The sequence below is a fragment of the Streptomyces sp. NPDC048197 genome (genome assembly GCF_043202395.1).
Lineage (GTDB): Bacteria > Actinomycetota > Actinomycetes > Streptomycetales > Streptomycetaceae > Streptomyces > Streptomyces siderophoricus.
The window spans coordinates 1-57,671 of sequence record NZ_JBIDAJ010000029.1 but is presented as its reverse complement, the minus strand read 5'-3'; the positions used below and the strand labels follow the sequence as shown (position 1 = coordinate 57,671).

Sequence of the window (57,671 nt, the reverse complement as noted above, 5' to 3'; positions counted from 1 at the left end):
ACTTCACGTCGGGCGCGAGCAGGTCCTCGGGGCCGGGGCTGCCGGGGAGCGAGGTGGCCTCGACGGTGACCTGCTGGGGGTAGTTGCCGCGGAAGTGGGCGGTGTCGACGATGATGCCGCGGATCACGCCGGGGGCGGCGAGGCGGATCAGCGCCCAGTCGTGCTCGTCGTCGGTCGGGAAGGGGTGGTCGCCGTCGGCACCGCGCCGGCGCCGGGTCTCCCAGCCGTCCATGATCTTGCCCTTGTGGCCGAAGTGCTCGGGGTCGAAGACCGCCGGGGTGGGCTTCAGCAGGTTCTCACGCTCGGCGAAGAACTCGTCGTTCGCGGCGATCACGCCGGCGCCGAAGCGGCGGTCGGCGAGGTCGACGAGCGAGGTGAACGCGAAGTCCCCGCCGCGGTAGTCGGCGTACGGGTCGCCGCCGGCGTACGGCTGGGCGTCGTTGGCGTGCGGATCAGTGGAGTGGGCGGCCGGGGTGGCGGTCATCGTTGCCCTTCGTGGTCGTCGAGATGCGGACCACTCCACGGTCGCAGCGACCACCCCACAGGTCCATCGAAAGTTTTTGAGGAATATATTCAGCTCGGCTGAATGGTCTGGGTATGCCATCCGGGACCGTGGTCGCCCGCCTCCCCCGGCGCCTGGTCGACCGCCGCCTGGCGCAGCGCGGCCAGCACCCGGGCCAGCCCAGGCGCCCCTTCGGAGCCGCGCCGGACGGCGGCGACGACATGGCGGCGCGGCTGGTCGCCGGAGAGCACCCGCAGCGCGACCCCGGGGCCGGGCCCGCCCCTTTCCCGTTCACCGGGCCCGCCCCGCTCCAGGGCGCCGATACCGCCCGCCATCGCCATCCGGGGCACCAGCGCGACCCCCATCCCGGCCGCGACCATCGCCCAGATCGCGTTCCAGTCGGCCGCGGCATGCGCCCGCTCGGGCACGAATCCGGCGTTCTCACAGGCGGTGGTGGTGATCTGGGACCAGGGCCCGCTGCTGCCGAAGATCCACGGCTCGCCCGCCAGGTCGGCGAGGCGCAGCCCGGGCTCGCCGGCCAGCGGATGCCCGGCCGGCAGCGCCACGTCCAGCGGATCGGCGAGCAGCGCGACCCGGCTGAACTTGGGGTCGCGCGGGGTGGGCGCGTGCGCCGCCAGCGAGAGCGCCAGATCGACGCTGCCCTCCGCCAGCAGCTCGTACGCGGCCTCCGCCTCCGCCTCCCGTACGACGACCGACAGTCCCGGATGCGTACGGCGCAGCTCCTGGACGGCGGGGACCACCAGCGCGGGAATGGCGGTGGAGAAGGCCCCGACCCGCACCTGGCCGGCGTCGCCCTGGAGGTAGCCGAGCAACTCCGCGTCGGCGCGCTCCAGTTGGGCGAAGACCGCTTCGGCGTGCCGCAGCACCAGCTGGGCGGCGCCGGTCAGCCGCACCCGTCGGCCGTGCGCCTCCAGGAGCGTCACCCCGAGCGCCTTGGCCAGCCCGGTCAGCTGCTGGGAGACCGCCGAGGGCGTCATGTGCAGCGCCTCGGCGGTCGCGGTGACCGTGCCCTGCTCCTGGAGGGTGCGCAGGATCCGCAGCTTCTTGATGTCCCAGTCGGCCATGCCGGCAGCGTACGCAGTCAGCGGCGGCCGCCGGCACCGAGCGCGACGCCCGCGACGATCAGGACCATGCAGAGCAGTTGCACGGGCGTCACGGCCTCACTCAGAACGGCGAACGACAGCAGTGCGACGCAGACCGGCTGGAGGTAGTAGACGACCCCGGCCCGCGCGGCGCCTATCAGGGCGATGGCCTTGTTCCAGGTGAAGTAGGCGACGGCGGACGAGAAGACGCCTACGTAGAGCAGCGGTCCGACGGTCTGCGCGGTGGGCGCGAAGCCGCCCTCCGCGGCGAGGCTGACGCCGTACGCGGGCAGCAGCATCGCGGCGCCCAGCGCGAAGGTCATGAAGAGGAACGACACCCCGCCGATCCCCTCGGGGCGGCGGCGCAGCAGGACGCTGTAGCCGGCGAAGGTGGCCGTCGCGGCGAGCATCCACAGGTCGCCGCCGGCGAAGTCGAGACCGAGGACGGCGGCCGGTGAGCCCTTGCCGACCAGCGTCACCACGCCGGCCAGCGCGAGGGCCATCCCGGCGGCCCGCCGCCCGCCGAGCCGTTCCCCGCCGCGGGCGAACAGGGCGATCAGCACCGGCGAGGCGGCCGCGATCATGGCCATGTTGGTGGCCGAGGTGGAGCGTCCGGCTTGGTAGATGAGGGTGTTGAAGAGGGTGACGCCGAGCAGCGCGGCCAGCGTGAGGAAGCCGAGGTGGCGGCGGATGACCGGCCACTCGCGGCTGACCCGCCCGGCGGCGAACGGCGCGACCGCGAGCAGCGCGATGACCCACCGCCAGAAGGCGGTCTGGACGGGCGGGACGGTGTCGTGCAGGGCGCGGGCGATGACGAAGTTGCCGGACCAGACGACGGTCGCCGTCAGGGCGAGCGCCAGCCCGGCTCCCTGCGCGGACAGCGGCGTACGACGGTCGCGGACCCGTTCCAGAACTGCCACGGTTTCCTCTCCTCGGGGTGGTGGATCTCCACCGTGACAGCCCCAGAACCATCAGGTCCATCGAATATTTTCCATCATTCCTTGCAGTAAATCTGAAAGGTCTGCCGGGCCCCGAGCCCGCCCCTCGACCGGCTCGCCTCAGCGGCGGGCCTCGCGGCGGGCGCGGATGGCCGCCTGCCGCTCCTCGAACTTGCGGGCCTGGCCGTCGAGGCCGTCCATGAAGAGCCCCAGCTCCTCCTGGGCCGCCAGACCTGCCGGTCCCAGGCCGCCGATCTCCAGCACCTTCAGGAAGCGCAGGACGGGCTGCAGCACGTCGTCGTGGTGGATCCGGAGGTTGTAGATCCCGCCGAGGGCCATCCGGGCGGCGGCCCGCTCGAAGCCGGGGATGCCGTGGCCGGGCATCCGGAAGCCGGTGACCACGTCCCGTACCGCGCACATGGTCTGGTCGGGGGCCATCTCGAAGGCCGCCCCGAGCAGGTTGCGGTAGAAGAGCATGTGCAGGTTCTCGTCGGCGGCGATCCGGGCCAGCATCCGGTCGCAGACCGGGTCACCGGAGTGGTGGCCGGTGTTGCGGTGCGAGATCCGGGTGGCCAGCTCCTGGAAGGCGACGTAGGCCACCGAGTGCAGCATGCTGTGCGAGTTGTCGGCCTCGAAGCCCTCCGACATGTGGGCCATGCGGAACCGCTCCAGCTCGTCCGGGTCGACGGCCCGGCTGGTGAGCAGGTAGTCGCGCATCACGATGCCGTGCCGGCCCTCCTCGGCGGTCCAGCGGTGCACCCAGGTGCCCCAGGCGCCGTCGCGCCCGAAGAGGGTGGCGATCTCGTGGTGGTAGCTGGGGAGGTTGTCCTCGGTGAGGAGGTTGACCACCAGGGCGGTCCGGCCGATGTCGCTGACCTTGGACTGCTCGGGCGCCCATTCCTCGCCGTCCTCCAGCACACCGGGGAAGTTCCGGCCGTCGCTCCAGGGGACGTACTGGTGGGGCATCCACTCCTTGGCGACCTTCAGGTGCCGGTTGAGCTCCTTCTCGACGACCTCTTCGAGTGCGTAGAGCAGCTTGGCGTCGCTCCACGCGGCCTGGCCGAGCTCTCCGTTGTGGGCGGGGGCGATGGTCACGGGGAACTCCTGGGGACGATGAGCTACGGGACCGTAGGTTGAACCTACGGCTGCGTAGGTTACGTCATCGTAGGTGTGCTCCGGTTAAGTGATCCGTTCGCGCAAATCGGCCGAAAATCGCGCGATAGCCGCCTCGCAACCCGTTTTTCACCTGCGGAAATAGCCGGGTACGACAAAGGGCGCCGCTCGGTTGTTGTAACCGAGCGGCGCCCTGGGAGGTCGCCGGGGCCCGTGCGGGCCCGGGGTACGGCCGGGGCTCAGCCCTGGGACTTCGTCTTGCGGGACTTGTCGGTCAGCATGACCAGCCCGGCGATGACGAGGAAGATCACGATGGGGGCGGCGACGTAAAGGCCGAGCGTCTGGGCGACGTTCAGACCGGGACCCGGGTCGTCACCATCGTCGCGGGTGAGCGCAAACGCGGGGGACGACATCAGCAGCATCAGCGCGGTGCCGGCAGTGACGGTTCCGGCGCGCAGGGCGTTCTTCTTGACCTTGTTGCTCACGAACATCAACGTATCGGACGCCCCGCCGCCCCGCGCGCCCGGGGTGGGCATCGGCACACACCGGCTCCCCCGGGCCCCGGGTGCGGCGCCCGGTGACGGCGGCGACGGCCTGGCGGTAACCGGGCTACCGCTTGCCGTCGGCCAGTTCGCGCATCAAGGCGTGCAGCCGTGGAGAGGCGGCCAGCTCCTCCAGGGTCTGCGGCCGTCCGTCCGGGCCGGCCACCGGCAGCCGCCAGTTCGGGTATTCCTCCCAGGTGCCCGGGAGGTTCTGCGGGCGCCGGTCCCCCACCGCGTCCGGCAGCCAGACCCCGACCAGCTGCGCCGGGGTGCGCAGCAGGAAGCGGTGCACGGCCTTGACGACCGCCTCCTCGTCGCCGGTGCCCTCGGGCAGCAGGCCGCGGCGGGTCAGCTCCCCGAACCAGGCGGCGAGCTCGCACTTCGCGCGGGACCGGGCGCGCTCCGGCGGCCCGGCGAGCAGCCCGAGCCGCTCGCGCAGGGCGAGGTCGTCGCCGGTCAGCCGGGCCGCGGTGCTGGGCAGGTCGTGGGTGGTGACGGTGGCGAGGCAGTCGCCGCGCCACTCGTCGGGGGCCAGGATGCGGGCCTCGCCGCCGGTCGCCGGGTCCACACCGGCGTAGTCCCGCTCGAACCACAGCACCGAGGTGCCGAGGACACCCCGCTCGGCGAGCGCCTCGCGCACGCCCGGTTCGACGGTGCCCAGGTCCTCGCCGATCACCGCGGCGCCGGCCCGGTGCGCCTCCAGGGCCAGCACCGAGAGCATCGCCTCCCCGTCGTAGCGCACGTAGGCGCCCTCGGTCGGCGGCCGGCCCTCGGGGACCCACCACAACCGGAACAGTCCCATGACGTGGTCGATGCGCAGCGCGCCGGCATGCCGCAGCAGTCCGCGCAGCAGCTCGCGGTAGGGGGCGTAGCCGGTGGCGGCCAGTGTGTCCGGGCGCCACGGCGGCAGGCCCCAGTCCTGGCCGCGGGCGTTGAAGGCGTCCGGCGGCGCCCCGATGGACATCCCGGCGGCGAACGCGTCCTGCTGGGCCCAGGTGTCGGCGCCGGAGGGGTGCACGCCGACGGCGAGGTCGTGCACCAGCCCGACGGGCATCCCGGCCTCCTCGGCGGCCCGTTGGGCGGCGGCGAGCTGCTGGTCGGTGAACCAGGCGAGCCGGCAGTGGAAGTCGATCCGGTCCATCAGCCGGGGCCGCAGCCGGGCGGTGTCGGCGGACCGGGGGTCGCGCAGCCCGGCCGGCCAGGTCCGCCAGTCGGGGCCGTGCCGCTCGGCGAGCGCGTACCAGGTGGCGTGGTCCTCCAGCGCCCGGCCCTGCTCGGCGAGGAAGTCGCAGTACGCGGCCCGCCGGCCCGGTGAGAGCGGGAGGGCGCAGAGCAGCTCCAGGGCCTCGCGCTTGAGCTCCCAGACCGCGTCCCGGTCGATCAGCGCGCCCCCTTCCAGTACGCCGTCGCGCAGTGCGTGGGCCTGCGCGGCCAGTTCGTCGGCGCGTAACCGGGCGGCGCCGGTCAGCTGGGCGTACTCCGGGATCTGCTCGATCCGCAGGTGGACCGGGTCGGGGAAGCGGCGCGAGGAGGGGCGGTAGGGCGAGGGGTCGGTGGGCGGGCCGGGGACGGCCGCGTGCAGCGGGTTGAGCTGGACGAATCCGCTGCCCAGGGCGCGTCCGGACCAGGCGGCGAGGTCGGCGAGGTCACCGAGGTCGCCCATGCCCCAGGAGTGCCGGGACAGCAGGGAGTAGAGCTGCACCAGGAAACCGTGACTACGGGCGGGTGGTGCGGGCACCCGATCGGGAGCGACGATCAGCCGGGCGCGGGCGGTGCGGCCGTCGGGCGCCTCGGCGTGCAGTGTGTGCAGGCCCAGCGGCAGCCGGGCGAGCGCCGCCCCGGCGCCCTCGTGCGGCCCGTCGTGGGGCTGCCGTGGCACGTCGTGGAACTGCCCGTCCTCGGCCTCCACCCGCAGGGCGGTGCCTTCGGGGAGGCCGGTGAGGTCGGGCGGCCGGCCCGGGCGGGCGACGACGGAAGGGGGGAGCAGGGCGCGGCCCGCGGTGTCCTCGTACGCGGCGAGTGCGGCGCGTACGGCGTGCGGGGTCGAGGCGTCGACCCCCAGTGCGGCGAGCACGGCCACGACGGTGTCGTCGGTGATCTGGACGCTTCTGCCCGGTGCCGGTTCGTACGACGTGGCGACGCCGTGCAACCGGGCGAGCCGCGCGCGGCCCATGGGTCGTCAGACCTCCATGGACTCCGTCCCCAGGCCGGCGGCTGTCGGCTCGCTGGTCAGCGGCAGCTCGGCGGCGATCGGGACCTCGCTGGTCAGGGGCGCGGCGTCGGCGAGCGGCGGCTCGCTGGTCAGGGGCGGCTCGGCGAAGCTGTAGGAGCCGGAGCCGTCCAGGCCGGAATCGGGGTCGGAGACCCCGGCGAACAGATCGCGCTCCACGGTCGCACCTCCCGGTTTGGAGGACAGGGCGTCGAGGAGCAGCTGAGCGGATGCGGCCACGAGGGCCTCCCGTTCATCGGTAGTGGGACACGTGGGCCCTACCCAGTCGGCACGATCGCAGACGCAATCTCCCACGAAACGTGACTCAGGTCACAGTATGCCGTACGCAGGCGATTTCCCCGCGCACGCCGCCGCGGTGCGCGAAGAACGCGGTGCGAGCGGGCCCGGCGCAGGAAGTTCTGCGGGCCCGCGGACCCGGCGGAGCAGTCCCGCGGCAGCCGCCGTGACCGGCGCGGAGCCGCCCGTCCCGGGCCCCCGCCATCGCCCGGTTGACACCCTCACCGCCACAATGGTGGGCTCACGGCCGAAGGTCTGTCCGAACGGACCTCGGCGGGGAGACCAGCGGATTGTTCAGGGGACATACGGGGGGCCGGCGCGAGCCGGCGAGCAGCGGACGCGGACGAGGAGCAGCCGTGCGAGGCCGGGGCGTGTGGGGCGTCGGAAAAATCGGTAGGAACGGCAGGGGGAGCGGCGCGGGCACCCGGGCACGGGTGGCGGGGACCACCGCACTGGCCGCCGCGGTCATCGGGGGCCTGCTCGGCGGGGTGCCCAGCGCCCAGGCGGCACCGGCCGACCCGGCCGTCGGCAGCCCCGACCAGCCGGACCGGCCGGCCGGGGCGGGGCAGCTGCCCGCCGTCTGGCCGCGGCCGCAGTCGCTGCGCGAACTCGGCGACCCGGTCCCGCTCGGCGACGCGGCCGTCATGGTCGCCGCCCCCGACACCGACCCCTACGCACTGGACGTGGTGCGCGGTCTGCTGCGGGACGCCGGGGTGCGCACGGTGCACCAGGTCGCGCCCGGCGAGCGGCTGCCCGCGGCCGGGCCGGTGATCCGGATCGGCGGCGCCCAGGCCGAGGACGCCCTGCGGGCCCTGCGCGCACCGGCCCGCGGCGACCTCCCCGCCGGCGGCTACCGCCTCGCCGTGGGCCAGGTCGACGGCCGCGACACGGTGGCGCTGGACGGCGTCGCCCCGGACGGCCTCTTCCACGCCGCGCAGACCCTCCGGCAGCTCGTCACGGACGGTCCGGCCGGCCACCGGCAGCTGGCGTCCGTGGTCGTGCGGGACTGGCCCGGCACGGCCGTGCGCGGCACCACGGAGGGCTTCTTCGGGCAGCCGTGGAGCCAGGCGCAGCGCCTGGCCCAGCTGGACTTCATGGGCCGCACCAAGCAGAACCGCTACCTGTACGCGCCCGGCGACGACCCTTACCGCCAGGCGCGCTGGCGCGACCCGTACCCCGCGGAGGAGCGCGCCGCGTTCCGGACGCTGGCCGAGCGGGCCCGCGCCAACCACGTCACGCTCGGCTGGGCCCTCGCCCCCGGGCAGGCGCTGTGCTTCTCCTCACAGGAGGACCTGCGGGCGCTGCGCCGCAAGGTGGACGCGATGTGGGCGCTGGGCGTGCGTTCCTTCCAGCTCCAGTTCCAGGACGTCGCCTACGACGAATGGCACTGCGGCGCCGACGAGGACGCCTTCGGCACCGGGCCGGGGGCCGCCGCCCGGGCCCAGGCCAAGGTCGCGAACGCGCTCGCCGACCACCTCCACGAACGGCACCCGGACGCCGCGCCGCTGTCGCTGATGCCGACGGAGTACTACCAGAACGGCTCGACGGCGTACCGCGACGCGCTCTCCGAGGCGCTCGGCGGCCGGGTCGAGGTGGCCTGGACCGGCGTCGGCGTGGTCCCGCGGACCATCACCGGCGGGGAGCTGGTGACCGCCCGCCAGGCGTTCGGCCACCCCCTGGTGACCATGGACAACTACCCGGTCAACGACTACGCCCAGGACCGGATCTTCCTCGGCCCGTACCGGGGCCGCGAACCGGCCGTGGCCACCGGGTCGGCGGCACTGCTCGCCAACGCGATGGAACAGCCGCTGGCGTCCCGCATCCCGCTGTTCACCGCCGCCGACTACGCCTGGAACCCGCGCGCCTACCAGCCGGCGGAATCCTGGGACGCGGCCATCGACGACCTGGCGGGCGGCGCCCCGCGGGGCCGGGCGGCGCTGCGCGCCCTGGCCGGGAACGCCGCGTCCTCGCTGCTCAACACGAGCGAGTCCGGCTATCTGCGGCCGCTGATCGACCGCTTCTGGGAGACCCGCGAGACCGCGGTCAACTCCGGCCGGCCGGGCGAGGACGCGGACTACGCCAAGGCGGCCAAGGCGTTGCGGGCCGCCTTCCACACCATGAGCACCGCACCCGACGACCTCCGTTCCGACCTGGCCGCCGAAGTCCGGCCGTGGGCCGCGCAGTTGGCCCGCTACGGACAGGCCGGCGAGCAGGCCGTGGACACGCTGCTGGCGCAGGCCCGGGACGACGGGGACGCCGCCTGGTCGGCGCAGCGGGAGGTGCAGCGGCTGCGCAAGGAGATCGCGCACAGTCCGGCGACCGTCGGCAAGGGGGTGCTCGCCCCGTTCCTGGACCGGGCGATGACCGAGGCCGACGCCTGGACCGGCGCGCGGCGCGACACCCCGCGCCCCAATGAGGGCGCCGACCCGACCGCGCTGACCGTGCCGTTCGGCCGGGTCCGCCCGCTGGCCGCGGTCACCGCACTGACCGAGCCCGGCCCGTCCGCGGGCGCCGTCTCCCTGGAGGCGCATGTCCCCGGCGAGGGCTGGCGCCGCCTCGGCCGGCTCTCCGCGACCGGCTGGACGGAGGCCGCCACCCCCCGGCTGCGGGCCGACGGGGTCCGGCTGACCTGGGCGAACGGCGCCGAGGCACCGTCCGTGCACGCCCTGACCCCGTGGTTCGCGGACACCCCGGCGGCCGGTCTGGAACTCTCCCGTACGGAGTCGGACGCGCAGACCGGCGGCAGTGCCCGGGTGGACGCCCGGATCTTCTCCCGGCGCCCCGGCGACGTCCGCGGCAGGCTGACGGTCAAGGCCCCCAAGGGCTTCACCGTGCACGCGCCCAAGGAGGTCACCGCGCCGCGCGGCGGCACCACTACGGTCCCGCTCACCGTCGACGTCCCCGAGGGCACGCCCTCCGGCACGTACCGGATCCCGGTGGAGTTCGACGGCGCCGAGCAGACCCTGACCGTACGGGCCTATCCGCGCACCGGCGGCAAGGACCTGGCGCGCGGCACGGTCGCCACGTCCTCCGGCGACGAGACCCCCGACTTCCCGGCGTCCGCGGCCACCGACGGCAATCCCGGTACCCGCTGGTCCTCCCCCGCCGAGGACGGCGCCTGGCTGCAGTTCGCGCTGGCCCACCCGACCCGCCTGGGCCGACTCGTCCTCCACTGGCAGGACGCCTACGCCGCCCGCTACCGCATCCAGGTCTCACCGGACGGCCGCAGCTGGCGTACCGCCGCGACCGTACGGGACGGCAAGGGCGGCCGGGAGTCGATCAGGATGGACGCGAAGGACGCCCGCTTCGTCCGCATCCAGGGCGACAAGCGGGCGACCCGGTTCGGGTACTCGCTGTGGTCGGTGGAGGCTTACGCGGTCGAAGACCGCACATAACGGCCGAAGACCGCACATAACTACCGAAGACCGCGGGTGACTGCCGGGGCCCGCGGCCGGCTGCTCGTCGTGTCCGGGCGGACGGAACCGGGTTCCTCCCGCCCAGACACGACAAAGGCCCGGTCTATGCCGACACGGCATCGATCCGGGCCAAGGCGTCGTCCGCGCCGTACGGCTGCAAATACGGCAGCCAGCGCGGATCACGATGCCCCGTGCCGATGATCCGCCACGCCAGTCCTGACGGCGGGGCGGGCTGATGGCGCAGCCGCCAGCCGATCTCGGCGACGTGGCGGTCCGCCTTGACGTGGTTGCAGCGCCGGCAGGCGGCGACGACGTTCTCCCAGGTGTGCTGACCTCCGCGGCTGCGCGGGATGACGTGGTCGACGCTGGTTGCGACGCCACCGCAGTACATACATCGCCCGCCGTCACGCGCGAAGAGCGCCCGGCGGGTCAGTGGCACGGGGCCACGAAAGGGCACCCGCACGAACCGCTTCAGGCGGACCACACTGGGGGCCGGAACAACACGGGTCGCGCTGTGCATCAGGGCGCCGGACTCCTCGAGGCTGACTGCCTTCTCATTGAGGACGAGGATGAGCGCGCGGCGGAGCGGTACGACGCCGAGCGGCTCGTACGACGCGTTGAGGACCAGGACATGCGGCACGGGTGCCTCCTTGTACGCCGGCGGCGCGTGGCTCGCGCCGGGACGATCTCTCCACAGTGTCCCCCGGTGCCTGGTCGGAGCGCCACCATGACCGGGTAACGGCCCTGAGGTGTTTTCCACCACACCCCCGCCGGTCCCGCCGGATACGGCTCATTACGGCCTTCCGCGGACGTGACCGGTCGAACACGGGCGCGGGCCACCCAGGTTGCCCCGTTAGTGTGGTTGGCCAGCCCGGTCGCCGGCACCCACACCGGCCCGGGTCTGCTGTCCCATACGGAAGGTTCGACTGTGTTCTGGTCCGCTTCGACGGTTGCCGCCGCGCACCTGCGCGCCGCCCCCGCCGGCTCCACCGGCTCGTCCTCGCTCGACGACGCCACGGAGAAGGCCACCAACGCCGCCGGCTGGGTGCAGGAGAACTGGGGGACGTGGCTCACGTCCGGCCTGCAGATCCTGCTCATCATCGTGATCGCGGTCGTGCTGCGGCATGTGATACGCCGCACGATAACCAAGCTCATCGAGCGGATGAACCGCACCGCGGCCGCCGCCCAGGGCACCGCGCTGGGCGGGCTGCTGGTCAACGCCGAGCGCCGCCGGCAGCGGTCCGAGGCGATCGGCTCGGTGCTGCGCAGCGTCGCCTCCTTCGTGATCATGGGCACGGCCGCGCTGACGGTCCTGTCGGTCCTGAAGATCAACCTGGCGCCGCTGCTCGCGAGCGCGGGCGTGGCGGGCGTCGCGATCGGTTTCGGCGCCCGCAACCTCGTCACGGACTTCCTCTCCGGCGTCTTCATGATCCTGGAGGACCAGTACGGCGTCGGCGACGAGATCGACGCGGGGGTGGCCACCGGTACGGTCATCGAGGTCGGCCTGCGGGTCACCAAGCTGCGCGGCCCGAACGGCGCGATCTGGTACATCCGCAACGGCGAGGTGAAGCGGATCGGCAACCTCAGCCAGGGCTGGTCCACCGCCGCCGTGGACGTCGTCCTCGCTGCCGACCAGGACCTCCAGCGGGCCCGCGACACGATCACCGCGGCCGGTGCGGAGATGTCGAAGTCCGAGCCGTGGAACGAGCAGCTGTGGGAGCCGGTGGAGGTGCTCGGCCTCAGCGAGGTGCACCTCGACACGGTCACCCTCTCGGTCGCCGCCAAGACCATGCCGGGCAAGGCCGCGGGCGTGGAGCGCGAACTGCGCTGGCGCATCAAGCGGGCCCTGGACGCCGCCGGCGTCCACCTCGCCCCGCGCCCGGCCCCCGACGAGGAGGAAGAGCTCCCCGCCGCCGACGCCGCCGCCACCATCGCCGCCCCCTCGGCGCTCAACAACCCCACGTCGCCGCAGGCCCAGGCCGTGGAGCCGCTGACGGCGGCGCCGAAGTCGGTGTAGTAGGCCGCCACTCGCCGTAGAGGAAGGGAGGGTCGTGCCGCCGTTGCGCGGTGCGCCCCTCCCTTCCGTGTACGCCGGCCCCGTTCCGCGTGCGCCGTCCGCTGCCCGCGCGCCCTCCGGGTCACGACCTGTGCGCCGGCTGCGTTCGGCCAACTCACCCTGCCGCACCCATTGACGCCGCCCGGTGCGCCGCCTACCTTCCTGTTCATCGATTGGAAGGTTTCCTAACAGATGTGGTGGCCGGGCCGGCCACCGGTGAACGGGGTGACGGTCTTGGCCGGTGGGCAGCAGACGCAGGGAACACCCGGAACGCCCCGGGTGTTGCGCGCCATGAACGACCGGGCGGCGCTCGACCTGCTGGTGGCGCAGGGCCCGCTGACCCGTACGCAGATCGGCGAGCTGACCGGGCTGTCGAAGCCCACCGCCTCCCAGCTGCTGGCCCGGCTGGAGGCGGCCGGCCTGGTGCGCACGACCGGCAATGTGACCGGCCGGCCAGGGCCCAGCGCCCAGCTGTACGAGGTCGATCCGGCGGCCGCGCAGGTCGCCGCGCTGGCCGTGGACCAGCTGGGGATCACCGCCGCGGTCGCCGACATCACCGGGCAGGTGCTCGGCGAGGAGCGGGTCGGCACCGAGGCCATAGAGGCCGACGTACCCAACCGCACGGCACGGCTCGTCGCCAAGGCCGTCGACGGGGCGCTGGCCAAGGCCGGACTGTGCCGCGAGCAGCTGCACGGGACGGTGATCGGTACGCCCGGCGCCCTGGACCCGCAGACCGGCCGGCTGCGCTACGCCCCGCACCTGCCGGACTGGCACTCGCGCGCACTGAAGGAAGAGCTCGCCGAGGTGCTGGGCACCCCGATCACCATCGAGAACGATGTGAACCTGGCCGCGGTCGCCGAGCAACACGACGGCGTGGCCCAGGACTTCGACGACTTCGTGCTGGTGTGGGCCGACGAGGGCGTGGGTGCCGCCATCGTGCTCGGCGGCCGGCTGCTGCGGGGGGCCACCGGAGGCGCGGGCGAGATCGGCTACATGCCGCTGCCGGGCGCGCCGCTGTCCCGGGGCGGCGACCGCAGCGCCGCACGGCCGGACGCCGGCGGCGGCTTCCAGCGGCTGGTCGGCTCCCCCAGCGTCATCGAACTGGCCCATGCGTACGGGGCGCCCGACGTCCGCACCGTCGCCGGGGCGCTGGCCCGGGACGACGTACGGCAGGAGGTCGCGCGGCGGCTGGCCACCGGTCTGGCGGCCGTGGTGGCGGTGGTCGACCCGCGGCTGGTGGTGCTCTCCGGGGAGGTCCCGCAGGCCGGCGGGGAGGCGCTGCGCGCCCTGGTCGAGAACGAATTCGACGGACTCGCGCTGCCCCGCCCGGAATTGCGGCTCAGCGACATCGACGGCAATCCGATTCTCATCGGCGCGCTGCGCACGGCACTCGCACAGGCCCGCGATGCGGTGTTCGACACGACGGGCTGACCCGCCCGGCCGGGCCATTCGCCAGGAAGTCTCCGCCGTAGAGGAAGTCCTTCTCGCCGTAAAGGAAGTCCGCCATGCCGCTTTCCCGTCTGCGCAACCGGCTTTCCGTGGCGCTGGCCGGTGCCGGGCTGCTCCTTTCCGGCTGCGCCCACCCGAGCGTCGGCAGTGACCACGACGACCCGACCGAGCCGGTCACCCTCACCTTCTGGCACGGCTGGTCGACACCCGGCGAAATGAAGGCCATCAACGATTCGGTCGCCCGGTTCGAGAAGCAGCACCGCAACATCACGGTGAAGGTCGTCCCGAACGTCACCGACGAAACGATGAACCAGGCCCTGCGGGCCGGCGGGGACGACGCACCGGACGTGGTCTCCTCCTTCACCACCAACAACGTCGGGCAGTACTGCTCGTCGGGAATGTGGGCGGACCTCGACCCGTTCCTGCAGAAAACCGGAGTGGTGAAGGAGAAGGTCTTCCCGAAAACCCTGCTGGATTACACGAGTTACCGGGGAGAGCAGTGCGCGCTGCCGCTGCTCGCCGATTCCTTCGGGCTCTACTACAACAAGGACGCCTTCAAGGAAGCGGGCCTCACCCGGCCCCCGCGGACCATGTCCGAACTGAAACGGGACGCCGTCGCACTCACCCGGCGCACCAAGGACGGCTCCTACCGGCGGGTGGGAATCATGCCCAACTTCCGCCTCTACCAGAACAGTCCGGACCGGCTGTTCGCCCAGTGGGAACCCCGCTATTTCGACGCCCACGGGAAGTCCCGGCTGGCGAAGGAACCGGCCACCCGGCAGTTCCTCACCTTCCAGCGGGACCTCATCGAGGCCCAGGGCGGCTACGGGCCGCTGGAGAAATTCCGCACCACCTTCGGCGACGAGATGTCCTCGCAGAACGCCTTCCACACGCAGAAGGTGGCCATGCACATGGACGGGGAATGGCGCGGACTGATGCTGCGGCAGGCCAAGGTCCCGTTCGGCTGGGACACCGCGCCGATGCCGGTGCCCGACAACCAGGCCGACACCTACGGCAAGGGATATCTGACCGGCACCGTGGTCGGTATCGCCCACAGCAGCACCCACCAGAACGCGGCCTGGGAACTGGTGAAATTCCTGACCACGAACACCGATCAGGTGGTCCGGTTCGCCAACGCCATCCACAACGTACCGTCCACGAAAGCCGCCCTGACATCCCCGGAGCTGGACGCCGACCCGACGTTCCGCACCTTCCTCCGCATCGCGCAGAACCCGCACAGCGTCGCCCTTCCACCGTCCACCAACGGCGGGCAGTACGTCACCGCCCTGCAGGACTTCAGTTACGACGTCGAGGCCGGAAAGGTCCCCGATCTCGGCAAGGGCCTGCGCGCACTCGACGCCCAGATCGACGCCGACACCCTCCAGTCCGAGAACTGACGGCCGGCACCCTCCGGTCCGCGCAATGACGGCCGGGAACGACGGCCGGTGAACCGACGGAGAACCGCCATGGCACCCACGACCACCGCCCCCGCACCGGCGCCCGCCCTCCGGCGCAGACGCGCCCGCGAACGGCTGCGCATCCTCGGCTTCCTCTCCCCGTGGCTGGTCGGATTCTCGGTGTTCTTCGGCTATCCGCTGCTCGCCACCGGCTATTTCTCCGTCATGCACTACAACCAGATCGAACCGCCCGAATTCGTAGGCCTGCGGAACTGGAAATACGTCCTCACACAGATGCCGCTGCTCGGCCCGGCCCTGTGGAACACGCTGTGGCTGGTCGTCGTGATGGTCGCCCTGCGGGTGGTGTTCGGCCTGGGCATCGGCCTGCTCGTCACCAAAATCAAAACCGGCGCCGGATTCTTCCGCACCGCCTTCTACCTGCCGTATCTGGCGCCGCCGGTGGCCGCCACCGTCGCCTTCGTCTTCCTCCTCAATCCCGGCACCGGGCCCGTCAACGAGATCCTCGGCACGCTCGGCATTCCCGCACCGTCCTGGTTCAACGATCCCGACTGGGCCAAACCCTCGCTGGTGATGCTGTCGCTGTGGGGCATCGGCGACCTGATGGTGATCTTCATGGCGGCGCTGCTGGACGTGCCGAAGGAGCAGTACGAGGCCGCCGAACTGGACGGCGCGGGCGCCTGGGGGAAGTTCCGGTACGTCACCTGGCCGTCGATCACCCCGATCGTGCTGTTCGCGGTGGTCACCGGCGTCGTCCAGACCATGCAGTACTACACCCAGGCGCTGGTGGCCGGAAAGCTCGCCTCCGGTGTCTCCATCGGGCCCGGCACCGTCATCCAGCCCGGCTACCCCGACCACGCCACCCTCACCGTCCCGCAGCTCGTCTACTCCCTCGGCTTCCAGAACTTCAACACCGGCGCGGCGTGCGTGCTCTCCCTCGTGCTGTTCGTCCTCGCCATGGCCGTCACCACCCTGCTGATGCGCAAGCGCGCCGGCCTGCTCCCGGCGGAGGACTGACCGATGACCACCACCCTCAGCTCCCGCACCGCCCCGGTCCGGACCGGCCACACCGCCGACGGCACCGCCCGCACCCGCGCCCGCCGCACCCGGCTGCTGCACTGGATCGCGGTGCACACCGTCGCCGTCGCCGCCGCCCTCTTCTTCGTACTCCCCTTCGTCTTCGTGTTCCTGACGTCCGTGATGAGCGACGGCCAGGCCATGAGCGGCGAGCTGTGGCCGGATCGCTGGCACTGGTCCAACTACCTGACGGTCTTCAGGACCCCCGGATTCCTGGACTGGTGGAAGAACTCCCTCATGTACGCGGGCCTGGGCACCCTCTTCACGGTCTGCTCGGCCGTGCCCGTCGCCTACGCGCTCGCCAAGTTCCGCTTCCGCGGCCGCCGCACCGCGCTCGTCCTCGTCCTCGCCACCATGATGCTGCCGCCACAGGTCGTCGTGATCCCGATGTACCTGGTGTGGGCCCAGCAGTTCCACCTGGCCGGCTCGCTGTGGCCGCTGATCATCCCGATGGCGTTCGGTGACGCCTACTCCATCTTCCTGCTACGGCAGTTCCTGCTGACCGTCCCGCAGGAATACCTGGAATCGGCGAAGGTCGACGGCTGCGGGGAACTGCGCACCCTGCTGAGGATCGTCGTACCGATGGCCAGACCGGGCATCGCCGCCATCGCCCTCTTCCAGTTCTTCTTCTGCTGGAACGACTACTTCGGCCCGCAGATCTACGCCGCGCAGAACCCCGCCGCCTGGACGCTCTCCTACGGACTGGAGTCCTTCAAGAGCGCCCACAGCGTCAACTGGAACCTCACCATGGCCGCGACGCTGCTGGTCATGGCACCCGTGATCCTCGTTTTCTTCTTCGCGCAGAAGGCCTTCGTCGAAGGCGTCACCCTCACCGGAGTAAAGGGCTGAGAACGGATATGAAGCTCGCAGTGGTCGGCGGCGGCTCGACCTACACCCCCGAACTCATCGACGGCTTCGCCCGGCTGCGGGACGCGCTGCCGCTGGACGAACTCGTCCTCGTCGACCCGGCACGGGACCGGCTGGAAAGGGTGGGCGGCCTGGCCCGGCGGATCTTCGCCAGACAGGGCCACCGGGGCCGGATCACCTGGACCGACGACCTGGACGCCGGTATCGACGGCGCCGACGCCGTCCTGCTCCAGCTGCGCATCGGCGGGCAGGCCGCCCGCAACCAGGACGAGACCTGGCCGCTGGAGTGCGGCTGCGTCGGCCAGGAGACCACCGGCGCCGGCGGCCTCGCCAAGGCGCTGCGGACCGTTCCCGTCGTCCTCGACATCGCCGAACGCATCCGCCGCACCAACCCGCACGCCTGGATCGTCGACTTCACCAACCCGGTCGGCATCGTCACCCGCGCACTGCTGCAGGCCGGCCACCAGGCGGTCGGCCTGTGCAACGTGGCGATCGGCTTCCAGCGGAAGTTCGCCGCACTGCTGGGCGTCGCCCCCGACCAGGTCGTCCTGGAGCACGTCGGGCTCAACCACCTCACCTGGGAGCGGTCGGTCCGCGTCGCCGGCGAGGACGTCCTCCCCAAGCTCCTCACCGAGCACGCCGACGCCCTCGCCGCCGATCTGCGCCTCCCCCGAAACGTCCTGGACCGCCTCGGCACCGTCCCCTCCTACTATCTGCGCTACTACTACCAACACGACGCCGTCGTCGAGGAGTTGCGCGGCAAACCGTCCCGGGCCGCCGAGGTCGCCGCCATCGAGCAGCAGCTGCTCGCCCACTACGCCGACCCCACGCTCGACGAGAAGCCGGAACTGCTGTCCCGGCGCGGCGGCGCCTACTACTCCGAGGCGGCGGTGGCGCTGACCTCGTCCCTGCTGGCGGACGCCGGCGACACCCAGGTCGTCAACGCGCTCAACAACGGCACGCTGCCCTTCCTCCCCGATGACGCGGTCATCGAGGTCCCCGCCACCGTGGACGCGACCGGCGCCACCCCCCTCCCGGTACGCCCGCTGGAGCCCCTCTACGCCGGTCTGATCGCCCATGTCACCGCCTACGAGCAGCTGGCCCTGGACGCCGCGCTGCACGGCGGCCGCGACCGGGTCTTCGCCGCGCTGCTCGCCCATCCCCTCATCGGCCAGATCGACCGCGCCGACCGGCTCACCGACCTTCTGATCGCGCACAACCGGGAGCACCTCACGTGGGCCTGACCGGTACGGCGCTCGCCATCGACGCGGGCAACAGCAAGACCGACGTGGCGCTGGTGTCCACCGCCGGCCACCTGCTCGGCTCGGCGCGCGGCGGCGGTTTCCAGCCACCGGTGGTCGGCACCGCCCGCGCCGTCGACACCCTCGCGCCCCTGGTGACGGCCGCCCTCGCAGAAGCGGAACTGTCCCCACCCGTCGACCACCTCTCCGCCTTCCTCGCCAACGCCGACTTCCCGGCGGAGGAGGAGGCACTGGCCGCGGAGATCACCGCCCGCGGCTGGGCCCGTACGGTGTCCGTCCGCAACGACACCTTCGCGCTGCTGCGGGCCGGACTGCCGGACGACGGGGAGCCGGTGGGGGTGGCGGTGGTGTGCGGGGCCGGCATCAACTGCGCGGGCCTGGGCCGCGGCGGGGCCACCGCCCGCTTCCCCTCCGTCGGGCGGATCTCCGGCGACTGGGGCGGCGGTGCCCACCTCGCCGACGAGGCACTGTGGTCGGCGGCCCGCGCCGAGGACGGTCGCGGCGCCCGCACCGAACTCGCCCACGCCCTGCCCGCCCACTTCGGCCTGCCCACCATGGCCGAGCTGATCGAGGCCCTCCACCTGGGCCGCATCCCCCCGCACCGCCGCCACGAACTCACCCCGCTGCTGTTCACCGTGGCGGCCGACGGCGACCCGATCGCCCGCACCCTCGTCGCCCGCCAGGCCGAGGAGATCGCCGCCATGGCCACCGTCGCCCTGCACCGCCTGGACCTCCTCGCCGACCCCACCCCCGTCGTCCTCGGCGGCAGTGTCCTGGCCGCCCGCCACCCCCTCCTCCACGACCGCCTCACCCACCTCCTGTCCGAACGCGCCCCCAAGGCCGTCCCCCACGTCCTCACCACCCCACCCGTCCTGGGCGCCGCCCTCGCCACCCTGGACCGGACAACCTCCCACCCGGACGCTTACGCCCGCCTGCGGGCGACGTACGAGCGTGGTGCATGAACGCGGCGTAGGGGCGCGACGTAGGGGCGCGGCGTATGGGATCTCCGCTCAGCCCACCCGCACCCCGTCCCCCCGGCGGGTCTCCGTGCGTTCGCCTGGGGCCAGGACGAGGGGCGGTGGCAGGTCGTTCGGGGGTGCGGTGGCGGGGTGTGAGTGGTTGCTCTCCGTGAGGATGGTGATGGGGTGGGTGGTGTTGTTGATGACGACGGTCGGGGTGCCGTCCGAGCGGTGGTCGAGGGGGTAGGTGCCGTGCGGGTCGATGTACGTCGTGGCGCCGATGGTCAGAAGTCCGCTGGCGAGGGGGCCGGTTAGGGGAGGCGGCGGGTCGGCGTGGAGGCGGGTGGCGAGTGGGGCGAGGAGTGTGCGGATGCGGTTCATGATGAGCTCCCGATCTTGGGGCACGGTGGTCAGGTCGGCTGATTCCGCGCGCGACTGCTCTTGCGTTCGTCACTGAGAGTAGTTGAAGGAGGGTGGGGGCGGTAGCGGCGCGCGGGGCGAGGGAAGGGCGTGGGGGTGGGACGTACGCGCCCCCTTGGGGGTGACGACCCGACCGTCGAGAGGGGGCTCAGGCGTCGACCGGACAGTCGTCGAGAAGGGTTCGGTCGTCGACCGACAGTCGTCGAGGAGGGCCCAGTGGTCGAGGAGGGCCCAGTGGTCGAGGAGCGCTCAGGTGCCGAGGAGGGCTCAGGCGTGAGTGCCAGGCGTGAGTGCCAGGCGTCGAGTGTCAGTCGTCGAGGGGAAGGGCCAGGTCGCGTACGTGGCCGGCGAGGAGGAGGACGGCGGCGTCTACGGCGGCCTGGGGGTCCTGGGCGCGGATGGCGTCGGTGAGCCGGGAGTGCGGGTCGGTGGGGGCCGCGGTGGCGGTGTCCAGGCAGGCGGCGCGGCGGAGTTCTTCGCGCAGGGCGGCGCTGAGGGAGCGGTAGATGTCGGCGAGCACCGGGTTGTCGCTGGCCTCCGCGACCAGGACGTGGAACTCCGCGTCGGCCGCGGTGAAGGTCTCGGCGTCCTGGGCGGCGAGCGCGGCGTTCCGGCGGCCCAGTGCGGCCTCGATGCCGGTAAGTTGGGCGTCCGTGCGGTGCTTGGCGGCCTGGCGGGCGGCGACCACGTCGAGGCCCTGGCGGACCTGGGTGACGTGGCTGAGCTCGGCGCGTTCGAGGCGCCGGCGGAGGGCGACCGCGCTGTCGTCGTCGGAGATCACGAAGGTGCCGTCGCCCTGCCGGGGTTCGAGGAGGCCGGAGTGGACCAGCGAGCGGACGGCCTCGCGTACCGAGGCGCGGCTGACACCGAGGGATTCGGAGAGGGCGTTCTCGGGCGGGATGCGGGTGCCCACCGGCCAGGTGCCGTTCACGATCTGGGAGCGGATCTCGTCGGTCGCGGTCTCCACGAGCGACACCCTGCCCTTGCGGACGGGCTGCATGAGATCACTTCCCTTCGGGTGGTGGGCGGTCGGCCCGGTGCGGTGGCGGACGATCGCGGGCGATCGCCCCGGGTGGTGGGCCATTGACGTCGGTAGGGGGCCATCGGCCCGGGTGGTGGCCATCGGCCCGGATGGTGGGCCGTCGGCCCGGGTGGGCGGCGGGGGCGACGGAACGGTGCGGCATCCGTACCGGTCACGCGGCTGCGCGGGCTCCCGCCGGCACCGCGGGCTCCGGCCGTCACTTTAGTGCGGTGGCGGCGGGCCTGGGTCGTGCGCCGGTCCCCCTGTGCCACCGGCTCGTGGGACCGCTGTGCGCCGGTGGCGAGGGCGTTCGGGGCAAGATCGAGCCAATCGCGGTGTGCGTGTCGGTGGCGGCGGACATACTGCTGCCCATGCACCGGTCCTTGTCGTGAGCGCGTTCGGGCGCCGCGTACGGGCGGACCGGTGGCGTGTCAGCGACCCAGGGGGAGGATCTGTGTCGTCCGTGCCGACCAGCAGCGTGGCGCCGCCCGCTCCGGCGCGCCGTCCGGCCTGGGCCGAGGGGCTGGACGAGCTGCGCGCCGCGGCGACGACCGAGCCGGGGCGGCTGCGGGTGATCGGGGCGGTGCTGGCGCTGCTGGTGCTGGTCTTCGGGGCGGCCGCGGCGTGGCAGGTCGCGGACCGGGCGGCGGCCGCGGACGACGTGGTGGAGCGCAGCCAGCCGCTGACGGCGGACGCCGCGAGCATCTACCGGTCGCTGGCGGACGCCGACACCACGGCCGCCGGCGGGTTCCTGGCCGGCGGGAAGGGCGATGCGGCGACCCGGCAGCGGTACGGCAAGGACATCGCCACCGCGGCGGAGCTGCTCACGAAGGCGGCGCAGAGTGCCCGGAGTCCGGACGGCGCGGGTGAGCAGATCGCCCGGCTCAATCGCCAGTTGCCGCAGTACACGGGGCTGGTGGAGACGGCGCGGGCGAACAACCGGCAGGGGCTGCCGCTGGGCGGGGCGTATCTGCGGTATGCGAACGAGCGGATGCGGACGGAACTCCTTCCCGCCGCCCGGGCGTTGTACGAGGCGGAATCCGACCGGCTGGCGGCGGACTACGCCGATGCCAAGGCCTGGCCGTGGGCGGCGCTGGTCGCGGGGGTGCTGGCGGTGGCCGCGCTGGGGTGGGCGCAGCGGCGGCATTACCGGCGGACGAACCGCGTGTTCAACCGCGGGCTGCTGGCCGCCACGGCCGCTTCCGTGGCGGTGTTGTTGTGGCTGGTGGTGGGGCATGCGGTGGCGCGCGCGGGGCTGACGGAGTCGTACGAGCACGGCGCCCGGTCGTTGCGGGTGCTCAATGAGGCGCGGATCGATGCGTTGCAGGCGCGCGGCGACGAGAATCTGACGCTGGTGGCGCGCGGTGCGGTGCTCACGGATGATCAGCAGGACTTCTACGAGTCCGGCTTCCGCACCGGGATGACGGATCTCGCGGGGGCGGGTGAGCGGGGTCCGGCGGCGGCCCGGAGCCGGTTGGGGGCGGCGCTGGCGCTGGCGGACGACGAGGCGGGGCGGGCGCCGGTGCGCGCCGCGCTGGGGTCCGTACGCCAGTGGCAGGTGCGGCATGCCGAGGCGCGGGCGGCGGACGAGAAGGGGGATTACGAGCGGGCGCTGGCGAAGGTGGTCGGCGGGGCGGGTTCGACGGGCGAGTCCTTCGACCGGGTGGCGGCGGGGCTTTCCCGGGCGCTGGTGCACGAGCAGGCGGAGTTCCGTACGGCGGCGGACGCCGGGCGGGGGGCGCTGGGCGGACTGCCGGTGGGCGCGGGGGCGTTGACGCTGGTGGGGGCGCTGGGCGCGGTGCTGGGGATCGGGCGCAGGCTGGCGGAGTACCGATGAGCGGGGAACGGCCGGCCGGTGGCAGGGGGCCGGTGGGCGGCGAACGGCCGGCAGGCGGCACAGTACCGGTGAGGGACGAACGGCCGGTTGGCGGCACAGTACCGGTGAGCGGCGAACGACCGGCCGGCGGCAGAGGGCCGGTGGGCGGAGTACCGGTGGGCGGCGAAGGACCGGTGGACAGTGAAGTGCCGGCGGGTGGTGAAGTGCCGGTGAGTGGCGGGGTCGTGGGGAGAAGGCGTGGTGAGGGGGGCATGAGCGTGCGCCGGCGGGTGCTGGGCAATCTGCGGGCCGTCCTGGCGCCGGTCGCGGCGGGCATGGGGGTGATGGCGGCCGCGGCGGCGGTGCTGGTGCCGACGCTGGCCGGCGGGGCCAGTGCCGTGGGCGGCGGTGCGGGCCGGGCCGCGACGCCCGTGGTGACGCACCCGGCGTACGGGCCGGGGACGGCGTCGACCACGTCCCCCGCGGCGGGGTGCACGCCGCGGAACGCCGCGGAGAGCCTGCGGCCGTCGTCGGACGACGGGCCGGCGGTGGCGCGGATCAAGGAGCGGGGCCAGCTGGTCGTCGGGGTCGACCAGAACACCTACCGGTGGGGCTACCGCGATCCGGCGACCGGCAAGCTGGCGGGCTTCGACATCGATCTGGCGCGGGCGATCGCCACGGACATACTGGGCCCGGACCCGAAGGTGGTGTTCAAGGCGGTACCGACCGACCAGCGGATTCCGGCGCTGCAGAAGCGCCGGGTCGACATGGTGGTGCGGACGATGACGATCAACTGCGCGCGCAAGAAGCTGGTGGCGTTCTCGACGTCGTACTTCCAGGGCGGGCAGCAGGTGCTGGCGCCGAAGGCGTCGGCCGTGAAGGCGTTCGACGATTCGCTGCGCGGCAAGCGGGTGTGTACGGCGGCCGGTTCGACGGGTGAGGCGGAGCTGGCGGCGCGGCCGCACGGCGCGAAGGTGCTGACGGTGCCGAACCAGCTCGACTGCCTGGTGCGGCTCCAGTTGGGCCAGGCGGACGCGGTGGTCACCGACAACGCACTGGCCGCGGCGCAGGCGGCGCAGGATCCGGCGGTGGAGCTGAAGGGCCGGCCGTTCACGGACGAGCCGTACGGGGTGGCGATGAACGAGGCCGACACGGATCTGGTGCGCCGGGTCAACAAGGTCCTGGACGACTACCGGGCCGGCGGGGCGCCCGACGGTCCGTGGATGCGGGCGTACCGCAAGTGGCTGAAGGCCGATCTGCCGGACATATCGGGGCCGCCGTCGCCGGAGTACAGCGACTGACTCTGCGCACCACTACGGGGCGGCAAAGCCGGCCCGTGGCGTCAACAGCAGCCCGGGGTCTCCCAGGCGCCCCGGAACGTCAACAACGGCCCGGCGAAAGTCAAGAGGCCCCCGGGAGCGGTGTCACCCGGTCGATCGCCCCACGAAGTGCCCGATGCCGTCACTATGGAAAGCGGACAGAACAGGAGGCGGAGGGAGCCGGACCGCAGCAGCCGTGCGGACTCGGTCGCAGCAATCGCCGTGCAGCGTACGCGTATTGGAGAGGTGATCGATGGGGGTCCCTGGACCTGTCCCCGGTGCCGCGGGGAGTTCCGACGCCCCGGTGCTGGGCCTGGAGGAGGTGGACCGCGCCCTGGCGCGGCTCGGCGCCGAGTACGAGGCGATCGAGACCTCACTGCTGGCGCTGCAGGACCATGCCGGGCGCCGGCTGCTGGAGGGCGCGGATCTGTCGGGCACCACGAAGGAGCGCTGGGCCGCCACGGAGCGGTCCATCACGGTGCTGTGGGCGCTGTTCGACGCGTATACGGGGGCGTTGGCGGCGGCGCGTGAGCTGCGGGCGCGGCGGCGCTGGCCGTCCCCGGAGGACCTGGCCGCGCTGACGGAGCTGCTGCACGGCGCGGGGGTGACGGTGCCGGGGGTGAGCGGGCCGGGTGAGCGGTACTGCCTGGAGGAGCTCGTGGCGCGGATGAACGGGCTGTACGCGCGCTCCCTGGACGTGATCGTGGCGGCCGACGCGGTGTGGTCGGCGCTGCCGGCCCGGATAGACCTGCTGTCGGCCGAGTTGCAGCGGACCCGGTCGCTGGCGCATTCGGTGGGCGTGCGGCCCGGTGAGCATCCGGCCGGCGACGACCTGGAGCGGATCACGGGCGAGCTGGCGCGGCTGCGGGCGCAGGTGATCGCCGATCCGCTGGCGTTCTGGGTGTCGTCGTCGACGGGGAGTTCGGCGCCGGGCGGCGGCCGGCCGGACACCGCGCGCTACGACCGTGCGGCGCGGGCGCTGGAGGACATCCGGCGGGAGGTGGCGGCGGTGCTGGACGTCCGGCAGGACGCCGAGCAGCGGCTGATGCAGCTGCGGGACGTGCTGTCGCGGGCGGACCGGACGCTGACCGAGGCGCGGCAGGCGCGCGGCGAGGTGCTGGCGAAGATCGCCGCGTCGGAGGTGCCGGCGGTCAGCGGCCCGTCGACGGCGCTGCACGAGCAGCTGGCGGCGGCCGCGGAGTACCGCCGGCGGGCGCAGTGGCACCGGCTGTCGCCGCTGCTGGACAGCCTGGAGGAGCGGGCGGAGGACGAACTGCAGCGGGCCCGCGAGTCGTTGACGGCGGTGACCGCGCCGCTGGCCGTGCGGGCGGAGCTGCGCGGCCGGCTGGACGCGTGCCGGGCGCGGGTGGCGCGGCACGGCCTGGCGGAGGATCCGCTGCTGGTGGAGCGGTACGACCTCGCGCGGCGGATGCTGTGGAGCGCGCCGTGCGATCTGCGGGCGGCGGAGCAGGCGGTGTGGCGCTATCAGCAGGCGGCGGCGGAGGTGCTGGCCCCGCAGGTGCCGGAGGGCAGGGGGGATTCGTGACGGAGCGGGCCGGTGAGCGCTGCCAGCGGCGGGACTGCGCGGGCGGCTACGAGGACGTCGGCGGCGGTGAGCGGTACTGCGACGTGTGCGGGCTGCCGCCGGTGGTGTCGCCGGACGGACTGCTGGCGGCGCCGCCGACGGGCATCACCGGCCGGGCGTACCTGGCCGGCCCGACGGAACGGGAGGCGGCCGGGGCGCTGCTGACCGTCCCCTCCCCCGGGCCGGGTGCCGGTGCGGGGGCGTCCGGGCGGGTCCCCGGGTCCCGGCGGCCGGTGTCGCGGCGTTCGGTGTCCGGGCGGCTGCCGCGCGAGGGGTCCGGCGGGGCGGCGCGCGGGGTGGCGGCGGTGTCGGTGCGCGGGTCCGGCGGCGGGGCGTCGTCCGGGTCGGCGCGGGGACGGCTGGGCGCGGGCCTGGTGACGGTGGAGCAGGTGCCGCGGCCCGATCCGCGGGCGGCGGTGCTGGCGCATCCGGAGGTGCCCGAGCGCAAGCGGTTCTGCAGCCGGGCGGACTGCGGTGCGCCGGTGGGCCGTTCGCGCGAGGGCCGGCCGGGCCGCTCGGAGGGCTTCTGCGGCAAGTGCGGCCATCCGTACAGCTTCGTCCCCAAGTTGCGGCCCGGGGAGCGGGTGCACGGCCAGTACGAGGTCGTGGGCTGTCTGGCGCACGGCGGGCTGGGCTGGATCTATCTGGCGATCGACCGGGCGGTGTCGGACCGCTGGGTGGTGCTCAAGGGGCTGCTGGACACCGGCGACGAGGAGGCGCTGGCGGTCGCGATGTCCGAGCGGCGGTTCCTGGCGGAGATCGAGCACGCCAACATCGTGCGGATCTACAACTTCGTGCAGCACCTCGACCGGGACACGGGCAGCCTCGACGGCTACATCGTCATGGAGTACGTCGGCGGGAAGTCGCTCAAGGACATCGCCAACGACCGGCGGACGCCCGAGGGGAGGCGCGATCCGCTGCCGGTCGCACAGGCCTGCGCGTACGGCATCGAGGCGCTGGAGGCGCTCGGCCATCTGCACAGCCGCGGCTACCTGTACTGCGACTTCAAGGTCGACAACGCCATCCAGCAGCACGACCAGCTCAAGCTGATCGACATGGGCGCGGTGCGCCGGATGGACGACCACGAAAGCCCGATCTACGGGACGATCGGCTACCAGGCACCGGAGATGGCCGCGCTGGGCCCGTCGGTCGCCTCCGACCTGTACACCGTCGCCCGCACCCTCGCCGTCCTCACCTTCGACTTCCAGGGCTACACCAACGTCTTCGCCGATTCGCTGCCCGATCCGGACCACATCGAGGTCTTCCGCACCTACGAGTCGTTCTACCGGCTGCTGGTGCGCGCCACGGACCCGGACCGCGACCGCCGGTTCGGCTCGGCCCAGGAGATGGCCGAGCAGCTGACGGGCGTGCTGCGGGAGGTGGTGGCGGTCCGGTCGGGCGAGCCGCGGCCGGCGCTGTCGCAGCTGTTCGGCCCGGAGCTGCGGGCGGCGGACACCGAGCTGCTGGCACCGCAGGAGGGCGACAGTTCGCTGCTGGGGGCCCGCGGCACGACCCCGGGCCGGGCCGCGGAGGCGGCGGCGGGCGGACCGGTGCTGCGGCCGCTGGAGGTGGCCGGTGCGGCGCTCGCGCTGCCGGTGCCGCGGGTGGACCCGGACGACCCCGGGGCGGGGCTGCTGGCCGGCCTGCCGGCCGCCGCCCCGGCCGAACTTCTGGCCGCGCTGCGCGCCGCGCCCGTCGCCTCCCTGGAGATACGGCTGCGGGAGCTGCGCACCCATCTGGAGAACGGCGACGGCGCGGCCGCGCGGGCCGTACTGGACGAGGTGGCGGACCCGCCCGCCGGACCGTGGGACACCGCCGTACGGTCCGCCGACGCATCCGGTGACGGGCCGGGTGACCGGGGCGCCGACTGGCGCGTGGTGTGGCACCGCGGCCTGCTGGCCCTGGCGACCGGCGACCGGGAGACCGCGGCGCTGGCCTTCGACGCGGTCTACGACGCGTTCCCGGGCGAGCCGGCACCCAAGCTGGCGCTGGGCCTGTGCGCCGAACTGCTGGAGCAGTGGGACAACGCGGTGGAGTACTACCGCCTGGTGTGGGCGACCGACCGCAGTTACGTCAGTGCGGCGTTCGGGCTGGCGCGGGTGCGGCTGGCGGCGGGCGACCGGGCGGGCGCGGTCGAGGCCATGGAGTCCGTCCCCGCCTCGTCCATCCACTACACCGCGGCGCGCATCGCGGCGGTCCGCGCGCGGCTGCGGCAGCGCCCGCCGGACGATCCGCTGTTGCCGGACCTGCGGGCGGCCGCCCAACAGGTCGAGGCGCTCGCGGACTTCGGCCTGGACGCCGGACGGCGGGAACAACTCGCCACGGAGGTACTCGGCGCGGCCCTGGACTGGGTACTCTCCGGGAGCCACGGTGCCCGACCGGACGGTACGGCGGCCGGTGCCGGACCGCCGGTGCTGCTCGGCAGCCCGCTGGACGAGCGCGGGCTGCGGTTCGGCCTGGAACGGTCGTACCGCCTGCTGGCGCGGCTGGCGGAACGTGGTGAGAGAAGGATCGAACTGGTGGAACGGGCCAACCGCTTCCGCCCCAGGACATGGGTGTGACATGGGTGTGACTGGGCCGTTCCGGTGTGCGGGCTGCAACGAGCCGTACGAGGCGGCGGACAGGTTCTGCGGACGGTGCGGCGCCGCCCTGCCGGCGGCGTCCGGGGCGCCGGCGACACAGGCGACATCGACGACACAGGCGACACAGGCGTCTTTGAAGCCGTCGGAGACTCCGGGGTCGCCGGATGTGCCGGAGCCTTCGGCGTCGCCGGAGTCGTCGGAGACTTCGGAGCCGTCGGCGTACGAACTGGCGCCGCCCGCGCCTCCGGTGCCGCCCGTGCCGCCCGTGCCGCCCGTGCCGCCCGTGCCGCCCGCCGGCGGCTCCCCGGCCGGGCCGCCGCCTCCCGCCCCCGGAACCCGTCTGCCGGGTGCGGACGCAGGTCCGCCGGCCGGTCCCCCGGCCGATCCGCGGGTCGCCGGGTACGAAGCGGTCGCCGACGCCGCGGCCGGGGCGAACGCCGACGGGCCCGGCGCCGCCGCCCCGCAGGAGCCGCCCCTCGATCCCCCGTCGGAACGGTCGCCGTTCGACCCGCCGTCGGGCGGGTCGCCCTTCGATCCCCCGCCGGCGCCGGCACCGCCCGTCGCCCCGCCCGCCCCGGAGGCCGCCCCGGAGCCCGTCGCCACGGGACCGGAACGGGACCACATGGAGCGGGAACTGGCGGGCATCGCGGCGGTCAGCGACCGGGGCCACCGCCACCACCGCAACGAGGACTTCTTCGCACTGCGGGCCGCCGCGCTGCCGGACGGCGCGCCCGCCGTGGTGGCCGTGGTCTGTGACGGCGTCTCCTCGGCGACCCGCCCGGACGACGCCTCCCGGGCGGCGTCCGAGGCGGCCGGCGAGGCGCTGGCCGCGGCGCTGCCGCGCGGCACCCACCCCCAGCAGGCGATGCACGAGGCCGTCCTGACCGCCTCAGCGGCGGTGGACGCACTCGCCGCCGACCCCTCGGTCGTGCACGACGAGCACCGCCAGCAGAACGCCCCGGCCTGCACCTTCGTCGGCGTGCTGGTCGGCGGGGAGCTGCTGACCGTCGGCTGGGTCGGCGACAGCCGCGCGTACTGGATCCCCAACGACCGTACGGCGCCGCCCGTCCGGCTCACCGAGGACGACTCCTGGGCCGCGCAGATGGTCGCCAACAACCTGATGTCCGAGGAAGAGGCCAACGCCGACCAGCGGGCGCATGCCATCACCGGCTGGCTGGGCGCCGACGCCTACGAGGTCGAGCCGCACACCGCGTCGTTCAAGCCGGACGGCCCGGGCGTCGTGGTGGTGTGCACGGACGGGCTGTGGAACTACGCCGACACCGCGGAGCAGATGGCCGCGGTGCTGCCGTACGACGCGCCGGCCCGGCCGCTGCCGGCGGCCCGGGCGCTGGTCTCCCACGCGCTCGCCGGCGGCGGGCACGACAACGTCACCGTGGCGGTGGTGCCGTTCCCGGCGCCGGCCCCCGGCCGGACGGGCTGAACCACCACAAGCCGGTCATCAGGGGAGGGATGACGGCTTATCGGAGGTTCGGCCCGATTCCGGCCGCGGAACGGGGACTTCGGGCGGTGTTGACCGGCCGTCCGGCGTCGCACGGAAGGAGGAGAGTGCGAAACTCCTTGCGAAGGTGGTGGGCGTCGGCAATGCGGCGCCCGGTACTGTGCGACGAAGGCGAAGGGTGCCGGGGCAGGCGGGACGACTCCCGCCGCACGCGCCGCGCGCACCGTTCGCGCGAGGAATAAGCGACAGAGAACCACGATCAGTACCGAGCAGTACCAGCAACACGAAACGGTACGGAGGGGGAAGAACCGACATGCCGACCTGCCCGAACGGCCACCAGTCGGTGGCCGAAGACTGGTGCGAGGTGTGCGGCCAGCGGATGCCGGGTGCTGTCCCCCCGCCGCCCTCCCTGCCTGCCGGCTTCCTGAACACACCACCGCCCGGCCAGCCGACCGGCCAGCCGACCGGCCAGCCCGGTCCGCCGCAGGGCCAGCCGGGCCCGCCGCCCGGCGCCCCCGGCCCCGGCCCCGGCCCGGGCATCCCTGACCCGCAGGGGGCCCCCGGCGGCTACGGCTTCCCGCCGCCCCCCGCACCCGGCCCCGGTGGCCCCGGTGGCCCCGGCACCCATGGTGGCCAGGGTGGTTACGGCTTCCCGCCGCCCGCACCCGGTCCCGGCGGCCCCGGCCCGGGCCCCGGCGGTCCCGGCCTCGGCCAGCCGATGCCCGGCCCCGGACCCGACCAGTCCGGTCCTGGCGCACCGGGCGAGCCGTGCCCGCAGTGCGGTACGCCGCGGGACGGGGTGGCACCGTTCTGCGCCGAGTGCCGCTACAACTTCCTCACCAACTCCCCGATGTCCTACGCCCCGCCCGGCCAGCCCATGGGCCAGCAGCCCGGCCCGCCGCCCGGCATGCCCGGCCCCGGCACTCAGGGCGGCCAGGGCGGCTACGGCTTCCCGCCACCCGCACCCGGCCCCGGCGGCCCCGGCCCGGGTCCCGGTGGCCCCGGCCCCGGTCAGCCGATGCCCGGCCCCGGCGGCCAGGACGGTCAGGGCGGTTACGGCTTCCCGCCGCCGCAGCCCCAGCAGCCGCACGGCATGCCGCCCGGTCCCGGCCAGCCCGGCCCCGGTGGCTTCCCCGGCCAGCCCGGCCCGCCGCCCGGCATGCCCGGCCCCGGCCCGGCCGGCCAGCCCGGCCCGCCCCCGCCGCAGCAGGTCGACGACTGGCCGCTGACCCCGCCCGCCGCCCAGGGCCCGCCGCCGATGGCGCCCGCACCTCCGGGCCCCGGCCCGCAGGCACCGTTCGAGCAGCAGCCGCCCGCGCCGTTCCCGCCGCAGCAGCCCGGCCCGTACGACCAGCAGCCCGGTCCGTACGACCAGCAGCCGCCGCCCCCGTTCGAGCAGCAGCTGCCGCCGCAGCAGGGGCCCGGGCCGGACCAGCAGTGGAACGGCGGTCCCGCCCAGGGTCCCGCCGCGCCGCCGCAGGGCCCGCCGCCGGTCCTCGGTGACGGCTGGGTGGTGGCGATCGCCCCGGACCGCGAGTACTTCATGGCGATGATGGGCCGCAGCGGCCCGGAGGCGGCGGGGCTCAACCTGCCCTCCTACTCCCCGGAGCAGGTGCTGCCGCTCGCCAACGGCCAGCTCGCGGTGGGCCGCCGCCGCAACAGCACCGGCGAGTCCCCGGACATCGACCTGGGCAGCCCGCCGGAGGACCCGGGCGTCTCGCACCAGCACGCGCTGCTGGTGCAGCAGCAGGACGGCAGCTGGGCGGTGGTGGACCAGAACTCCACCAACGGCACCACGATCAACCTCGCCGAGGACCCGATCCAGCCGTACGTACCGGTGCCGCTCCACGAGGGCGACCGGGTACACGTGGGGGCTTGGACAACCCTCACGGTTCGCCGCGGCTGAGCTCCTTCCCACGTACTTGGCCGTCCCGCCGCGGTGGTTTCTCGCCGTTGCGCGCTTTGCGGCGCCGCGTACGTAGTTGTCTGCGGCGCCGCGGGGCTCGCTCGCCGTTGCGCTTTGCGGCGCCCCGCACGTAGCTGTCTGCGGCGCCGCGGGGCTCGCTCGCCGTTGCGCTTTGCGGCGCCCCGCACGTAGCTGTCTGCGGCGCCGCGGGGCTCGCTCGCCGTTGCGCCTGCGGCGGGCTGGGTTGTTGGTGGGTGCGGTGACGGACCTCCGGGGCCTTGTTCGTGGACTGCTGTCGCTTTACGTCCACGAACAAGGCCCCTCCGGCCCGTCCCCTCCCGTTGAGGGAGTGTGCGGGTGAGTGGGGGCGCGCGTTGTGGCACGTACACCTGACGTCGCCAGTCAGAGGGAATACCGCCCCTCGCCTGCCAAGTTGTGGCCCGCAGGGGGCGCTCGCGACCCTTACGGGATCTGTTCGACCGACCCCTACGGGTCCGCAGGCCCCCTTGTACCCGTAACGCCCACCCCCACCCACCTTCTTCCCCTCCCCCAACGGGAGGGGACGGGCCGGAGGGGCCGGTTGTGTGGACGTAAAGCGACAGCAGTCCACACAACCGGCCCCGGAGGCCCGTCACCGCACCCACAACCAACCCAGCCCGCCGCAGGCGCAACGGCGAGACGACCCGCGGCGCCGCAGACAACTACGTGCGGGGCGCCGCAAAGCGCAACGGCGACCAAGCCCCGCGGCGGGACAGACGGGTACGTGGGCGGCGCCGCAAAGCGCAACGGCGAGCAACGATCACGGCGCTGCAGCCGAGTACGTGGGCGTCAGACACAACTCGCAATGAGGAGCGCCACGTCGTCCGGGTCCTCCGGGCGTCGTAGTTCGCGGAGGAGGCGGTCGCAGGTTTCTTCCAGGGAGCGGTCGGGGGCGTCCAGCAGGTGCAGGAGGGTCTCCAGGCGTTCGTCGAGGGAGTGGTGGCGGGTCTCGACCAGGCCGTCGGTGTACAGGACGAGCTGGTCACCGGGGGCGAGGTGCACCGTGGTGGTTTCGAAGGGGACGCCGCCGACGCCGAGCGGGGTGCCGGTGGGCAGGTCGAGGAAGGCGGGGTGCCGGCCGCGGCGGACGAGGACCGGCGGCAGATGGCCGGCGGTGGCCAGGTGGCAGGCGGCGCCGTGCGGGTCGTAGATCGCGTAGACGCAGGTCGCGATGTAGTGCTCCAGCGCCGAGGTGATCTTGTCGAGGTGGGTCAGCACCTGCGCCGGATCCAGATCGAGGTCGGCGAAGGCGCTCGTGGCGGTGCGCAGCCGGCCCATGGTCGCGGCGGCGTCGATGCCGCTGCCCATGACGTCGCCCACGACGAGCGCGGTCCGGTCGTCGTCCAGCGGAAGCACGTCGTACCAGTCGCCGCCGATCTCGTACGTGGCCTGTGCGGGCCGGTACCGGGAGGCGATCTGCAGGCCGGGGAGCTGCGGCGGGTGGTCCGGGAGCAGGCTGCGCTGGAGGGTCTCGGCGGCGTTGCGCACGCTCTGGTGCGAGCGGGCGTTGTCGATGCACACCGCGGCTCGGGCGGCCAGTTCACCGGCGAGCGCGAGGTCGTCCTCGTCGAACGGCTGCGGGGTGCGGGCCCGGGACATGCCCAGGAAGCCGAGGATCTGGCCCCGGGCGGTGAGCGGGGCCAGCAGGTAGGAGTGCACCCCGGCGCGGGCCAGCCGGGCGGCGGAGGGGGCGTCGCGGGCGATGCGCGCGAGGTCCCGGTCGTCGGTCCGGGGCACCAGGATCGGGCGGCCGGTGCGGACGCACTGGGTGGCCAGGCGGTCGGGGGCGTAGGCGACGGTCTGGCCGGGGGGATCGGCGGCCTGGACGGCCTCGGTGGGGTAGGCGGCCTTGACCGCGAGGGCGCGGAAGAGCGCGGGCCCGTCGGCGGCGTCGTGGCGGTGCTCGTCCAGGACGGAGTCCAGTACGTCGACGGTGGCGACGTCGGCCAGTTCGGGGACGGTGACCTCGGCCAGTTCGCGGGCGGTCTGCCGGACCTCCAGGGTGGTGCCGATACGGGCGGTGCCGTCGGCGATCAGGGCCAGCCGCCGGCGGGCCTCGGTCGCCTCCATGGCGGCCTGGTAGCGGTCGGTGACGTCGACCACGAGGTCGGCCACTCCCAGCACCCGGCCCTGGGGGTCGTCCAGCCGGTACAGCGAGATCGACCAGGCGTGCAGCCGGCCGGGGTCGGCGGGGGTGTGGCCGACGATGGTGGTCTGGTCGACCATGGGGGTGCCGGTCGCCAGGACCTGCCGCATCGCGGTCTCCGGCACCTCGAACTTCGGGGCGGTCATGATCTCCCGGTAGTGCCGGCCCAGGTGCTCCTCGGCGGGCACGCCGTGCATCCGCTCCAGGGCCGGGTTCACGGCCACGTACCGCAGTTCGGTGTCGAGGATCGCCAGCCCGATGGGGGACTGGGAGATCAGCCGGGTGGACAGCGCGACGTCCCGCTCCAGCTCGCGCAGGGTCGGTGAGTCGGTGGCGAGGCCGAGGGCGTAGAAGTCGCCGCGGTCGTCCAGCAGCCGCATGTTGCGCAGCTCCACCATGCGTGCGGTGCCGTCCTTGTGCCGGACCGGGAAGGTGCCGCCCCAGCTCCCGCCGGTCTCCATGACCTCGGCGAACTTCTTCAGCACCAGGTCCCAGTGCTCTTCGTGCACGAGGAGTGGCGCAGCGTATTTGCCGAGTGCCTCCTCGGCGGTGTAGCCGTAGAGGTCCTCGGCCTGCGGGCTCCACAGCGCGATCCGGCCGTCCGCGTCCACGAGCACGGCGGCCACGCCGAGGAGGTCCATCAGCCCGCTCGGCGGGGACCACCGTCCCTCCGGCAGACCGGCCTCGGGCCCGTCGCCGGCCGGCGGGGTCCCGGGGTCTTCGGCTGCGCTCACCCGGGCACTCCTTCCACTGCCCCGGCTTCCATCGTGCCCCCGTCCCCGCGGATGCGCCGACCGGGGAAGCGGCCGGTCCGGGCGGCGGGTCTGCGCGCGCGGTGAAGTCCCCTTTCTCCGCGTCCTGTTCGTGTCCTTTTGCGGTGGCTACTAGCACGTAATGATCATTGCGGCAACCTCTCATTTTCGCGTCGTGGCTGGTTATGATCGGCAACCCCCACCGCCTCACGATCACGGACCGGCGCCTTCCGTTTCCCCCACGCGGAGCGGCCGGACCGTTTGATGGTCTTCTGTTCCCTGTCTCCGCCCCCGAGGACCGATGACTCCCACAGACCCTGAGGGCCCACCGCCCGAAGGCCAGCGAAAGCAAGCAAGAAACCGCCGGCGGGGTGTGGTCCGGCTGCGCACCCTCCTCATCTGGCTGGCGGTGGTGCCCACCGTCGCGATGGGCGCCCAAGTCTTCGTCTCCGCCGACCGGCTGCTGCAGCAGTCCGCGAACCTCCGCGCCGACGTGGCCGACGGTGAGCGGATCGGCCGGCCGCTGTACGGCCTCATGGCCCAGATGCAGGCCGAGCGCAGCATGACGGCGGCGCGCTGGGCCGGCTCGCCGGTTGCGCGCACCGCCCTGACACGTCAGCGCGCCGCCACCGACCGCGCCGTCGCCGCGTTCCAGCGGGCGGCCGGTGTCCGGGACGCCCGGGACGACGACCAGGTCGACCGCTACGTCCGTGAGGTGCAGAAACAGCTCGGGGAGCTGGACGCCTACCGCGAGCGCACGGATGCCCGTTCCGGCAGCGCGGATCGGACCACCGGCTACTACAGCGACGCGATCGGCCGGATGATCCGCGTCTACCAAGAGTTCAGCAACATGGACGACGCCGGGCTCACGCAGGAAAGCCGGCCGGTGGTCGCCCTGTTCGCGGCCTCCGAGGTGCTGGCCCGCGAGGACACCCTCTTCGCGTCCGCCGGCCCGGCCCGACGGCTGAACGGTGCCAGGTTCGGCGAACTCACCAACTCCATCGGCGCCCACCGCTTCCTCTACGGCACGTCGATCGTGCCCTATCTGCCGGAGGACGGCCGGAAGGCCTATGCCCGGATCGCCGCCTCGGACGCGTGGAAGTCCATGTCCCGCATCGAGGACGCGGCCCTCGCCGACCACCACGACATCCCGAACGGCGTCGCCCTGCCCCGCGCGGTGGGCGACTGGCCGGCCGCCTACGGCAAGCTCGTCCCGCGGCTGACCGCCCTCAACTCCGAGCGGGTGCAAGCGGTGATCGAGCGCGCCGACGCCACGGCCGACGCGCTGGAGGCCGAGGTCTGGTGGATGGTCACGGGCAGCGCCGCCGGCCTGCTGCTCGTCGTGGCCGTCGTCGTCTTCACCACCCGCACCGTGCTGCGCCGCATGGCCATGCTGCACGAACGCACCGTCACCGTCGCCGAGCAGACCCTCCCGGACATCGTCGACCGGCTGCAGCGCGGCCGGCCCGTCGATGCCGCCGCACTGCCCGAACCCGGCCGGGAACGGGACGAAGTCGGCCGCATCAGCGACGCGTTCGCCCGGGCCGTGACGGTGTCCGTCGAGGGCTACCGGCAGCTCGCCGACGAGCGGCACGGTTTCGGCATGTTCGCCGCGGGCATCGCCGCCCGCACCGGAAACCTGGTCAGCCGTCAGCTGAGCCTGACCGAGGACCTCCAGGACACCTTCGGGCACGACGAGGCGCTGCTCGCCCAGCTGATGAAGTCCGACCAGCTGACGGTGGGTATGCGGCGGCAGATCGAGAACCTGCTGATCCTCGCCGGCGGTGAGATCACCGACCCGCACACCGAGCCCATGCGCATCGCCGACGTGCTCCGGGAGGCCGCCGCGGAGGTCGAGGACTTCCGCCGGATCGACCGGGTCGCGCTCGACGAGATCAGCGTGGAGGCCCGGTCCATCAGCGCGATCAGCCACCTCCTCGCCGAGCTGCTGGACAACGCGACGCGGTTCTCCCCGCCGGCGTCGAAGGTCGCCATCCGGGCCGAACTCGTCACGGACGGACTGTCCGTGGAGATCGAGGACCGCGGCCCGCGCGTCGCCGCCGAGCGCTACGAGGAGATGAACGCCCGGCTGCACGCCGCCCCGCCGTACGCCGTCCTCGCCGAGAACGCCCACCGGCTCGGCCTCTTCGTGGTCGGCCACCTGGCCGACCAGCTGCAGGCCCGGGTCACCCTGCGCCGCTCCGCATTCGGCGGAACGGCGGCCATCGTGATCATCCCCCAGGACCACCTGGTCCGCACCGAGGCGGCGGACCCCGCCGCCACGGCACCGCGTGTCCCCGCCCCGGAACGGCCGTCCCCGCGCATCCCCGCGCCGCCACGACAGCAGGAGCGCAAGCCCGAACTCGTCCTCCACGCAAGTCCCGTGGCACCGGCCGAACCCGCCGGACCGGAGCCCGCCGGGGCCGGGCTGCCGCGCCGTCGGCCCGCCGAAGCCCGGGCGACGGTCCGGCCGCTGACCCGGGACGGCTCCGCCCCGCCACCGCTGCCGGAACGTGTGCCCCAGACGCACATGGCCCGACAGCTCCGCGAGCCCCGCACCGTGGAGCCGGCCGGCCAGGACACCGCGACCCCCGAAGAGGTGGCCGACGCCTGGGCGGATTACGAGCAGGGCACCGAAACAGTGGAAATCGAGCTCCGACAGGAACAGCCATGACGACGAACGACATGATCTACAGCATTCTGGACAACAACCTGAGCCGGATCGCCGGCATCGAAGGTGCCGTGCTGCTGTCCAACGACGGGATCCGGCTCAGCGCCTACCTGCTGGAACGGGACCAGGCCGAACGGATAGCCGCGGCCTCCTCCGGCATCGCGGCCACCATGAAGGCCATCTCCCGGGAGGTCGGCGGCGGCCGGGTGATCCGGCAACTGGTGGAGATGGACGACCGCTACCTCTGCCTCGTCGGCTGCGGCGAGGGCAGCACGCTGATCGTCGTCACCTCGCGCAAGGCCCGCCTCGGCGAGCTGGGCGGTGAGGTCGTACGGGCCTCGCAGGCGCTCGGGGAGTGGCTCGGTACCCCGGAGCGCACCGCGGCCCCCGAGCCGTCATGACGGCCGGCCCGCAGCCGGCCCGGCGGCGGCGCACGCGGCTGTACGCCCTCACCGACGGGCGGACCACCGCACCGCGCACCGTCCTGACCATGGACACCCTGATCATGGCGACGGTCGCGGCGGATGCCGACGGCAGCCTGTCCACCGAATGGCAGGCCATCCTCGCCATGTGCCGGCCGCCCCACGGGCGGGCCGTCGCCGAGATCGCCGCGCGCATGCACATGCGCCTCACGCCCATGGCGGTCCTCCTCAGTGAGCTGGCGGACCGCGGTCTGATCCATCACCGGCCGCCGCTGGAAGCGGCCGAAACGTCCAATGTCCATCTGCTCAGGAAAATCAGGGACAACCTTGCCCGGATATGACACAGCCGCCCTGGAAGAGTCGCCCGTCAAGATCCTCATCGCCGGTGGATTCGGGGTCGGCAAGACGACGCTGGTCGAGGCGATCTCCGAGATCGAGCCGCTGCGCACCGAGGAGCGGCTGACCGCCGCGGGCGTCGGCGTCGACGACCTCCAGGGCATCGAGGACAAGTCGGCGACCACCGTCGCGATGGACTTCGGCCGGATCACCCTCAGCGACGCCGGGGTGGTCCTCTACCTCTTCGGCACACCGGGCCAGGAGCGCTTCTGGTTCATGTGGGACGACCTGCTGGCGGGCGCGCTCGGGGCGATCGTCCTGGTCGACACCCGGCGGCTGGACCGCAGCTTCCCGGCCGTCGACTTCTTCGAGAACCGCGGACTGCCGTTCGTCGTCGGCGCCAACTGCTTCGACGGCGAGCAGCCGTACAGCGCCGAGCAGATCAGGGCGGCCCTGCACCTCAAGGACCCGGACACGCCCCTGCTGATGCTCGACGCCCGCTCCCACGAGGACGTCCGCGGCGCCCTGCTGTCGCTGCTGGACGTGCTCATCGCCGAGGCGGAACCGGTCCCGTCGGTCTGACGCCACCCGCGGTGCCGGGACGGCCGGCCGTGATCCGGCCGCCCCGGCGCCGCCCGGCCGCCCCGCCACCACCCGCAGGCCACCGGGGCGGCCCGGCCCCGATCACCTAGACTCGCCGGATGGCGAAGTACTTCGATGTCCACCCCGAAAATCCCCAGCGGCGCACCCTCACCACCGTTGCCGACAGCATCCGCTCCGGCGCGCTCGTCGCGTATCCGACGGACTCCTGCTACGCGCTGGGATGCCAGCTGGGCAGTCGGGACGGCATGAGCCGGATCCGGTCGATCCGGAACCTCGACGAGCGCCACCACTTCACCCTGCTGTGCCAGAACTTCGCGCAGCTGGGGCAGTTCGTGCACGTCGACAACGACGTCTTCCGCGCCATCAAGGCCGCCACGCCCGGGAGTTACACCTTCATCCTCCCCGCGACGCGGGAGGTCCCGCGGCAGCTGCAGCACCCGAAGAAGAAGACCGTCGGCGTCCGCATCCCCGACCACCTCGTCGCCCAGGCCCTCCTCGCCGAACTCGGCGAACCGCTGCTCTCCAGCACCCTGCTGCTGCCCGACGAGGACGAGCCGATGACACAGGGCTGGGAGATCAAGGAACGACTCGACCACGTGGTGGACGCCGTGCTCGACTCCGGGGACTGCGGCACCGAACCGACCACGGTCATCGACTTCTCCGGCGGCGAACCCGAGATCGTACGCCGTGGCGCGGGCGACACCGCGCGGTTCGAGTAGCCACCCGACGGGCGCCGCACTCCGTTCGGCGCGCGGACCGCACGCCGCGCGCCTAGCGTGAAAGTCGGAAGGAGTGAGGCACACCATGAGCGATTTCCCGGAAGGCGCCCCCTGCTGGGCGGACGCCATGTTCAAGGACGTCGAAGGCGCCAAGAGTTTCTACGGCGAGGTGCTCGGCTGGACCTTCGGCGAGGCGGCGAGCGAATTCGGCAATTACACCCAGGCGTATTCCGGCGGCAAGGCCGTCGCCGCCGTCGTCCCGCCGATGCCCGGCGGCGACGACGTGCCCTCCGCGTGGTGTCTGTATTTCGCGTCCCACGACGTGGCGAAGACCGCGGAAAAGATCAAGGGCGCCGGCGGCACGCTCCTCATGGAGCCGATGCAGGTCGGCTCGTTCGGCTCGATGACACTCGCCAGGGAGCCCAGCGGTGCCGTCCTCGGGGTCTGGCAGGCCGGTGAACACCACGGGTTCGAGAAGGTGGCCGAACCCGGCGCGTACTGCTGGGCCGAGGTGTTCACCCGCGCCCCGGAAAAGGCCGACGCCTTCCTCCAGGCGGTGTTCCCGTATTCCGCGAAGAAGATCGAGCCGGGTGACGACCCCGAGGCCCAGGGCATGGACTTCAAGGTCTTCAGCCTCGGCGACTCCGGAAATCCGGTGCTCGGCCGGATGAAAATGGGTGACGAATTCCCGGCCGAGATCCCCTCCTACATCCAGGTGTATTTCACCGTCGCGAACTGCGACGATGCCGTCGCCGCGGCGAAGAAGCTCGGCGGCCGGCTGCACTTCGGCCCCATGGACAGCCCCTTCGGCCGCTTCGCCGCCCTCACCGACCCCCAGGGCGCGGCCTTCGCCGTCATCGACACGGCCACGACGGCCGGCGAGATGCCGCGGATGAGCGACGCCTAGCGGGCACCCCGACAGCCGAACACCCCGCCGGAGAGGGACACCCCGTCAGTCCCGCCGATCCCGCTGGTCCGGTCGGGCCCTTCAATCCCCTCTGTCCCTTCGCGCCCTTCGTCCCGTCGGTCCGAAAATGGCCGGTTTCCCGGTGTGGGGGACCGGCCGATCCGGCTTGGGTGGGGGATCCACCACCGCGTTGGGGAGGGGACGGGACGGTGCACGTGTACGACTACATCATCGTGGGTGCCGGGTCGGCGGGATGCGTACTGGCAGCCCGGCTCAGCGAGGACGAGGACGTCCGGGTCCTGCTCGTCGAGGCCGGGCCGCCGGACGACGCCCGGGAGATCCACGTACCGGCCGCGCTGGCCAAGCTGTTCCAGACGAAGTACGACTGGCGCTACCTCAGCGACTGTGAACCCGGGCTGGACGGCCGCCGCCGGGTCCTCCCCAGGGGCCGCATGCTCGGCGGTTCCTCGTCGATGAACGCCATGATCTACATCCGGGGCAACCGGCGCGACTACGACGCCTGGGCCGCCGCCGGCGCCGAACAGTGGGGCTGGGACGACGTCCTCCCGTACTTCCTGCGCGCCGAGGACTTCCAGGGGCCGCCCTCCCCCTGGCACGGCACCGGAGGGCCGCTCACGGTCAGCGAGGGCCGCTCCCGCCACCCCCTGATGGCCGCCTACGTGGCGGCGGCGCAGGAGGCCGGCCATCCGCTCACCGCCGACTTCAACGGCCCTGAACAGGACGGTGTCGGCCACTACCACCTCACCCAACGCGACGGCCTGCGCTGCAGCACCGCCGTCGGCTACCTGCGGCCCGCCCTGGCCCGGCCCAACCTCGACGTGCTCACCGGAGCCCAGTGCACCCGCGTGCTGTTCGACGGCGACCGTGCGACCGGCGTCGAGCTGGACCGCGGCGGCGAACTGCTGCGGCGGCGGGCGGAACGCGAAGTGGTGCTCTGCGCGGGCGCCTACAACTCCCCGCAGCTGCTGATGCTGTCCGGGATCGGACCGGCCGGGGAACTGGCGGCCCACGGCATCACCGCCCGCGTCGACCTCCCGGTGGGGGAGAACCTCCAGGACCACCCGCACGTCGGCCTCATCTTCCTGACCGACACCCCGTCCCTGCTGGCCGCCGAAAACCCGGACGCGGTACGGCAGTTGGAGAACGACGGGACCGGCCCGCTCACCTCCAACGTCGGCGAGGCCGGCGGCTTCCACCGCACCCTCGACGGCCTCGAAGCCCCCGACATCCAGGTGCACGCCGCCCCGGTGATGTTCCACGAGGAGGGCCTCGGCGCGGTCACCGACCACGCGTTCATGGTGGGCGCGGCCCTGCTCACCCCCACCAGCCGGGGCAAGGTCTCGTTGCGCTCCGCGCTCCCCAGCGCACAGCCGCGCATCCTGCACAACTACCTGGCCACCGAGGAGGACCGGGACACCGTGGTCCGGGCGGTCAGGCTGCTGCTGGACATCGCCGACCGGCCCAGTCTGCGCAAGCACCGCAGGGCCGACTTCCGCCACCCCGCCTCCCTGACGGACGCGGGCCTGCTGGACTTCGTCCGGCGCGAACTGCACACCCTGTACCACCCGGCGGGGAGCTGCGCCATCGGTCCCGTCGTCGACCCGCGCCTTCGGGTGCACGGGGTGCGCGGGCTGCGGGTGGTGGACGCGTCCGTGATGCCCACCGTCGTACGGGGCAACACCAACGCCCCCACGATCATGATCGCCGAAAAGGCGGCGGACCTGATCCGCGACCTCCCGGCGCCCGTCTGAGCCTGTCGGCCGGAAAACCGCAGGCCTGTCGCCCGCCGTCACCGTCGGTGAATTGACGGCGGGTGAAACAGGCCGGGTGGCGGCCGGAAGGGTGAATTCGTGCACTCATTGTGACGCCTCGGGAGCGCGGTCTTCTTTGAGGTGTTCCTACGGTTGAGTCATCGGTGGGCAGGTATGGCCCCACCCGAACGAAGGCTCTTCCATGGACAACCAGATCGTGCAAATAAAGATTCACCCGGCCATCGGCATAGCCCGGGTGGGCAACAGCGACCAGCAGCCCTTCATCGGCCCGGAATCACCGGATCAGCCGGCTCTTCCGGCCGGCTCGTACAAGGACAGCTCGGGCAAGGTCATTCGGCAGGCCGCCCGGTTCCGGATCTACGGCTACAACGAGAAGGGGGAGGTCGTCAAGGAGCTGAAACAGGGCCAGGACGGCGTGACGGAAATCAAATGGTCGGTACACCTCGCGAACAAGAAGGCCGCCTGGTACCAGTTCCACATTCCGCTCGACATCCCCGAAGCCACCGCCCTGCCGGACACCCAGCGGCGCCGGCGCAATTTCGACGTCAAGGGCGCGGACCGGAAGAAACTCGTCATCGACCCCGGCCGCAAGGAGATTCGTGCCTCCGCGCACGAGACCGCCACTTTCGACGGCAAGATCATGGACAAACCGGTTTCCCTGGGGTCCATCTCCACCCAGCAGGACGGTCGCCTCCTGGTCGTCGGTGGCGTCGGCAAATCGGCGTCCTACGCCACCCCGGAGAAACCCATCTCCGGCGTCGCCAACAACGACACCTGGTACGACGACGTCTCCGACGGACCGGTCACCGCGGAGGTCACCATCAACGGCGCCACCAAGACCGCCACCCCGAGCTGGGTCGTGGTCGCGCCGCCGCACTACGCCCCCGGCGTGAAGACCGTCCGCACCCTCTACGACCTGCTGCACGACGTGTTCGTCACCGAACAGACGCTGCCCGTCGTGCCCGAGGTCTCGTACCCCGACCACATCGAACCGATCCTGCGCCGTTTCTGCGAACTGCAGTGGGTCAACCACGGCTTCGCCACCCAGTTCGGCTGGCAGGGCCCCTACGACTTCCTCGACCCGGTCATGCGCAAGCGGCTCGCCGACCCCGGCAGGTCCAGCGAGGAACTCCGCCGCCAGGTCTACGTCCACATGCGCGACTACGAGCGGGACGGCACCTCGCCGCTGCCCTGGCCGTGGCTCTACGGCGACGCCATGTCCAGCGGCAAGCCCACCTCCGTCCGCCAGCACATCACGCTCTCCGCCGAGCAGGACCGGATGCTGGCCCTGTGGGCCGAGGGACACTTCACCTCCGGCCCGCCCCGCACCGGCTACCCGGACGTCGACCAGGCACCCGCCGCCGAACAGCCGGCCCTGCTGGACCGGGGCGCGCTGGAGAACTGCGCCGCCGACGCGTTCCACCCGGGCTGCGAGGTCACCTGGCCGGTGCGCCACAAGACCATGTACTCCGAGCCCTTCCGCATCCTCCACCGCACACCGGAGAACCCCGAACGCGACTACGGGGACGTGCTCACCGACCAGGACGTCCGCAGCAAGAACGGGCCGCTGTACGCCCAGGGTCCGGGCGACCTGACCCGCTGGATGGCCGCCCCCTGGCAGTGCGACACCGCCAGCTGCCGCTCCGGCTACCAGGTACGGTCCGGGCTCGGCCCCCGCTACAGCCCCTACCTGCCCACCTTCTGGCCCGCCCAGATGCCCAACCACGTGCTCAAGAAGTCCGACTTCACCACGGTCAACACCAAGCCGACCGGCGGTGACGACAGCGCCCGGGAGAAGGCCTTCGAGAACCGGGCGGTATGGCTGCGCGGCCTGAAGGGCACCGACTTCGACAAGCAGCGGCGGCAGATGATCGACGACTGGTACAAGTTCGGCATCGTCGAGACCCACGAATACACCGTCGGGGACGGCAAGTTCCCCCGCTACGTCCAGGTGGAGTCCGAGCCCGGGTATCCGCAGGCCCCCGACCACGCCAACCTCATCAACATCCAGGTGCCCGAGGCGGGCGCGCCCCAGCTGGCCGGCGCGGCCGACGCCTGGACCGGCGAGGTCGCCGCCGCGGACGTCTCCGCCATGCTCGTGCAGCAAGCGGTCCAGGAGGTCAAGGAGGCCACCGGCCACGACGAGGCGGCGATCGCCGCCGGATACCTGGAGAAGCTCGACCCCCTGCACGGCTCCCCGTGAGCCCGGCGCCCGCCTACGACGTCGTGGTGGCGGGCGGCGGTCCGGCAGGCTGCGCCGCCGCGCTCGCCCTCGTACGGGCCGGGCGCACGGTCCTGCTGGCCGACGCCGGCACCGGGCCGCCCAAGGCCGGTGAGGCGCTGGTCCCCGTGGCGCGGCTGCTCCTCGCCGACCTCGGCGTCGACCGGTCCGTCCTGGGCGCCGGCCATCTGCCCTGCCACGGCAACCTGTCCGCCTGGGGCTCGGCCGAACTGCACGCCGTGGAGTTCCTCCACGACCCGTACGGGCACGGCTGGCACCTCGACCGTGGGCTGTTCGACCGGCGGTTGCGCGCCGCCGCCCGCGCGGCCGGCGCCGACCTCGCCGAGCGCACCGCCGTACGGCGCCCCGCCCGGCAACCCGACGGCACCTGGCGGCTCGCCCTGCGCGACCGCTCCCGCGGGGACGAGGAACGCACGGTCCGCTGCCGCTGGGTGGTGGACGCCACCGGGCGGGGTGCGGCGATCGCCGTCCGCGCCGGCGCCCGGCGGCGGACCGGGGACCGGCTGACCGCGCTCCACCTGACTCTGGACCCGGCCGCGCAGCACACCGCCGACGGCCGTTCCCTGGTCGAGTCCGACCAGGACGGCTGGTGGTACACGGCCCTGCTGCCCTCCCGGCGCCGGCTGGTGGCCTACTTCACCGACCCCGATCTGCCCGTCGCCGGCGGGCGCGGCGCCGAGCGGTTCCGGGACCGGTTGCTGGCCACCCGGCACGTCGTCGGCCGGGCCCGCCCGCACGGCCTCACCCACCTCCCGCCACCCCGGCGGGCCGCCGCGCACACCGCCCATCTGGACCGGGTGCACGGCGACGGCTGGACGGCCGCCGGCGACGCGGCCGCAGCCTTCGACCCGCTCAGCTCCCAGGGCATCCTGACCGCCCTCTACACCGGGCTGAGCGCGGGCCGGGCGGTCGACGCCCGGCTCCACGGCGACCGGACGGCACTGGCCGGCTACGCGGCGCAGGTCGCCACGGCCCGTACGGCCTACCGGCACGACCACCGCGTCGTGCACGCCCGGGAAACCCGCTGGCCCGACCGCCCCTTCTGGGCCCGACGGCAGCACCGTCCCCCTCCGGACGCCCGCACCCTCCCGAACACCCCCCACACGAAAGGCAACGACCACACCATGAGCACCACCCCCGAAGCCGGCCACGCCGGACACGAGCACATCCACCGCTTCCTGATCCTCGGCAAGAAGAAGCTGTTCTTCTACCACCTGGCCCTGTACAACCCGCAGTCCGGCCACGACTACCAGGCGGTCTTCACCTTCAGCATCAAGGACAACGGTGAGCTGCGGGACATGTACCTCAAGGACCTGGCGCAGCACGAGAGCGAGCGGGTCTTCTACTCGCTGCGCTGTCCGCACCACTTCGAGCTCCCGGAGCTCCAGCAGGGCAAGGTCTTCAAGGTCCACCTGGAGCGGGTCGTCGTCGACAAGGACGGGAACCGCGACTTCCAGCAGATGACGACGTCCGAGACCGAGGTGGAGTGCAAGAAGGAGGACGTCCGCCACTTCCGCAAGCTCGGCAACCTCCCCTACCCCGAGTACCTCACGTACCTGATGTTCGGGGAGGGGGACGAGATCCACCTCGCGCACCAGCTCGCGGCCCGCCCGAACTGGGACGAGGCGGTCACCATCAACCCCGCGTCGGCCGTCGACCCGGCGACACTGAAGAAGGTCCCGACCTTCGTCATCGAGTCGATCAAGGACGCGCACGGCAAACTCATCGAGAGCCCGCTCAAGAAGGGCCAGCAGTACGAGGGCAAGCTCAACGGCAACGGCACGAACATCGACTTCACCGTGGGCCGCCAGGGCTGGTGGAACCACACCAGCCTCAACAACTGACCGACCCCCCAGGTGCCCGGGCCGCGACCTCGCGGCCCGGGCACCGTGTCACGAGGGCGGGGACCAGGCCGTCTGGACCAGCCGTGCCTCCCGCCTGCGGTTGACGAACACGGCCCGGCCCGGGGGGAGCTGGCGCGCACGGTGGTGGCCGACCAGGTGCCCCTCGCCGGGGTCCCCGGACAACAGCAGCCCCTGTGCGCCCAGTTCGAGCGTGCGCTGCATCACGGGCTCGAACGACGCCCGGCCGGCGCCCGAGGAACTGCGCGCCAGGATCAGCCGCAGCCCCAGATCGCGCGCGAACGGCAGGTACTCCAGCAAGGGCTGCAGCGGATTGCCGCTGCTGGTCGCCACCAGGTCGTAGTCGTCGACGAGCACGTAGGCGTCCGGCAGGTCGTACCAGCTGCGCCGGCGCAACTGCTCAGGAGTGACGTCCGGGCCGGGCATCCGCCGGCTCAGCGAACCGGCGAGCCCGGCGATCACCTCCTTCAACTGGGGCGCCATACCGCAGTAGTGGGAGACATGACCGTCGGGGACGTCGCCCAGGAGGGACCGGCGGTAGTCGGCGACGACCAGCAGGGCCCGCTCCGTCGGATGGCGCTCGGCGATCTGCCGGGCCAGCAGCCGCAGCAGCGACGACTTGCCGGACTCGCTCTCGCCGTAGACGACCAGCAGCGGATCGGTCTCGAAGTCGAGGCGCACGGGGGCCAGCGTGGCCTCGTCGAGGGCGAACGGGACGCCGGTGGCGGGGCCGTCGCCCGGCTGCGGCAGGGCATCGACCGAGAGCAGGGCCGGCAGCATGCGGACCGGTGGCGCGGCCGGCCCGTTCCAGTGCGTGCGTACCGCGCGCACCAGGTCCGACAGGGCCTCGCCGAGCGTGTCGGGGTCGGGGTGGCCGTCCAGCCGCGGCAGCGCGGCGAGGAAGTGGTCCCGGTCGGGCGACAGACCGCGGCCGGGCCGCCCGATCGGCACGTTCTCGGCCTGCCGGCGGTCGACCTCCGACTCCATGGGATCGCCCAGGCGCAGTTCCACCCGGTTGAGCAGCAGATCGCGCAGCGCGGGCCGGATCTCGCTGTACCGGTTGGCGCCGAGGAGGAGGTGGACGCCCAGACCGAGGCCGCGGCCGGCGATGTCGAGGACGGCGGGCTCCAGCTCCTCGTGGTCGGACCGGAACGACGACCAGCCGTCGAGCACCAGGAAGACGTCGCCGCACGCCTCGTCGGGGAAGTGCCCGGCGGCCCGGCGCTTCCGGTAGGTGGCCATGGTGTCGAGGGAGTGCGAGCGGAAGAACTCCTCGCGGCGGTCGAGGAGGCCCGCGACCTCGGAGATCGTCCGGCGCACCTTGTCGGCGTCCAGCCGGGAGGCGACCGTACCGACATGCGGCAGGTCCTCGACGTCCAGCAGTCCGCCGCCGCCGAAGTCGACGCAGTAGAACTGCACTTCACGCGGTGTGTGGGTGAGGGCGAACGCGGCGATCACCGAGCGCAGCGCGGTCGACTTGCCCGACCGGGGGCCGCCGACGAACAGCCCGTGGCCGGCCGCGCCGGAGAAGTCCAGGTACCGCACGTCGCGCCGCTGCTCGTACGGTTTGTCCACCACCCCTGCGGGCACCATGAGCGCGCCGGGGGCGAACACCTCCGCGTGCAGGCCCCGGGCGGGGGTCACCGCGAGCGGCGGCAGCAGCTGGTCGACCGTCGGCGACTCGTCCAGCGGCGGCAGCCACACCTGGTGCGCCGCCGGGCCCCGGCCCTCCATCTGCTGCACCAGCACGTCCAGGACGGTGTCGGCGAGCGCGTCCGGAGGGTCGGACGTCCCGCCGGAAGGCCGGTGGACACCGGAGACGTACGCGGCCTTGAAACGGGCCATGACGTCGCCGTCGTAACGCAGGATGCCGGATCCCGGGGCGCTCGGCAGGTGGTAGGCGTCCGGTACGCCGATCGCCGCCCGTGACTCCGCGGCGGAGAACGTCCGCAGCCCGATCCGGTACGACAGATACGTGTCCAGGCCCCGCAGCCTGCCCTCCTCCAGCCGCTGCGAGGCGAGCAGCATGTGGACGCCCAGGGAGCGGCCGATCCGGCCGATCTGGGTGAACATCTCGATGAAGTCCGGCTTCGCGGTGAGCAGTTCGCTGAACTCGTCGACCACCAGGACCAGGGAGGGCAGCGGCATCAGATCCGCGCCGGCGGCCCGGGCGTTCTCGTAGTCGGTGATGTTGGCGTAGTTGCCCGCGGAGCGCAGCAGCTCCTGGCGGCGCTGGAGTTCGCCGGTGATCGCATCCCGCATCCGGTCGATCAGGGCCGTGTCGTCGGCGAGATTGGTGATCACCGCCGCCACGTGCGGCAGCATCGACACACCGGCGAAGGTCGCACCGCCCTTGAAGTCCGCCAGGATGAAGTTGAGGTTCTCCGAGGAGTGCGTGACGGCCAGCGCCAGCACCAGGGTGCGCAGCAGCTCGGACTTGCCGGAACCGGTCGAGCCGACGCACAGCCCGTGCGGGCCCATGCCCTCCTGCGAGGCCTCCTTGAGGTCGAGCATGACGGGACCGCCGTCCGGCCCGATGCCGATCGGCACCCGCAGCCGCTCCTGCGCGCTACGCGGGCGCCATGCCTGGACGGCGTCGAACGTCCCGGGGTCCCCGATCCCCATCAGCTGCGTGAAGTCGAGCTGGTCCGCGACCCGGGAAACGGGCGGCGCGATGTCGTCGGCCGCCGAGCGTGACCAGCCGCCGCGGGCCTGCCGGCCCAGCGCGGCGGCCGCCGTCGCCAGATCGTCCACCGTGGTGAGGCCGTCGGTCCGGGGCAGGGCGATGTGCACGTACCGCTTCTCGGTCCGGTCGGTGCACAGGGCCACACCGGGGGTCGCCGGGGTCAGCCGCGCGGCCGGTTCCGGATGGACGAGGGACTCGTCGGGGGAGCTGAGCGCCAGCTCGAAGCGGGTCAGCATCACGTCGAGCAGCGACTTGGGCAGGGCCGACCAGTGCGGCGTGGTCACCGCGAGGTGCACGCCGTGCCGCAGGCTCGTCGCCCCGATGCCGCGCAGCGCCACCGCGAGGTCCTGGAAGTTGTCGGCGAACTCCGGCCAGCCGTCGACCAGGAGGAACAGATCGCCCACCGGCTGGTCGGCGAGCTCACCGCGGGCCCGCGCACCGCGGTACGCCTCGATGGAGTCGATCGACGGCAGCTGCCCGAACTGGTTCTCCCGCAGGGTGTTGAGCCAGACGGCGTGCGCCACCATGCGGTGCACCTCGTCGGGGTTCTGCCGGTGGGCGATGCCGCGGACGTGCGGCAGATGCGTCAGCCGGCGCAGTCCGCCGCCACCGAAGTCCAGGCAGTGGAACTCGACCTCGTGCGGGGTGTGCGTCAGGGCCAGCGAGGTCACCAGGGTCTGCAGCAGCAGCGTCTTGCCGCTGCGCGGACCGCCGGCCACCGCCACGTGCCCGGCGCCTCCGGACAGATCCACGCAGTGGGTGCGGACCCGGCGGCCCTCCGTGCGGTGCGACCGGCCGACCGGGGTGATCAGGCGGCCGCTGTCGCGCCAGTCCACCGCCGACAGCCCGCGCTCCTCGGTCACCGTCAGCGGCGGCAGCAGCTGGTCCAGCGTCGTCAGGGGAGCGGGGCCCTCGGTCTCCGTGAGGCTCGGGAACGGCCGGTGCGCGTGCGCGGCCGCCTTCGACAGCCGCAGCCGGCTGCCGCCCTGGATGTCGCTGCCGAAGAACGTCGGCTTCTGCTCATGGGTACGGGCGACCACCTCGGCCACGTACTGGTACAGCTCCTGCGCCGTGACCCAGCCGTCCTCGTCGAGATCGGCCCGGCCCGTGGTGAGGCCGTCGATCACCGCGCGGGTGAAGACCGAACTCCACTCGGCCGCGCCGGCCCCCGGGGTCTCGTCCTCCAGGGCCTCCTGGACGGAGTTGGCGGCGGTGATCACATAGCTGCCGCGGTCGACGAACTGCCGGGGGATGTCCTCGGCGTCCGCACCGCCCTTGGACGCACCGAACGCACCGGAGAAGCAGCAGTCCAGCAGGGCGATCTTCTGCTTGGCCCGGCTGTACTCCATCGACTCCTTGATGAACTCCGCCGAGACCGAACTGGCCCGGACCATCTCACGACTGGACTTGACGGTCGCGAAGTGCAGCCGCCCCCGGCCGTCCTTCAGCCCGTGGCAGGACAGGTAGACCAGGGCGAGGTCGACCCCGCGGGCCTGGAAGAGCCGTTCGACGGCCTCCTCGATGACGGCCTTCGACTCGTCGACCAGCACCTGCACGGAGTCGAACTGCCCGACGTCGGGGTCTTCGAGGAGCGCGGCCAGCTTCCGCGCGTCATGCACCGGCGACCGCAGCTGGGGGAGCGAGTCGTCGAGATAGCGCTCGGTGGCGATGAGCAGGGCACGCCGTTCACCCACCCGGTCCTCCCGCGCTCACCGCCGCCCGGACGACGGCATGGTGACGGAGCATCAGGTGCCCTCCACCGACCCCTCAAGGGCCGCCGGTGTCGACGGTTCCGACAGCGGTGCGGTACCCGCGCCCGACCCGTCGTCGGCGGCCAGTGCCTGGATCCAGGCCTCGACCACCGCCTCCTGCGTCTTCTTCGACACCCCTTCGATCTCCAGCCGCCGCTCCCCGCTGACCAGCACGGCCTTACGGGCCCCGCTGCGCTTGATCCAGTCCCGCACCACGAGCGTCAGGGACCGCAGCGCGGCGACCGAGAACCCGCCGCTGACCACCAGCGTCGTGAGGGACGACAGCACCCCGCTCTTGCCGCCCACCGCCCCGGGCTCCTGCCCGCGCACCACATCGGGCAGTTCCAGCGCCAGCAACTCCTCCAGGAGCCCTCGCGTCAGTTCGTCGAGTTCCTGCGCATCGGCGTCCTCGTCGTGCACGACGACGGTGACGTCCCCCGTGATCGTCATGAGCCACCCTTCCCGTTGCTGCGGATTCTAGAGGCAGCAGCAGCGCCGTGTGAGACGACTGAGGGACCCAACTCGGTTGCAGGTCAGGAAGGTTGGCGAGGCGCTGGGCCGGATCGGGGACGCGGTGCCCGCGGCCGCCCGCCCCCGGAGGGGATCCCGGGGCACTCAGCGGCAGAGGGCGTCGATGTCCTCGCAGAAGGTGGGGAACTCCGCGGCGGTCTCCTCGATGATCCGCTCGGCCGTCCGGCGCGGGGTGGTCGCATACCGCTCGGCGAGGGCGGTCAGGGCCGGGTCCGGGTACGCATCGCGGTCGAACACCACGGCCTCCACCGGCCCCAAGCCGTCGGCCAGCACCCACAGGAACCCGGACAGGTCCCCGGCCACCACACCGCACTCGCCCTCCGAGCCCAGGAACACCACGGGCTGCTCGGCGAGCGGACGCCCCGGACGGGCGCACCATATGGCGGCCCGGCCACCCGTACCGTCCATGCCGAAGAACCGGAAGGCGTCGCCGTCGAGTTCGTGGTTGCCGGTGCAGTGACGCAGCCAGTCGGTGGTCTCCTCGGGCGACTCGAACGCGTCGAACGGCTCGAAGTCGACGCCCTCGCCGTCATCGCCGAAGTCGAACTCGGCCTTGGCCACTGCGGCGAGCGCGGGCGGGGAACGGCGGTCGTCGCCGGGGATCTCATGCACGATCACGTTCATGGCCCCAAGCTAACCGCTGCCACTGACAACGCCCCTCGGGCCCCTGGCCGGCCCGCGCGGGGGCACGACCAGGGGCCCGAGGCAGCGGCCGGATCAGTGCTGCTGGGCCTTGCGGCGGCGGAACACCAGGTAGCCGCCGCCCGCGACGAACAGGGCCGCGGCGGCCGACAGCAGACCGACGGGCGCGCCGTTACCGGTCTCGGCCAGGTCGCCGCTCTGCGCGGAGCGGGACGGCGACGGCGACGGCGCGGCGGACGCGGCCGCCGAGGACGTCGGGGCGGTGCCCGCGGGCGCGGAGGAGGTCGGCGAGGCGCTCGGCTTGGTCGCCGGCCCGCCCGCGGTGGCGGACGCCGACGGCTTGCCGCCGCCCGGCCCGCCGGCGTCCTTGCAGTCGGTCCAGAAGACCTTGTGCTTGGCCCGGACGTGTTCGCCGGCGAAGTTCCAGAACAGCTTGTAGTGGCCGTCGGGCAGGGACAGGTCCTGCGTCCGGCCGTGGCCCTCGCCGTCCAGGGTCAGGGAACCGGACGTGACCGTCTCTCCCTTGGTGTGGGCGGTCGGGGCCCAGGCCTCGATGTGCCAGTCGACCTGCTGGGCACCGTCGAAGCCGAAGGAGTCGAGGTAGAAGGTGCAGACGTGCGGTTCGTTCTTGCGGAGCTCGACGCCGGTCTTGGCGTCGTGGATCTTCACGGTGCCGTTGTCGCCGGGGGGCGCGGCGTAAGCGGAAGGGGCGGTCAGCAGGGCCGCGGCCACGGCGGCCGTGAGCGAGCCTGCGGAAACAAGCGGGCGCATGGGCATTCCAACGGTGAAAGGGGAACGTTGCCGTGGGGGGCGGCTCAGCTTCCTGGGGACCTCAGGAGCCCGTCAAGGCGCCTCACGTCACTTATGCCATCCGGTGTCTCGCTCCTCCCCATTGATCCCGCATAACGATTGGGTATGCGCCCGCCGGACGCGTGTCGGGCGCGTGCCCGGACGCCCGGTTGCCGGCGGCTCAGGACGCCGTGGCGTAGCGCTCCGCCAGTACGGCCACGGCCCGGGCCATCGCCTGCCGCAGCGCGGCCGGGCCGAGCACCTCCGCCTCCGTGCCCAGCCGGAGGAGATCGCTCACCGCGACGGCCTCCCCCTCGACCGCCATCTCCACCTCGACCCAGCCGTCCCCGTCCGGCGGCCCGGCGCTCTCCAGGGCCCGGGCGCCGAGCGCGCCGAACTGCATGGGCAGCAGCCGCTGCGCCCGGGGGGAGATCCGCAGCCGGGCCGTGCCCTGGTGGAGCGCGGCCGCCAGCCGCCGGGAGGACTCCTCCCAATAGGCGGCCAGATCGAACCCGGCCGGCCGCTCGAAGACCTCGTCGGTGAGGTCCACCGCCAGGAGCCGCGACACCCGGTACGTCCGCACGGCCCCGTCCGCCCGCGCCACCAGGTACCAGAGCCCGCCCTTGAGGACGATGCCGAGCGGGTGCAGCTCCCGGTGCACCTCACCGCCCCAACGCCGGTAGTGCGCCCGGAGGATGCGCTGTTCCCACACCGCCCGGGCGACCGGAGCCAGATGCGGTACCGGATCGGCGTCCCGGAACCACGCCGGTGCGTCCAGGTGGAACCGGTCCTGGATGCGCCGGGTGCTGTCCGCCGCCTCCGCCGGGAGCGCGGCCTGCAACTTCAGCTGAGCGGTCGCCAGCACCGCCCCGAGGCCCAGATCGCGCGCCGGACCCGGGATTCCGGCGAGGAACAGCGCGCCCGCCTCGGCGTCGGTGAGCCCGGTCAGCCGGGTGCGGTACCCGTCCATCAGGCGGTACCCGCCGGCGGGCCCGCGGTCCACGCACACCGGGACGCCCGACGTGATCAGCGCCTCGACGTCCCGGTAGACCGTGCGGACCGACACCTCCAGTTCCGCGGCGAGTTCGGGAGCGGTCAGCCGCCCGCGATTCTGGAGCAGCAACAGCAGGGAGAGGAGCCGGTCGGCGCGCATGGGGCCATTGTCCCGTGGCCCTCCGCCGTACCTGACAGAAGGTGTCAGGTACGGGGCCGATGCTGGTCACGCACCGCCGGCACGAGCCCGTGCCGGCGGCCGAACCGAGAGGACCACCATGCCCACGCAGACCACCGGCCACTTCACCTTCGCCAACTGGGAGGAGCGCACGGTCGGCCGGAGCGGGACCAGCCCGAAGCTCGCCCACGCCTCCGTCACCAACGCCTTCTCCGGCGGCATCGAGGCCGCCGGCACCGACTGCGAGTACACCATCGTCTACGTCACGGAGAAGACCGGCACCTTCACCGGCATGCAGCTCCTGGCAGGCCGGCTCGACGGGCGCGAGGGCACCTTCGTCGTCGAGGAGCGGGGCTCGTTCGAGCCCGACGGGACGGTGCACTGCACCTTCGAGGTCGTACCGGGCGCGGCCACCGGAGGACTGACCGGACTGAGCGGGACCGGCAGCTACACCGCCAAGCCGGGCGCCCCCTCCGTCGCCTACACCTTCCGCTACGACCTGGGCTGACCACGAGCCGCCGGGCGAGGGCCGATCCGCCGCACCACCGGTTACCGGACATCACCCCTGCCGGAAACCCTCTCCCCAACTCCCTTGTGGCACAGCAGACTTGACGGCCGCAGGAGATCAGGGACGCGCGGGCGCGCGGACGAGCGGGCGAGCGGGAGGCAGCGAGGATGGGGCGTCGGGGGAGCGCGGCGGTTGCGGTGACGGTGCTGTTGTCCGGGCTGCTGCTCGGCGGTGCGCAACCGCCGGCGGCGGCATCCGGGCGGTACGCGCCGGGGGCCACGTCCACGCAGCCGTGCGGCGCGCGGACGCATGCCGAGGTCTTCCGGCCGGGCGGCATACCGTTCCTGGACTGGCGGGAGAACCTGGCCTTCGACGGGCGCGGCACCCTCTGGGTCTCCCACGTCACCGGGCACCGGGTCGAGGGCTACGCCCCCGACGGCACGCTCAAGGTCACCCTCCCGGTCAACGGACCCGGCGGCATCCGGCGCGGCCCGGACGGCCGCATGTACGTCAACTACGGCGTGAATCCGCTGACCACGGGCCTGGGCAGTGGCATCCTGCGCTTCGACCCGGCCGCCGCCCGCCCCAGGCCCGAGTGGGTCGTGGACGGGCTGTCCGGCATCAACGGCCTGGCCGTTGACGCCGCCGGCAACCTCTACGTCAGCCGTGAACTGGTCACCGGCGTCCTCAAGTTCCGCCCGGACGGCACCGCGGACGAGCGGTGGACGCGGGCCGCCTCCGTCTTCGGCACCAACGGCCTGGAGATCGTCGGCGACCAGCTCTACGCGAGCGTACTCACCAGCACCGCGTCGCCGATCGTCCGCATCCCCTTGAAGGACCCGGCCCGCCACACCACGGTCACCGAGCTGAGCCGCCACCCCTGGGACGCCAAACTCCTCGACGACCTCACGTCGTTCCGGGGCGATCTGGTCGTCGCGTCGTTCCGTGCCGGGGAACTCCTCCGGGTGGACCCGGTCACCGGCCGGTCCTGCGTCCTGGCGAGCGGCCTGCGGATGCCCACCAGCGTCCGCGTTCCCCTCGGCTTCGGCAGGCACGATCCGCGCCATGAGCTCTTCGTCGTCGAGGCCTCCGGCCGCATCGTCACGGTGTGGGTCGCCTGACGCGCCGTCGCCGGTGGCCGCCCGCGGGGCGCAGGTCCGCCGTCCATTTCTCCTCGATGCGGCCCCACTTCCACACGGCGAGGGCGAGGACCCAGGTGGCGAGGAAGAGGCCGACGACGGCGAAGCCGAGGGCGTTGAGGTCCAGGCCGGCGATCCAGTCCCAGAAGGCGCCGTGCAGGGCGAGCTTCTCGGTGAGGAGGCCGAGGAGTTCGGCGGTGCCGATGATCAGGGCGACGGCGACCGAGAGGCCGGTGACGGTGAGGTTGTAGTAGACCTTGCGGACCGGCTTGGAGAACGCCCAGCCGTAGGCGACGTTCATGAACGAGCCGTCGATGGTGTCCAGCAGGCACATGCCCGCGGTGAACAGCACGGGCAGGCAGAGGACGGCGTACCAGGGCAGCCCGGAGGCGGCGCCGGAGCCGGCGAGGACGAGCAGGGCGATCTCGGTGGCGGTGTCGAAGCCGAGGCCGAAGAGCAGGCCGAGCGGGTACATGTGCCACGGCTTCGTGATCGACTTCATGGGCCGGCGCAGGAGGCGGTTCATGAAACCGCGGCTGTTCAGCCGCGCCTCCAGCGCCGCCTCGTCGAACCGGCCGGCCCGCATCTGCCGGAGCACCTGCCGGATGCCGGCCAGGACGACGAGGTTGAGGGCGGCGATGACGTAGAGGAAGACGCCGGAGACGGTGCTGCCGACCAGCCCGGTGATCTGGTGCAGCGGGGAGTTGTCGTTCTCCACCGGTCCGGCGAGGGCCTTGATGCCGAGGGAGAGCAGGAAGGCCAGCGCGAAGACGATGCTGGAGTGCCCCAGGGAGAACCAGAAGCCGACCGACAGCGGGCGCCGGCCTTCGCCCATCAGCTTGCGGGTGGTGTTGTCGATGGCGGCGATGTGGTCGGCATCGAAGGCGTGCCGCATACCGAGGGTGTAGGCGGTGACGCCGATGCCGACCCCGAAGGTCTTGGCGCCCACGCTGTAGTGCGCGGGAGCCACGATCGCCACCAGCGTGAACCAGCCGATGACGTGCAGCGCCAGGATGAACCCGGCCATGCCCGCCCACCGGCCGCACTCCCCGTGGGTCATCGACCGCGCACGGCGCTCCCGCCGGGAGAGCCCGCCTTGCACCACCCCTCCATGCTCTTGCTCGTCCTTATTAACTGCAAGTCGTGTGCAATAAGGGGATCCGGTGGCGGCCTGGCCGGGCAGGAAAAACCACACCCGGACCGCCATGGACGCCCTGCTGGGCGTCGTGCGGACCGGGTGCGGACAGGTAGGTGGGGCGACCCCCGAAAGTGCGGCTCAGGCCCCCTGGAAAGCCTCAGGCCTGCTTCTTCTTCTCCTCCTGGAGGCGCTTCTCCTTGACGCGCTGCGCTTCCTTGCGGACGTCGGCCTGGGTGGCGCGCTCCCGCTCCAGCCACTCGGGACGCTCCTCCTTCAGCGCGTCGATCTGCTCCGTGGTGAGCGCCTCGGTGATGCCGCCACGGGCGAGGCCCGAAATCGAGACGCCCAGCTTCGCCGCGACCACCGGGCGGGGGTGCGGACCGTTGCGCCGCAGCTCGCGCAGCCACTCGGGCGGATCGGCCTGCAAGGCGTTCAGCTCGGCGCGCGAGACGACGCCCTCCTGGAACTCGGCGGGGGTGGCCTCGAGGTACACACCCAGCTTCTTCGCCGCGGTGGCGGGCTTCATCGTCTGGGTGGTTTGGTGCGACGTCATGCAGCCAAGGATATCGAGCGTATGCGCTACCGCTGACCACGACCGGTTACCCTGGCGGCGTGACAGGCTCGGAAGCATCCCCTTCGTTCCGGCTCGCCTACGTCCCGGGAGTGACCCCCACGAAGTGGGTGCGGATCTGGAACGAGCGGCTGCCCGACATCCCCCTCACCCTCGTGCAGGTGCCCGCCGCCGACGCCTTCGGGGCGCTGCGGAGCGGCGAGGCCGACGCGGGTTTCGTGCGGCTGCCGGTCGACCGGGAGGACCTGGCCGCGATCCCGCTCTACACCGAGACGACGGTGGTCGTGATTCCCAAGGACCACCTCGTGGCGGCGGTCGACGAGGTCAGCGCCGAGGACCTCGCCGACGAGATCCTGCTGCACCCCCTCGACGACACCCTCGACTGGGAGCGTCCGCCGGGACTGCCCGCGTTCGAGCGGCCCGCCACCACGGCGGACGCCATCGAGCTGGTGGCGGCAGGGGTGGGTCTCCTCGTCGTCCCGCAGTCCCTCGCCCGCCTGCACCATCGCAAGGACCTCACCTACCGGCCGGTGTCGGACACCCCCGCCTCGCGGGTCGCGCTGTCCTGGCCGCAGGACGCCACGACCGACATGGTCGAGGACTTCATCGGGATCGTCCGCGGCCGTACGGTCAACAGCTCCCGCGGCCGGCGCCCGGCCGCCGCCCCCGAACAGTCGCCGAAGGCCAAGCGCGCCGAATCGGGCGGCGCCCGGCGCAAGCCCGCCGCCGGTGCGTCGGCCGGCAAGGCGGGCGGCCGGTCGGCCGGGGCCGGGCGCCGCGGCACCGGAGGCCCGCAAGGCGGCAAGAGCGCCAGAAGCGGCAGGAGCGGCAAACCGCGCCGTCGCTCCTAGGGGGTGTCTTCAAATGATCTCGGGTGGTGGACCATGGTCGGGTGATACGTCGCCATGAACTATCCGATGCTGAGTGGGAGTTCGTCCGA

Annotated in this window: 44 protein-coding genes (1 of these 44 running past the window's edge); 26 read left to right on the top strand and 18 right to left on the bottom strand. The window is 72.9% G+C overall.

What is annotated here, in order from left to right; translation table 11 throughout:
* The 7 genes from alc to ACGF4C_RS29610 all read right to left on the bottom strand — a co-directional run.
* Positions 1–484, bottom strand: the start of a protein-coding gene (gene alc, locus ACGF4C_RS29640) for an allantoicase (RefSeq protein WP_393570194.1). It extends 662 nt beyond the left edge of the window; 484 of the gene's 1,146 nt are visible here — the first part of the coding sequence; the start codon lies at positions 482–484; its stop codon lies beyond the left edge, outside the window.
* Positions 485–573: 89 nt separating this feature from the next.
* Positions 574–1,587 carry a LysR family transcriptional regulator gene (locus tag ACGF4C_RS29635; RefSeq protein ID WP_393570192.1) on the bottom strand — a complete coding sequence of 338 codons (1,014 nt, stop codon included), beginning with the start codon at positions 1,585–1,587 and terminating at the stop codon, positions 574–576.
* A gap of 17 nt (positions 1,588–1,604) precedes the next feature.
* A complete protein-coding gene (locus ACGF4C_RS29630; RefSeq protein ID WP_393570190.1) occupies positions 1,605–2,525 on the bottom strand; it encodes a DMT family transporter in 921 nt (306 codons plus the stop codon).
* 138 nt (positions 2,526–2,663) lie between these two features.
* Positions 2,664–3,638: an acyl-ACP desaturase gene (locus ACGF4C_RS29625; RefSeq protein ID WP_393570188.1), complete on the bottom strand. Its 975-nt coding sequence runs from the start codon at positions 3,636–3,638 to the stop codon at positions 2,664–2,666.
* Between the two features lie 257 nt (positions 3,639–3,895).
* Positions 3,896–4,141, bottom strand: a complete 246-nt coding sequence (locus ACGF4C_RS29620; protein WP_362147133.1) for a hypothetical protein — start codon at positions 4,139–4,141, stop codon at positions 3,896–3,898.
* Positions 4,142–4,265: 124 nt separating this feature from the next.
* Complete coding sequence (gene malQ, locus ACGF4C_RS29615; protein WP_393570186.1) at positions 4,266–6,371, bottom strand: 4-alpha-glucanotransferase; 2,106 nt, start codon at positions 6,369–6,371, stop codon at positions 4,266–4,268.
* A gap of 6 nt (positions 6,372–6,377) precedes the next feature.
* Entirely contained in the window at positions 6,378–6,647 is a 270-nt protein-coding gene (locus tag ACGF4C_RS29610) for a hypothetical protein (protein WP_030415544.1), read from the bottom strand.
* Between the two features lie 491 nt (positions 6,648–7,138).
* On the opposite strand from ACGF4C_RS29610, the gene ACGF4C_RS29605 reads away from it, so the two are divergent.
* Positions 7,139–10,099 carry a beta-N-acetylglucosaminidase domain-containing protein gene (locus ACGF4C_RS29605; protein WP_393570183.1) on the top strand — a complete coding sequence of 987 codons (2,961 nt, stop codon included), beginning with the start codon at positions 7,139–7,141 and terminating at the stop codon, positions 10,097–10,099.
* 124 nt (positions 10,100–10,223) lie between these two features.
* Here ACGF4C_RS29605 and ACGF4C_RS29600 read toward each other — a convergent pair whose 3' ends face one another.
* Positions 10,224–10,760 carry an HNH endonuclease gene (locus tag ACGF4C_RS29600; protein WP_018538909.1) on the bottom strand — a complete coding sequence of 179 codons (537 nt, stop codon included), beginning with the start codon at positions 10,758–10,760 and terminating at the stop codon, positions 10,224–10,226.
* 288 nt (positions 10,761–11,048) lie between these two features.
* Between ACGF4C_RS29600 and ACGF4C_RS29595 the strand changes: the two genes are divergently transcribed.
* From ACGF4C_RS29595 to ACGF4C_RS29565, 7 genes are all read left to right on the top strand, one after another.
* On the top strand, positions 11,049–12,137 hold the full coding sequence (locus tag ACGF4C_RS29595) for a mechanosensitive ion channel family protein (RefSeq protein ID WP_393570181.1): 1,089 nt from the start codon (positions 11,049–11,051) through the stop codon (positions 12,135–12,137).
* Between the two features lie 330 nt (positions 12,138–12,467).
* Positions 12,468–13,607 (top strand): ROK family transcriptional regulator, encoded by a 1,140-nt coding sequence (locus ACGF4C_RS29590; protein ID WP_393570179.1) that lies wholly within the window; start codon positions 12,468–12,470, stop codon positions 13,605–13,607.
* 74 nt (positions 13,608–13,681) lie between these two features.
* Positions 13,682–15,022 carry an ABC transporter substrate-binding protein gene (locus tag ACGF4C_RS29585; protein WP_393570177.1) on the top strand — a complete coding sequence of 447 codons (1,341 nt, stop codon included), beginning with the start codon at positions 13,682–13,684 and terminating at the stop codon, positions 15,020–15,022.
* 69 nt (positions 15,023–15,091) lie between these two features.
* On the top strand, positions 15,092–16,057 hold the full coding sequence (locus ACGF4C_RS29580; protein ID WP_362147147.1) for a sugar ABC transporter permease: 966 nt from the start codon (positions 15,092–15,094) through the stop codon (positions 16,055–16,057).
* 3 nt (positions 16,058–16,060) lie between these two features.
* A complete protein-coding gene (locus tag ACGF4C_RS29575) occupies positions 16,061–16,966 on the top strand; it encodes a carbohydrate ABC transporter permease (RefSeq protein WP_393570174.1) in 906 nt (301 codons plus the stop codon).
* A gap of 8 nt (positions 16,967–16,974) precedes the next feature.
* Positions 16,975–18,228: a 6-phospho-beta-glucosidase gene (locus ACGF4C_RS29570; protein WP_393570172.1), complete on the top strand. Its 1,254-nt coding sequence runs from the start codon at positions 16,975–16,977 to the stop codon at positions 18,226–18,228.
* Positions 18,219–19,208, top strand: a complete 990-nt coding sequence (locus ACGF4C_RS29565) for an N-acetylglucosamine kinase (protein WP_393570170.1) — start codon at positions 18,219–18,221, stop codon at positions 19,206–19,208. The genes ACGF4C_RS29570 and ACGF4C_RS29565 overlap by 10 nt, the downstream gene beginning before the upstream one ends.
* Positions 19,209–19,256: 48 nt before the next feature.
* Here the strand turns inward: ACGF4C_RS29565 and ACGF4C_RS29560 are convergent, their stop codons facing one another.
* Both ACGF4C_RS29560 and ACGF4C_RS29555 read right to left on the bottom strand, forming a co-directional pair.
* Entirely contained in the window at positions 19,257–19,586 is a 330-nt protein-coding gene (locus ACGF4C_RS29560) for a hypothetical protein (protein WP_393570168.1), read from the bottom strand.
* 346 nt (positions 19,587–19,932) lie between these two features.
* Entirely contained in the window at positions 19,933–20,625 is a 693-nt protein-coding gene (locus tag ACGF4C_RS29555) for a FadR/GntR family transcriptional regulator (RefSeq protein ID WP_393570166.1), read from the bottom strand.
* A 484-nt stretch (positions 20,626–21,109) separates the two neighbouring features.
* Here ACGF4C_RS29555 and ACGF4C_RS29550 point away from each other — a divergent pair, with 484 nt between their 5' ends.
* From ACGF4C_RS29550 to ACGF4C_RS29525, 6 genes are all read left to right on the top strand, one after another.
* Positions 21,110–22,483 carry a hypothetical protein gene (locus ACGF4C_RS29550; RefSeq protein ID WP_393570164.1) on the top strand — a complete coding sequence of 458 codons (1,374 nt, stop codon included), beginning with the start codon at positions 21,110–21,112 and terminating at the stop codon, positions 22,481–22,483.
* A 251-nt stretch (positions 22,484–22,734) separates the two neighbouring features.
* On the top strand, positions 22,735–23,763 hold the full coding sequence (locus ACGF4C_RS29545; RefSeq protein ID WP_393570162.1) for a glutamate ABC transporter substrate-binding protein: 1,029 nt from the start codon (positions 22,735–22,737) through the stop codon (positions 23,761–23,763).
* A 271-nt stretch (positions 23,764–24,034) separates the two neighbouring features.
* Positions 24,035–25,327 (top strand): hypothetical protein, encoded by a 1,293-nt coding sequence (locus ACGF4C_RS29540; protein ID WP_393570160.1) that lies wholly within the window; start codon positions 24,035–24,037, stop codon positions 25,325–25,327.
* Positions 25,324–27,927: a tetratricopeptide repeat protein gene (locus ACGF4C_RS29535; protein WP_393570158.1), complete on the top strand. Its 2,604-nt coding sequence runs from the start codon at positions 25,324–25,326 to the stop codon at positions 27,925–27,927. Before ACGF4C_RS29540 ends, ACGF4C_RS29535 begins: the two co-directional genes overlap by 4 nt.
* A 1-nt stretch (position 27,928) precedes the next feature.
* On the top strand, positions 27,929–29,389 hold the full coding sequence (locus tag ACGF4C_RS29530; RefSeq protein ID WP_393570156.1) for a PP2C family protein-serine/threonine phosphatase: 1,461 nt from the start codon (positions 27,929–27,931) through the stop codon (positions 29,387–29,389).
* Between the two features lie 331 nt (positions 29,390–29,720).
* Positions 29,721–31,313, top strand: a complete 1,593-nt coding sequence (locus tag ACGF4C_RS29525) for an FHA domain-containing protein (protein WP_393570154.1) — start codon at positions 29,721–29,723, stop codon at positions 31,311–31,313.
* 828 nt (positions 31,314–32,141) lie between these two features.
* Here the strand turns inward: ACGF4C_RS29525 and ACGF4C_RS29520 are convergent.
* Positions 32,142–34,232, bottom strand: a complete 2,091-nt coding sequence (locus ACGF4C_RS29520; protein ID WP_393570152.1) for a SpoIIE family protein phosphatase — start codon at positions 34,230–34,232, stop codon at positions 32,142–32,144.
* Between the two features lie 391 nt (positions 34,233–34,623).
* Between ACGF4C_RS29520 and ACGF4C_RS29515 the strand changes: the two genes are divergently transcribed.
* The 9 genes from ACGF4C_RS29515 (at position 34,624) to ACGF4C_RS29475 (ending at position 45,787) form a co-directional block, all read left to right on the top strand.
* A complete protein-coding gene (locus ACGF4C_RS29515; RefSeq protein ID WP_393570150.1) occupies positions 34,624–36,924 on the top strand; it encodes a nitrate- and nitrite sensing domain-containing protein in 2,301 nt (766 codons plus the stop codon).
* Complete coding sequence (locus ACGF4C_RS29510; protein ID WP_030412739.1) at positions 36,921–37,322, top strand: roadblock/LC7 domain-containing protein; 402 nt, start codon at positions 36,921–36,923, stop codon at positions 37,320–37,322. The genes ACGF4C_RS29515 and ACGF4C_RS29510 overlap by 4 nt, the downstream gene beginning before the upstream one ends.
* Entirely contained in the window at positions 37,319–37,684 is a 366-nt protein-coding gene (locus ACGF4C_RS29505; protein ID WP_393570148.1) for a DUF742 domain-containing protein, read from the top strand. The genes ACGF4C_RS29510 and ACGF4C_RS29505 overlap by 4 nt, the downstream gene beginning before the upstream one ends.
* On the top strand, positions 37,671–38,261 hold the full coding sequence (locus tag ACGF4C_RS29500) for an ATP/GTP-binding protein (protein WP_393570146.1): 591 nt from the start codon (positions 37,671–37,673) through the stop codon (positions 38,259–38,261). Before ACGF4C_RS29505 ends, ACGF4C_RS29500 begins: the two co-directional genes overlap by 14 nt.
* 119 nt (positions 38,262–38,380) lie before the next feature.
* Positions 38,381–39,001, top strand: coding sequence for an L-threonylcarbamoyladenylate synthase (locus tag ACGF4C_RS29495; RefSeq protein WP_030412736.1), 621 nt, complete (start codon positions 38,381–38,383; stop codon positions 38,999–39,001).
* An 85-nt stretch (positions 39,002–39,086) separates the two neighbouring features.
* Entirely contained in the window at positions 39,087–39,908 is an 822-nt protein-coding gene (locus ACGF4C_RS29490; RefSeq protein WP_393570143.1) for a VOC family protein, read from the top strand.
* Between the two features lie 209 nt (positions 39,909–40,117).
* A complete protein-coding gene (locus ACGF4C_RS29485) occupies positions 40,118–41,680 on the top strand; it encodes a GMC family oxidoreductase (protein ID WP_393570141.1) in 1,563 nt (520 codons plus the stop codon).
* Positions 41,681–41,882: 202 nt separating this feature from the next.
* Entirely contained in the window at positions 41,883–43,904 is a 2,022-nt protein-coding gene (locus ACGF4C_RS29480) for a LodA/GoxA family CTQ-dependent oxidase (protein WP_393570138.1), read from the top strand.
* Positions 43,901–45,787: a tryptophan 7-halogenase gene (locus ACGF4C_RS29475; RefSeq protein WP_393570136.1), complete on the top strand. Its 1,887-nt coding sequence runs from the start codon at positions 43,901–43,903 to the stop codon at positions 45,785–45,787. Before ACGF4C_RS29480 ends, ACGF4C_RS29475 begins: the two co-directional genes overlap by 4 nt.
* Positions 45,788–45,835: 48 nt before the next feature.
* On the opposite strand, the gene eccCb is transcribed toward ACGF4C_RS29475, so the two are convergent.
* The 5 genes from eccCb to ACGF4C_RS29450 all read right to left on the bottom strand — a co-directional run bounded on the left by eccCb (position 45,836) and on the right by ACGF4C_RS29450 (position 53,357).
* A complete protein-coding gene (gene eccCb / locus ACGF4C_RS29470; RefSeq protein ID WP_393570134.1) occupies positions 45,836–50,185 on the bottom strand; it encodes a type VII secretion protein EccCb in 4,350 nt (1,449 codons plus the stop codon).
* Between the two features lie 51 nt (positions 50,186–50,236).
* Positions 50,237–50,692: a hypothetical protein gene (locus ACGF4C_RS29465; protein ID WP_393570132.1), complete on the bottom strand. Its 456-nt coding sequence runs from the start codon at positions 50,690–50,692 to the stop codon at positions 50,237–50,239.
* 165 nt (positions 50,693–50,857) lie between these two features.
* Entirely contained in the window at positions 50,858–51,397 is a 540-nt protein-coding gene (locus ACGF4C_RS29460) for an SMI1/KNR4 family protein (protein ID WP_393570130.1), read from the bottom strand.
* Positions 51,398–51,490: 93 nt separating this feature from the next.
* Positions 51,491–52,186, bottom strand: a complete 696-nt coding sequence (locus ACGF4C_RS29455; RefSeq protein ID WP_393570128.1) for an LPXTG cell wall anchor domain-containing protein — start codon at positions 52,184–52,186, stop codon at positions 51,491–51,493.
* Positions 52,187–52,385: 199 nt separating this feature from the next.
* Positions 52,386–53,357, bottom strand: a complete 972-nt coding sequence (locus ACGF4C_RS29450; RefSeq protein WP_393570126.1) for a helix-turn-helix transcriptional regulator — start codon at positions 53,355–53,357, stop codon at positions 52,386–52,388.
* A gap of 118 nt (positions 53,358–53,475) precedes the next feature.
* On the opposite strand from ACGF4C_RS29450, the gene ACGF4C_RS29445 reads away from it, so the two are divergent.
* Positions 53,476–53,883: a DUF3224 domain-containing protein gene (locus tag ACGF4C_RS29445; RefSeq protein WP_393570124.1), complete on the top strand. Its 408-nt coding sequence runs from the start codon at positions 53,476–53,478 to the stop codon at positions 53,881–53,883.
* A gap of 197 nt (positions 53,884–54,080) precedes the next feature.
* Positions 54,081–55,004: an SMP-30/gluconolactonase/LRE family protein gene (locus ACGF4C_RS29440; protein WP_393570122.1), complete on the top strand. Its 924-nt coding sequence runs from the start codon at positions 54,081–54,083 to the stop codon at positions 55,002–55,004.
* On the opposite strand, the gene ACGF4C_RS29435 is transcribed toward ACGF4C_RS29440, so the two are convergent.
* Together ACGF4C_RS29435 and ACGF4C_RS29430 are read right to left on the bottom strand one after the other, a co-directional pair.
* Positions 54,985–56,082, bottom strand: coding sequence for a HoxN/HupN/NixA family nickel/cobalt transporter (locus tag ACGF4C_RS29435; protein ID WP_393570248.1), 1,098 nt, complete (start codon positions 56,080–56,082; stop codon positions 54,985–54,987). The two genes, ACGF4C_RS29440 and ACGF4C_RS29435, sit on opposite strands and share 20 nt — an antisense overlap.
* Before the next feature lie 235 nt (positions 56,083–56,317).
* Positions 56,318–56,713 (bottom strand): DUF5997 family protein, encoded by a 396-nt coding sequence (locus tag ACGF4C_RS29430; protein WP_030412722.1) that lies wholly within the window; start codon positions 56,711–56,713, stop codon positions 56,318–56,320.
* A 59-nt stretch (positions 56,714–56,772) separates the two neighbouring features.
* Between ACGF4C_RS29430 and ACGF4C_RS29425 the strand changes: the two genes are divergently transcribed.
* On the top strand, positions 56,773–57,582 hold the full coding sequence (locus tag ACGF4C_RS29425; protein WP_393570119.1) for a LysR family substrate-binding domain-containing protein: 810 nt from the start codon (positions 56,773–56,775) through the stop codon (positions 57,580–57,582).
* Positions 57,583–57,671 lie beyond the last annotated feature (89 nt).

Coding starts and splice junctions, on each gene's coding strand:
- ACGF4C_RS29530 (WP_393570156.1), top strand. CDS start 27,929: ATGGGTGTGACTGGGCCGTTCCGGTGTGCGGGCTGCAACGAGCCGTAC.
- ACGF4C_RS29510 (WP_030412739.1), top strand. CDS start 36,921: ATGACGACGAACGACATGATCTACAGCATTCTGGACAACAACCTGAGC.
- ACGF4C_RS29490 (WP_393570143.1), top strand. CDS start 39,087: ATGAGCGATTTCCCGGAAGGCGCCCCCTGCTGGGCGGACGCCATGTTC.
- ACGF4C_RS29445 (WP_393570124.1), top strand. CDS start 53,476: ATGCCCACGCAGACCACCGGCCACTTCACCTTCGCCAACTGGGAGGAG.
- ACGF4C_RS29540 (WP_393570160.1), top strand. CDS start 24,035: ATGGGGGTCCCTGGACCTGTCCCCGGTGCCGCGGGGAGTTCCGACGCC.
- ACGF4C_RS29585 (WP_393570177.1), top strand. CDS start 13,682: ATGCCGCTTTCCCGTCTGCGCAACCGGCTTTCCGTGGCGCTGGCCGGT.
- ACGF4C_RS29435 (WP_393570248.1), bottom strand. CDS start 56,082: ATGACCCACGGGGAGTGCGGCCGGTGGGCGGGCATGGCCGGGTTCATC.
- ACGF4C_RS29480 (WP_393570138.1), top strand. CDS start 41,883: ATGGACAACCAGATCGTGCAAATAAAGATTCACCCGGCCATCGGCATA.
- ACGF4C_RS29580 (WP_362147147.1), top strand. CDS start 15,092: ATGGCACCCACGACCACCGCCCCCGCACCGGCGCCCGCCCTCCGGCGC.
- ACGF4C_RS29560 (WP_393570168.1), bottom strand. CDS start 19,586: ATGAACCGCATCCGCACACTCCTCGCCCCACTCGCCACCCGCCTCCAC.
- ACGF4C_RS29590 (WP_393570179.1), top strand. CDS start 12,468: ATGAACGACCGGGCGGCGCTCGACCTGCTGGTGGCGCAGGGCCCGCTG.
- ACGF4C_RS29575 (WP_393570174.1), top strand. CDS start 16,061: ATGACCACCACCCTCAGCTCCCGCACCGCCCCGGTCCGGACCGGCCAC.
- ACGF4C_RS29525 (WP_393570154.1), top strand. CDS start 29,721: ATGCCGACCTGCCCGAACGGCCACCAGTCGGTGGCCGAAGACTGGTGC.
- ACGF4C_RS29505 (WP_393570148.1), top strand. CDS start 37,319: ATGACGGCCGGCCCGCAGCCGGCCCGGCGGCGGCGCACGCGGCTGTAC.
- ACGF4C_RS29465 (WP_393570132.1), bottom strand. CDS start 50,692: ATGACGATCACGGGGGACGTCACCGTCGTCGTGCACGACGAGGACGCC.
- ACGF4C_RS29635 (WP_393570192.1), bottom strand. CDS start 1,587: ATGGCCGACTGGGACATCAAGAAGCTGCGGATCCTGCGCACCCTCCAG.
- ACGF4C_RS29545 (WP_393570162.1), top strand. CDS start 22,735: ATGAGCGTGCGCCGGCGGGTGCTGGGCAATCTGCGGGCCGTCCTGGCG.
- ACGF4C_RS29430 (WP_030412722.1), bottom strand. CDS start 56,713: ATGACGTCGCACCAAACCACCCAGACGATGAAGCCCGCCACCGCGGCG.
- ACGF4C_RS29570 (WP_393570172.1), top strand. CDS start 16,975: ATGAAGCTCGCAGTGGTCGGCGGCGGCTCGACCTACACCCCCGAACTC.
- ACGF4C_RS29450 (WP_393570126.1), bottom strand. CDS start 53,357: ATGCGCGCCGACCGGCTCCTCTCCCTGCTGTTGCTGCTCCAGAATCGC.
- malQ (WP_393570186.1), bottom strand. CDS start 6,371: ATGGGCCGCGCGCGGCTCGCCCGGTTGCACGGCGTCGCCACGTCGTAC.
- ACGF4C_RS29460 (WP_393570130.1), bottom strand. CDS start 51,397: ATGAACGTGATCGTGCATGAGATCCCCGGCGACGACCGCCGTTCCCCG.
- ACGF4C_RS29455 (WP_393570128.1), bottom strand. CDS start 52,186: ATGCGCCCGCTTGTTTCCGCAGGCTCGCTCACGGCCGCCGTGGCCGCG.
- ACGF4C_RS29555 (WP_393570166.1), bottom strand. CDS start 20,625: ATGCAGCCCGTCCGCAAGGGCAGGGTGTCGCTCGTGGAGACCGCGACC.
- ACGF4C_RS29495 (WP_030412736.1), top strand. CDS start 38,381: ATGGCGAAGTACTTCGATGTCCACCCCGAAAATCCCCAGCGGCGCACC.